The 56401-nt window shown below is 69.0% G+C and carries 57 protein-coding genes (1 of these 57 cut by a window edge); 30 read left to right on the top strand and 27 right to left on the bottom strand.

From position 1 onward, the window contains the following. The 5 genes from ACWF9G_RS24765 to ACWF9G_RS24745 form a co-directional block, all read right to left on the bottom strand. Positions 1-339, bottom strand: partial view of a bifunctional nuclease family protein gene (locus ACWF9G_RS24765; protein WP_379033723.1) — the 5' portion only. Its footprint begins 135 nt before the window's first position; 339 of the gene's 474 nt are visible here — the first part of the coding sequence; the start codon lies at positions 337-339; its stop codon lies off the left edge, out of view. A 156-nt stretch (positions 340-495) separates the two neighbouring features. Beyond that, positions 496-1284 (bottom strand): transcriptional regulator FtsR, encoded by a 789-nt coding sequence (gene ftsR, locus ACWF9G_RS24760; protein WP_379310827.1) that lies wholly within the window; start codon positions 1282-1284, stop codon positions 496-498. 70 nt (positions 1285-1354) lie between these two features. Then, the gene (odhI, locus tag ACWF9G_RS24755; protein ID WP_110041099.1) at positions 1355-1840 is read right to left on the bottom strand and encodes an oxoglutarate dehydrogenase inhibitor Odhl; all 486 of its coding nucleotides are present in this window, start codon (positions 1838-1840) and stop codon (positions 1355-1357) included. Positions 1841-2018: 178 nt separating this feature from the next. Beyond that, a complete protein-coding gene (gcvH, locus tag ACWF9G_RS24750; protein ID WP_379308096.1) occupies positions 2019-2417 on the bottom strand; it encodes a glycine cleavage system protein GcvH in 399 nt (132 codons plus the stop codon). Between the two features lie 42 nt (positions 2418-2459). After that, a complete protein-coding gene (locus tag ACWF9G_RS24745) occupies positions 2460-3095 on the bottom strand; it encodes a CDP-alcohol phosphatidyltransferase family protein (protein WP_378853041.1) in 636 nt (211 codons plus the stop codon). Between the two features lie 121 nt (positions 3096-3216). On the opposite strand from ACWF9G_RS24745, the gene ACWF9G_RS24740 reads away from it, so the two are divergent. The 3 genes from ACWF9G_RS24740 (at position 3217) to ACWF9G_RS24730 (ending at position 6224) form a co-directional block, all read left to right on the top strand. Further along, positions 3217-4605, top strand: a complete 1389-nt coding sequence (locus tag ACWF9G_RS24740; protein WP_452518201.1) for a DUF2252 domain-containing protein — start codon at positions 3217-3219, stop codon at positions 4603-4605. Positions 4606-4717: 112 nt separating this feature from the next. Further along, positions 4718-5596, top strand: coding sequence for a nuclease-related domain-containing protein (locus ACWF9G_RS24735; RefSeq protein WP_452518199.1), 879 nt, complete (start codon positions 4718-4720; stop codon positions 5594-5596). Continuing rightward, positions 5583-6224, top strand: coding sequence for a phosphatase PAP2 family protein (locus ACWF9G_RS24730; protein ID WP_452518197.1), 642 nt, complete (start codon positions 5583-5585; stop codon positions 6222-6224). Before ACWF9G_RS24735 ends, ACWF9G_RS24730 begins: the two co-directional genes overlap by 14 nt. Here ACWF9G_RS24730 and ACWF9G_RS24725 read toward each other — a convergent pair. Next, positions 6221-8152, bottom strand: a complete 1932-nt coding sequence (locus tag ACWF9G_RS24725) for an acyl-CoA dehydrogenase family protein (protein ID WP_452518196.1) — start codon at positions 8150-8152, stop codon at positions 6221-6223. The genes ACWF9G_RS24730 and ACWF9G_RS24725 overlap by 4 nt on opposite strands. A 100-nt stretch (positions 8153-8252) precedes the next feature. Here ACWF9G_RS24725 and ACWF9G_RS24720 point away from each other — a divergent pair, with 100 nt between their 5' ends. From ACWF9G_RS24720 to ACWF9G_RS24710, 3 genes are read left to right on the top strand one after another with little or no spacing between them, the layout of a single operon-like run. Beyond that, positions 8253-8900 carry a TetR/AcrR family transcriptional regulator gene (locus ACWF9G_RS24720; protein ID WP_379308101.1) on the top strand — a complete coding sequence of 216 codons (648 nt, stop codon included), beginning with the start codon at positions 8253-8255 and terminating at the stop codon, positions 8898-8900. 3 nt (positions 8901-8903) lie between these two features. After that, the gene (locus ACWF9G_RS24715; protein ID WP_379308102.1) at positions 8904-9839 is read left to right on the top strand and encodes an ABC transporter ATP-binding protein; all 936 of its coding nucleotides are present in this window, start codon (positions 8904-8906) and stop codon (positions 9837-9839) included. Next, positions 9836-11467 carry an ABC transporter permease gene (locus ACWF9G_RS24710; protein ID WP_452518195.1) on the top strand — a complete coding sequence of 544 codons (1632 nt, stop codon included), beginning with the start codon at positions 9836-9838 and terminating at the stop codon, positions 11465-11467. Before ACWF9G_RS24715 ends, ACWF9G_RS24710 begins: the two co-directional genes overlap by 4 nt. 42 nt (positions 11468-11509) lie before the next feature. On the opposite strand, the gene ACWF9G_RS24705 is transcribed toward ACWF9G_RS24710, so the two are convergent. Further along, positions 11510-13009: a sugar transferase gene (locus ACWF9G_RS24705; protein WP_379308104.1), complete on the bottom strand. Its 1500-nt coding sequence runs from the start codon at positions 13007-13009 to the stop codon at positions 11510-11512. Between the two features lie 486 nt (positions 13010-13495). On the opposite strand from ACWF9G_RS24705, the gene ACWF9G_RS24700 reads away from it, so the two are divergent. The 4 genes from ACWF9G_RS24700 to ACWF9G_RS24685 are packed head-to-tail and all read left to right on the top strand — an operon-like array spanning position 13496 to position 17224. Next, positions 13496-14767: a methyltransferase domain-containing protein gene (locus ACWF9G_RS24700; RefSeq protein WP_452518193.1), complete on the top strand. Its 1272-nt coding sequence runs from the start codon at positions 13496-13498 to the stop codon at positions 14765-14767. Further along, the gene (locus ACWF9G_RS24695; RefSeq protein ID WP_452518191.1) at positions 14764-15540 is read left to right on the top strand and encodes a glucose-1-phosphate cytidylyltransferase; all 777 of its coding nucleotides are present in this window, start codon (positions 14764-14766) and stop codon (positions 15538-15540) included. Before ACWF9G_RS24700 ends, ACWF9G_RS24695 begins: the two co-directional genes overlap by 4 nt. Continuing rightward, the gene (locus tag ACWF9G_RS24690; RefSeq protein WP_452518190.1) at positions 15537-16187 is read left to right on the top strand and encodes a PIG-L deacetylase family protein; all 651 of its coding nucleotides are present in this window, start codon (positions 15537-15539) and stop codon (positions 16185-16187) included. Before ACWF9G_RS24695 ends, ACWF9G_RS24690 begins: the two co-directional genes overlap by 4 nt. Positions 16188-16189: 2 nt before the next feature. Continuing rightward, positions 16190-17224, top strand: a complete 1035-nt coding sequence (locus ACWF9G_RS24685; protein WP_452518238.1) for an NAD-dependent epimerase/dehydratase family protein — start codon at positions 16190-16192, stop codon at positions 17222-17224. On the opposite strand, the gene rfbC is transcribed toward ACWF9G_RS24685, so the two are convergent. After that, entirely contained in the window at positions 17202-17765 is a 564-nt protein-coding gene (rfbC, locus tag ACWF9G_RS24680; RefSeq protein WP_379308108.1) for a dTDP-4-dehydrorhamnose 3,5-epimerase, read from the bottom strand. The genes ACWF9G_RS24685 and rfbC overlap by 23 nt on opposite strands. 14 nt (positions 17766-17779) lie before the next feature. Here rfbC and ACWF9G_RS24675 point away from each other — a divergent pair, with 14 nt between their 5' ends. Continuing rightward, complete coding sequence (locus ACWF9G_RS24675; protein ID WP_452518189.1) at positions 17780-18895, top strand: class I SAM-dependent methyltransferase; 1116 nt, start codon at positions 17780-17782, stop codon at positions 18893-18895. On the opposite strand, the gene ACWF9G_RS24670 is transcribed toward ACWF9G_RS24675, so the two are convergent. The 6 genes from ACWF9G_RS24670 to ACWF9G_RS24645 form a co-directional block, all read right to left on the bottom strand. Then, the gene (locus ACWF9G_RS24670; protein WP_452518236.1) at positions 18871-19956 is read right to left on the bottom strand and encodes a glycosyltransferase family 4 protein; all 1086 of its coding nucleotides are present in this window, start codon (positions 19954-19956) and stop codon (positions 18871-18873) included. The two genes, ACWF9G_RS24675 and ACWF9G_RS24670, sit on opposite strands and share 25 nt — an antisense overlap. 16 nt (positions 19957-19972) lie before the next feature. Beyond that, positions 19973-20944, bottom strand: a complete 972-nt coding sequence (locus ACWF9G_RS24665) for a beta-xylosidase (protein ID WP_452518188.1) — start codon at positions 20942-20944, stop codon at positions 19973-19975. 4 nt (positions 20945-20948) lie between these two features. Further along, a complete protein-coding gene (locus tag ACWF9G_RS24660) occupies positions 20949-22556 on the bottom strand; it encodes an oligosaccharide flippase family protein (protein ID WP_452518187.1) in 1608 nt (535 codons plus the stop codon). After that, positions 22553-23485 (bottom strand): glycosyltransferase family 4 protein, encoded by a 933-nt coding sequence (locus tag ACWF9G_RS24655; protein WP_379308145.1) that lies wholly within the window; start codon positions 23483-23485, stop codon positions 22553-22555. The genes ACWF9G_RS24660 and ACWF9G_RS24655 overlap by 4 nt, the downstream gene beginning before the upstream one ends. Before the next feature lie 125 nt (positions 23486-23610). Then, on the bottom strand, positions 23611-24978 hold the full coding sequence (locus ACWF9G_RS24650; RefSeq protein WP_379308112.1) for an O-antigen ligase family protein: 1368 nt from the start codon (positions 24976-24978) through the stop codon (positions 23611-23613). A gap of 4 nt (positions 24979-24982) precedes the next feature. After that, the gene (locus tag ACWF9G_RS24645; RefSeq protein ID WP_452518185.1) at positions 24983-25813 is read right to left on the bottom strand and encodes a glycosyltransferase; all 831 of its coding nucleotides are present in this window, start codon (positions 25811-25813) and stop codon (positions 24983-24985) included. 217 nt (positions 25814-26030) lie between these two features. Here ACWF9G_RS24645 and ACWF9G_RS24640 point away from each other — a divergent pair, with 217 nt between their 5' ends. The 5 genes from ACWF9G_RS24640 to ACWF9G_RS24620 all read left to right on the top strand — a co-directional run bounded on the left by ACWF9G_RS24640 (position 26031) and on the right by ACWF9G_RS24620 (position 33156). Continuing rightward, positions 26031-27116 (top strand): hypothetical protein, encoded by a 1086-nt coding sequence (locus tag ACWF9G_RS24640; protein ID WP_452518183.1) that lies wholly within the window; start codon positions 26031-26033, stop codon positions 27114-27116. Between the two features lie 41 nt (positions 27117-27157). After that, positions 27158-28417: a GNAT family N-acetyltransferase gene (locus tag ACWF9G_RS24635; RefSeq protein WP_452518181.1), complete on the top strand. Its 1260-nt coding sequence runs from the start codon at positions 27158-27160 to the stop codon at positions 28415-28417. Further along, positions 28417-29748 (top strand): glutamate-1-semialdehyde 2,1-aminomutase, encoded by a 1332-nt coding sequence (locus ACWF9G_RS24630; RefSeq protein WP_452518179.1) that lies wholly within the window; start codon positions 28417-28419, stop codon positions 29746-29748. The genes ACWF9G_RS24635 and ACWF9G_RS24630 overlap by 1 nt, the downstream gene beginning before the upstream one ends. Then, positions 29745-30848, top strand: coding sequence for a glycosyltransferase (locus ACWF9G_RS24625; RefSeq protein ID WP_452518178.1), 1104 nt, complete (start codon positions 29745-29747; stop codon positions 30846-30848). The genes ACWF9G_RS24630 and ACWF9G_RS24625 overlap by 4 nt, the downstream gene beginning before the upstream one ends. Before the next feature lie 277 nt (positions 30849-31125). Beyond that, positions 31126-33156, top strand: coding sequence for an SDR family oxidoreductase (locus ACWF9G_RS24620; RefSeq protein ID WP_452518177.1), 2031 nt, complete (start codon positions 31126-31128; stop codon positions 33154-33156). 58 nt (positions 33157-33214) lie between these two features. Here ACWF9G_RS24620 and ACWF9G_RS24615 read toward each other — a convergent pair whose 3' ends face one another. The 5 genes from ACWF9G_RS24615 to ACWF9G_RS24595 form a co-directional block, all read right to left on the bottom strand. Beyond that, entirely contained in the window at positions 33215-34099 is an 885-nt protein-coding gene (locus ACWF9G_RS24615; RefSeq protein WP_452518175.1) for an NmrA family NAD(P)-binding protein, read from the bottom strand. A 153-nt stretch (positions 34100-34252) separates the two neighbouring features. After that, positions 34253-35446: an NAD(P)/FAD-dependent oxidoreductase gene (locus ACWF9G_RS24610; RefSeq protein WP_452518174.1), complete on the bottom strand. Its 1194-nt coding sequence runs from the start codon at positions 35444-35446 to the stop codon at positions 34253-34255. Beyond that, positions 35443-35625 carry a rubredoxin gene (locus ACWF9G_RS24605; RefSeq protein WP_365040097.1) on the bottom strand — a complete coding sequence of 61 codons (183 nt, stop codon included), beginning with the start codon at positions 35623-35625 and terminating at the stop codon, positions 35443-35445. The genes ACWF9G_RS24610 and ACWF9G_RS24605 overlap by 4 nt, the downstream gene beginning before the upstream one ends. Further along, complete coding sequence (locus ACWF9G_RS24600; RefSeq protein ID WP_452518173.1) at positions 35622-35798, bottom strand: rubredoxin; 177 nt, start codon at positions 35796-35798, stop codon at positions 35622-35624. Before ACWF9G_RS24600 ends, ACWF9G_RS24605 begins: the two co-directional genes overlap by 4 nt. Beyond that, the gene (locus ACWF9G_RS24595; protein WP_452518171.1) at positions 35798-37024 is read right to left on the bottom strand and encodes an alkane 1-monooxygenase; all 1227 of its coding nucleotides are present in this window, start codon (positions 37022-37024) and stop codon (positions 35798-35800) included. The genes ACWF9G_RS24600 and ACWF9G_RS24595 overlap by 1 nt, the downstream gene beginning before the upstream one ends. A gap of 141 nt (positions 37025-37165) precedes the next feature. On the opposite strand from ACWF9G_RS24595, the gene ACWF9G_RS24590 reads away from it, so the two are divergent. After that, the gene (locus ACWF9G_RS24590; RefSeq protein WP_379308124.1) at positions 37166-37768 is read left to right on the top strand and encodes a TetR/AcrR family transcriptional regulator; all 603 of its coding nucleotides are present in this window, start codon (positions 37166-37168) and stop codon (positions 37766-37768) included. A 19-nt stretch (positions 37769-37787) separates the two neighbouring features. Here the strand turns inward: ACWF9G_RS24590 and ACWF9G_RS24585 are convergent, their stop codons facing one another. Both ACWF9G_RS24585 and ACWF9G_RS24580 read right to left on the bottom strand, forming a co-directional pair. Then, a complete protein-coding gene (locus ACWF9G_RS24585) occupies positions 37788-38402 on the bottom strand; it encodes a cutinase family protein (protein WP_452518170.1) in 615 nt (204 codons plus the stop codon). Between the two features lie 229 nt (positions 38403-38631). Next, positions 38632-38847: a hypothetical protein gene (locus ACWF9G_RS24580; RefSeq protein ID WP_379033814.1), complete on the bottom strand. Its 216-nt coding sequence runs from the start codon at positions 38845-38847 to the stop codon at positions 38632-38634. Positions 38848-38945: 98 nt separating this feature from the next. Here ACWF9G_RS24580 and ACWF9G_RS24575 point away from each other — a divergent pair, with 98 nt between their 5' ends. Then, entirely contained in the window at positions 38946-40643 is a 1698-nt protein-coding gene (locus ACWF9G_RS24575) for an FAD-binding dehydrogenase (RefSeq protein WP_452518168.1), read from the top strand. Positions 40644-40648: 5 nt separating this feature from the next. Here the strand turns inward: ACWF9G_RS24575 and ACWF9G_RS24570 are convergent, their stop codons facing one another. The 3 genes from ACWF9G_RS24570 to ACWF9G_RS24560 form a co-directional block, all read right to left on the bottom strand. Further along, positions 40649-41482, bottom strand: coding sequence for an IclR family transcriptional regulator (locus ACWF9G_RS24570; RefSeq protein ID WP_379308126.1), 834 nt, complete (start codon positions 41480-41482; stop codon positions 40649-40651). A 136-nt stretch (positions 41483-41618) separates the two neighbouring features. Further along, positions 41619-42575, bottom strand: coding sequence for a LysR substrate-binding domain-containing protein (locus ACWF9G_RS24565; RefSeq protein WP_379308127.1), 957 nt, complete (start codon positions 42573-42575; stop codon positions 41619-41621). 36 nt (positions 42576-42611) lie between these two features. Continuing rightward, positions 42612-43205, bottom strand: a complete 594-nt coding sequence (locus tag ACWF9G_RS24560) for a YdcF family protein (protein WP_379308128.1) — start codon at positions 43203-43205, stop codon at positions 42612-42614. A gap of 108 nt (positions 43206-43313) precedes the next feature. On the opposite strand from ACWF9G_RS24560, the gene ACWF9G_RS24555 reads away from it, so the two are divergent. Further along, a complete protein-coding gene (locus tag ACWF9G_RS24555; RefSeq protein ID WP_452518165.1) occupies positions 43314-44321 on the top strand; it encodes a YeiH family protein in 1008 nt (335 codons plus the stop codon). On the opposite strand, the gene ACWF9G_RS24550 is transcribed toward ACWF9G_RS24555, so the two are convergent. Then, a complete protein-coding gene (locus ACWF9G_RS24550) occupies positions 44305-45174 on the bottom strand; it encodes a haloalkane dehalogenase (protein WP_452518164.1) in 870 nt (289 codons plus the stop codon). The two genes, ACWF9G_RS24555 and ACWF9G_RS24550, sit on opposite strands and share 17 nt — an antisense overlap. A gap of 237 nt (positions 45175-45411) precedes the next feature. Here ACWF9G_RS24550 and ACWF9G_RS24545 point away from each other — a divergent pair, with 237 nt between their 5' ends. The 3 genes from ACWF9G_RS24545 (at position 45412) to ACWF9G_RS24535 (ending at position 46677) form a co-directional block, all read left to right on the top strand. After that, the gene (locus ACWF9G_RS24545) at positions 45412-45567 is read left to right on the top strand and encodes a hypothetical protein (RefSeq protein WP_379308131.1); all 156 of its coding nucleotides are present in this window, start codon (positions 45412-45414) and stop codon (positions 45565-45567) included. After that, positions 45564-46349, top strand: a complete 786-nt coding sequence (locus tag ACWF9G_RS24540) for an ABC transporter ATP-binding protein (protein WP_452518162.1) — start codon at positions 45564-45566, stop codon at positions 46347-46349. Before ACWF9G_RS24545 ends, ACWF9G_RS24540 begins: the two co-directional genes overlap by 4 nt. Before the next feature lie 64 nt (positions 46350-46413). Further along, positions 46414-46677: a hypothetical protein gene (locus tag ACWF9G_RS24535; protein ID WP_452518161.1), complete on the top strand. Its 264-nt coding sequence runs from the start codon at positions 46414-46416 to the stop codon at positions 46675-46677. Between the two features lie 16 nt (positions 46678-46693). Here ACWF9G_RS24535 and ACWF9G_RS24530 read toward each other — a convergent pair whose 3' ends face one another. Next, positions 46694-47188, bottom strand: a complete 495-nt coding sequence (locus tag ACWF9G_RS24530) for a hypothetical protein (RefSeq protein WP_452518160.1) — start codon at positions 47186-47188, stop codon at positions 46694-46696. 129 nt (positions 47189-47317) lie between these two features. On the opposite strand from ACWF9G_RS24530, the gene ACWF9G_RS24525 reads away from it, so the two are divergent. Continuing rightward, complete coding sequence (locus ACWF9G_RS24525) at positions 47318-47842, top strand: DinB family protein (protein WP_452518158.1); 525 nt, start codon at positions 47318-47320, stop codon at positions 47840-47842. Positions 47843-47848: 6 nt separating this feature from the next. On the opposite strand, the gene ACWF9G_RS24520 is transcribed toward ACWF9G_RS24525, so the two are convergent. Continuing rightward, positions 47849-48499 carry an HAD family hydrolase gene (locus ACWF9G_RS24520; protein WP_452518157.1) on the bottom strand — a complete coding sequence of 217 codons (651 nt, stop codon included), beginning with the start codon at positions 48497-48499 and terminating at the stop codon, positions 47849-47851. Between the two features lie 192 nt (positions 48500-48691). Between ACWF9G_RS24520 and ACWF9G_RS24515 the strand changes: the two genes are divergently transcribed. The 7 genes from ACWF9G_RS24515 to ACWF9G_RS24485 all read left to right on the top strand — a co-directional run bounded on the left by ACWF9G_RS24515 (position 48692) and on the right by ACWF9G_RS24485 (position 56359). Continuing rightward, positions 48692-49366: a PaaI family thioesterase gene (locus ACWF9G_RS24515; protein ID WP_379308137.1), complete on the top strand. Its 675-nt coding sequence runs from the start codon at positions 48692-48694 to the stop codon at positions 49364-49366. A gap of 198 nt (positions 49367-49564) precedes the next feature. Further along, entirely contained in the window at positions 49565-50341 is a 777-nt protein-coding gene (locus ACWF9G_RS24510; RefSeq protein WP_379308138.1) for a GntR family transcriptional regulator, read from the top strand. Next, positions 50342-50569, top strand: a complete 228-nt coding sequence (locus ACWF9G_RS24505; protein ID WP_019046727.1) for a 4Fe-4S dicluster domain-containing protein — start codon at positions 50342-50344, stop codon at positions 50567-50569. A 42-nt stretch (positions 50570-50611) separates the two neighbouring features. Next, positions 50612-52015 carry an ABC transporter substrate-binding protein gene (locus tag ACWF9G_RS24500; protein ID WP_452518156.1) on the top strand — a complete coding sequence of 468 codons (1404 nt, stop codon included), beginning with the start codon at positions 50612-50614 and terminating at the stop codon, positions 52013-52015. After that, positions 52012-52887: an ABC transporter permease gene (locus ACWF9G_RS24495; protein ID WP_379308140.1), complete on the top strand. Its 876-nt coding sequence runs from the start codon at positions 52012-52014 to the stop codon at positions 52885-52887. The genes ACWF9G_RS24500 and ACWF9G_RS24495 overlap by 4 nt, the downstream gene beginning before the upstream one ends. Then, entirely contained in the window at positions 52884-53627 is a 744-nt protein-coding gene (locus ACWF9G_RS24490) for an ABC transporter ATP-binding protein (RefSeq protein ID WP_452518153.1), read from the top strand. Before ACWF9G_RS24495 ends, ACWF9G_RS24490 begins: the two co-directional genes overlap by 4 nt. Further along, on the top strand, positions 53624-56359 hold the full coding sequence (locus tag ACWF9G_RS24485) for a fumarate reductase/succinate dehydrogenase flavoprotein subunit (RefSeq protein ID WP_452518152.1): 2736 nt from the start codon (positions 53624-53626) through the stop codon (positions 56357-56359). Before ACWF9G_RS24490 ends, ACWF9G_RS24485 begins: the two co-directional genes overlap by 4 nt. Positions 56360-56401 lie beyond the last annotated feature (42 nt).

Below are 56401 nucleotides of genomic sequence, written 5' to 3'. Positions count from 1 at the left end.
GCAGCCGACCCGCAGCGCGATGGCCACCGAATCCGACGGCCGGGCCGAGACCCGCAGATCGCCGTCGAAGACGAGATCTGCGTAGAAGGTGCCCTCCTGCAGATCGACGATCCGCACTTCCTTGAGGGTGTGCCCGAGTTCGGTGATCAGAATCTTGATCAAATCGTGAGTGAGCGGACGGATCGGGGTGACCCCCTCCTGCTCGAGCACGATCGCGGTGGCCTCGGCCTGCCCGATCCAGATCGGCAGGTATCGCTCGCCCTCCGCTTCCCGCAGCAGCAGCACGGGCTGGTTCTGTGGCTGCTCGACACGGATGCCGATTACGCGCATCTCGCTCATGAGTTGTCTGCCTCCCATACTCGCCGCCGACCGGCACGACAGCTGCCCAGCTCGCCGTACCAACGAGTCTAGGCGAATTCCGGTCGGTGCAACGAGGACGTCCGAGCCGAAATCGGCGTGTTGCCGGGGTGATACCCGATCCGGTGGCGGGGTGTGTCAGTTGCCGAGTGCGGCGCGTACGGCCGCTGTCACCAGCGCCGCGTGCAGGTTCAGCGACAGTGCCGCCAGTTCGCGGACGGTCTCCTCGGCGCGGGCGCGCGCGTCGGCGTCGCGGCTCTTGGCGATAGGCGCGGCGATCTGGGCGACGAGGGCGGCCTCGCGGTCGGCGGCCAGTTTGAAGGCGCGCAGATGCCGGGCTTCCAGGCCGAATTCGGCCATCGATTTGGCCGCGTGCGCCAGCGTCACCGCGTCGGATTCGAAGAAGCCGCCCGCGCCGGGGACGATCAGTCCGGCGCGCAGCAGGTCGTCGAGAAATTTGTCGTCGATGCCCGCCTTGGCGAGCAGATCGGCGCGGGTCAGGCGCACCCCGACGTCGACGCGCAGTTCGTCCGGCGTGATCTCGCCGGGGACGACGCCCAGTCTGCGCGGCGGTGCCGGACTGACACCATCGGTGTCCGCGCGCGCGGCGCCGGACAGCGACTGCCCGGCCTCCGCGGCGCTGTGGTGGGAGTGCGCCCTGGCGCGCGCTTCACGCACGCCGAGGGTCGCCGCACCACTGTCGATCGCTTCGAGTTGCTCCTTGATCACCTTGAGCGGCAGGTACTGATCGCGTTGCGCGGTCAGCACGAAACGCAGCCGTTCGTAGTCGGCCACGGAGAACCGCCGGTATCCCGACGGTGTCCGCTCCGGCCGGATCAGGCCCTCGGATTCGAGGAACCGGATCTTGGAGATGGTGATATCAGGAAAATCTGGTCGCAGCAGGTCTAGCACGGAGCCGATCGACATCCCTCCGCGCGCCCACTGCGCCGCCCCTGTCACAGCACTGCGCCCTTCGCGAGCACCAGCACCGTAGGGGTCATCGCGACCCCGCGCCCGACGCCGACTCGTTCGCCTGCGCGCGCGGACCGGTCAGGAAGACCAGCCGGAACTTGCCGATCTGGACCTCGTCGCCGTTCTGCAGCTCCGAGGAGTCCACCGGCTCCCGGTTGACGTAGGTGCCGTTGAGGCTGCCCACATCGACGACCTGGAACGAGTCGTCGTCCTGACGGAACTCCGCGTGCCGACGGCTGACAGTGACATCATCGAGGAAGATGTCACTGTCGGGATGGCGACCGGCCGAGGTGGTCGGCTGATCCAGCAGGAAACGCGAGCCCGCGTTCGGGCCGCGCTTGACCACCAGGAGGGCCGCACCGACCGGCAGGCCCTCGACGCCCTGCACCGGCTGTTCGCCGGTCGGCTCTCCGGAGCGCGACGCGTCGACCTCGTTGAGGAAGTCCGCGCGGAAGACCGACGTCGTCTCGGCCGCGGTCTCCCCGTAACCCGGGTCCCTGTTCTCGCTCACCGTTTCTCTCCTCCTCGAACCTGATTATCCATGCAAGCAGGTGCTGTATTCGGCGACACGACCGGCGCGATCACATCGCCAGGAAAAAGATCCCGGCGTCGATTCCCCGACGTATCCGCTTGGCTTTGACCGTACCCTGCCGGGGCGTACCCGTGCAGGGAGAACTGTGAAGGCTTACTCAGCCCCCGATAACTCCTTGATAACCCGCCGCATCCAGCAGTTCACCGAGGGCGGAATCCAGCGCCGCCTCCTCGTCGAAGGCGAGCTCGAACAGCCAGCCGTCGTCGTACGGATCGGTGTTCAGCGTCTCCGGTTCCTGCACCAGAACTTCGTTCACCGCAACGACTTTCCCGCTCAGTGGAGCGTAGATGTCGGACACGCTCTTGGTCGACTCGACCTCGGCGATGCTCTCGCCGGTGGTCACATCCTTGTCGACCTCGGGCAGCTGGACGAACACGACGTCACCCAGCTGTGACTGGGCGTAGTCGGTGATGCCGACACGAACCGCCGTGGGGCCGGTCCGCCGCACCCATTCGTGCTCTTCGGTGTAGCGCAGATCCTCAGGGGTCCGGGTCACAGGACGTCCTTTCGTCGTCAACGTTGCACGCAACAGTATCGACTAGCTCCCGCGGTGCGGCACAGGCGGTATCGAACGCGCGACCGCGACCGCCAGCCCCACGTAGAGCACCCCTGTCCACACATACAGCGCGGTGCCCCAGATCAGCAGTGCCCAGCCGAAGGCCCAGCCGAAACCTGCCCCTGCCCAATCCATCTCCCCCGTGAGCAGCCACGGCAGGGCCGACATCAGCGCGAAGGTGGCCGCTTTACCGAGGTAGATCACCTCGGGAGCGGGCAGTTCACGGCGCTTGTATACCGACAGGGTCACGGTGAGTATCAGATCGCGACCGATCAGGATCACCGCGATCCACCACGGAATCAGCCCGCGTGCGACGAACGCCACGAGCGTAGTCACGAGGTATAACCGGTCGACGAGCGGATCGAGCAGGGCGCCCAGCCGGGAGGACTGGTCGAGCAACCGAGCGAGTTTGCCGTCGAGGAAATCGGTGAAGCCCTGGGCGATCAACAGCGCGAACGCCCAGCCGTCGGCATGGCGGACCAGCAACAACCACAGGAACACCGGGATGCCGATCAGCCGGATCAGGCTCAGCACATTGGGCACGGTCAGGATGCGATCGCTGAACACGCCACCGGTTGCGGTGTCGTTGGTGCCCGGCGTTCCCGATTCGGTTGCCACGCCCCTGCATACCGCACCGACCCCCGCTCGCGCCATCCGGCCACGCCGAAACTTCCGGCCGCGTTCTGTTGCCCGGCGGTCGCGGTGCCGCTCCGGCGCCGAACCGCTAACCTGGGCACTTGTGTCCGACAGTGGTTTAGATCTGCGTACCTACGTCTCCGCCGAGGACGCGCGCGAACGCGGCCGCGCCGCCAGGGAACGGGTCCCGGTCTCCGCCCGCGACCGGGCGGCCGAGAGCCCGGGCCGGCCGAGCGTGCTCGAGTTCGTCGAGGCGAGCAACCGGGGGCGGATCGAGCGACTGATCCCGTTGCGGATCGGCCGGATGACCGCATCGCCGTTCACCTTCTTCCGCGGCGCCGCCGGGCTGATGGCCGCCGACCTCGCCGCGGGACCGGACAGTGGGCTGCCCGCCCAGATCTGCGGTGACGCCCATGCCGCGAACTTCGGCCTCTACGGCACCCAGCGCGGCGAGATCGTGATGGACATCAACGATTTCGACGAGACCGTCCTCGGTCCGTGGGAATGGGACCTGGAACGGCTCGCCGCCAGCCTCGTGCTGGCCGGGCGCGAGGGCGGCGCCGACGAAGACGACTGCGTGCGCGCCGCGCGCGAGGCCGCCCGCTCCTACCGCCGCACCGTCGCCGAACTCGCGGACATGCCGTTCCTGCAGTCCTGGACCGCGATGCACGACGAGTCGATCCTGACCGAGGCCAAGGCCGAGGACTTGCTCGACGAATTCAAGAAGGCCGCCAAGAAGGCGCGCAAGAACACCAGCGCCAAGGTCGTCGCGAAGTGGACCGCGCACCTCGACGATCACGAGACCGATATCAGCAAGCACCGGTTCGTCAGCGATCCGCCGATCCTCACCCCGGTCGAGGAGCGGGTCGCCGAGGCCGTCATCGACGGGCTCGAGCGCTACGCGGGCACCATCCGCGAGTCCCGGCGCAACCTGCTGGCCCGTTTCGCGGTCTCCGATGTGGCGTTCCGGATCGTCGGCACCGGCAGCGTCGGCCTGCACAGTTATGTGGCGCTGCTGCACGGCAACGACGGCGAGGCGCTGGTGCTGCAGGTCAAGCAGGCGACTCCGTCCGCGCTTGCGCCGTTCCTGCCGCCGGCGGCGCCCCGGCACGAGGGTGAGCGCATCGTGGTCGGGGCGCGCAGCGTGCAGTCCGAGACCGACATCCTGCTCGGCTGGACGACGATCGAGCTCGACGGCTCGATCCCGTTCATCGTGCGCCAGTTCCGCAATCTCAAGGGCAGCATCGACCCGGCCGGGCTCTCGGCCGGCGATCTCGACGACTACGGCAGGCTCGCCGGGGCGTTGCTGGCCAGGGCGCACTCCCGCTCGGTCGACCCGCGCACCCTGGCCGGCTATCTCGAAGCCGACGACGACAAGTTCGACGAGGCGATCGCCCGCTACGCGGTGCGCTACGCCGACCGGACCGAGGCCGATCACGCCGAACTCGTCGCCGCCGTCGCGGCGGGCAAGATCGAGGCCGAGCCGAGCTGAACACCGGCCGTATCCTCCCCGGCAACCGCCGGTCATCGAGCTACGATGTACGCCAACGGTTCTCGGCCCGCGGCGCCAACGACCCAGAAGGGCGGACTCCATGCTCGTGCGCGTGCAGAATGCGGCAGGCACCGATGCCGAGCTGGCACTGATCGATTGGCTGCGCACCTGGAAGGATCCGTCCAGCCCGCACGGCGTCGCCACGATCAACTGCAGCTTGTTCCAGGACGATCGGCTACATCAGTTCGACGCGGTGGTGTGGACGCCGACCAGTTGCGTGGTGATCGAGGCGGAGACCTTCACCGCGCTCCAGGACGGCGTGCTGGAGATCCCGCTCAACGGCCCGTGGATGGTCTCCGGCGAGCTCGCGCGGTTCGCGGGCGCCGAGAAGTCGACGCCGCTGGAGCGCTCCCGTGAGCACACCTTCGCGCTGCAGAACTATCTCGCGGCGCGCGGGCTCGGCCAGCGCGCGGTGCACGGGCTCGGCGTCATCGTGCCGATGCAGGGCGCGCAGATCGACGTGCACCAGGGGTGGAGCGATCCCAGCTTCGACGTGATCGTCACAGACGATCCGCACCGGCTCGAACAGTACTTCGAGATGCTGGCCGCGAAGGAACACAACCTCTGGACCGCCAACGACATCGCCATCGCGTTCCGCGGCCTCGGCATCCTGCCCTATCTGCCCGCACCCCAGGATCTGCTCAACGAGGGCTTCCTCGGCCCGATCGATGTCACCCTGTGGCACGGCGGCCCGACCCAGGCCCAAGCCGAGCAGTACGCCGAGGAACAGGCACAGCTCGAGCGCGAACTGGCGAACCGCGGCCTGGTGGCGCCCTGGTACAGCCCGTGGAAGCTGTATCCGCGGATCGACGGTGATCTCGACTTCGGCCGCGCGTTCCTGCGGATCACGCTCGCGATCGGGATGATCATCGCGATCGTCTGGGTGCTGTGGTTCGTGGTGACCGCGGTGCTCACCTATGGTCCCGCCTGAGCCACCGCTGGTCGTCGCGTCCGTGCTCGAGGAAGTCTCCGCGCGTACCGCCGTCCGCGCGACGGCGATCGGCGCGGGCGCCGCTGTCACGGTCGCGATCCCGCTGACGTTCCCCGCCGACCACGGGCCCACCGACCTCGACTCCGCGGTGGCCGACCCGATCGCCGACACGCTCTCCCCCGGCCTCGCCGAGGTGCTCGTCGCGCCGAGCAGCGGGCCCGTCGTGCTGATCCTGTTGCTCGCGGCATTCAGCTGGTTCGCCCTGCGGCGCGAATGGTGGCGGGCGGTCACCATGCTGGTGGTACCCGAGGTCGCGCTGGCGATCAACACCTGGCTGCTGAAACCGGTGTGGGACAGGCAACTTCACGACTATCTCGCCTATCCGAGCGGGCACACCGTCCATCTCGTCGCTGTCGCAACGACTTTCGCGTGCCTGGTGCCGAACCTGAAGGCACGGATCACGGTCGCGGCGCTCACCGTGCTCGCGCTGGTCTCGATCACGCCCGGCATGGTCGAGCTCGGCTACCACCACCCCACCGATGTGCTCGGTGGGGCGGCGGCCGCCGCGGCCATGGCGATGGGACTGTGCTGGCTCGCTGACCTGGTGCGAGTCAGGACGCGCGGCTAGTTCCTTTCGAAAACGCTGGCGTCGTGCAGCATTTCGGCGCGCAGCATCTTCTCGGGCACGCCCATCGCCTCGACCAGGGTCAGCGCGTCCGGACGCAGCCGGTCGACGAGTTCGTTGACCCCGCGCCGCACCGCCTTGGCCCGTTCCACCGACATGAACCGGTGCATGATGTACCAGGCCGAATTCTCCTCCAGCGAGGCGTACACGTAGAGGTCGCAGACGGTTTCGGCGAGCGCCTTGGCGTCGGGGTCCTCGATGGTGGCGATCCCGTCGACGAATTCCTCGAGCACCAACCGGTCGATATGCGCGGCGCCGGCGGCCAGGATGTGGTCCTGGGCGTTGTTGAACGCCTCGAACGGGCCGGTGTCGGCGGCCCTGGCGCGCAGCCGGTGCGCGGCGGTCCGCAGCAGGTAGTCCTCGCGATCGGCGAACAGCTGCAGCTGCACCGACCGCTTGGACAGGTCGCCGTCGTCGACGCTGTCGTCGCTGCGATCGCGCAGGGTCTGGATCAGCTGGCGGACACCGGATCGTTTGCGCACCACATCGCCGGCCATGGTGGCGGCGAACTTCACCCAGCCGAGGGCATCGAGATCGCGGACCTCGTCGGAGTAGGCGGTGAGCAACTCCTTCGCGACGAGCTGGGTCAAGACGACATTGTCACCTTCGAAGGTGGTGAACACGTCGGTGTCGGCCTTGAGCGTGACGAGGCGGTTCTCGGTGAGATAGCCCGCGCCGCCACAGGCTTCGCGGCATTCCTGGATCGCGCGGGTGGCGTGCCGGGTCTGGGCGACCTTCAGGCCCGCGGCGCGCTTCTCCAGCGCGCGCTGGGAGCCGGATTCGGTGTCCTTGCCGGACTGGATCAGGTCCATCCGCCGCACCAGGTCGTTCTGCGCGAAGGCCAGCGCGAACGACTTGGCCACCAGCGGCAGCAGCCTGCGCTGATGGCTGCGGTAGTCCATCAGCAGGGTCTCCTCCCCGGTGTCGGGATCGGCGAACTGACGCCGCGCCAGCGCGTAGCGCACGGCGATACTCAGCCCGACCCGCGCGCCCGCCGACGCGGCGCCACCGACGCTCACCCGGCCGCGCACCAGCGTGCCGAGCGTGGTGAAGAAGCGCCGGCTCGGGTTGTCGATCTCGGAGGCGTAGGTGCCGTCCGGGTCGACATCGGCGTAGCGGTTGAGCAGGTTCTCCCTGGGCACCCGGACCTGGTCGAAGACGATGCGGCCGTTGTCCACCCCGGGCAGGCCGCCCTTGATGCCGTCGTCGTAGGTGGTCACGCCGGGCAGGTCGGCGCCGCGCTCGTCGCGGATCGGGACCAGCAGGCAGTGCACGCCTTGGTTCTCCCCGCCGGTGATCAGCTGGGCGAACACCGCCGCCATCCGCGCGTGCACGGCCGCGCCGCCGATGTAGTCCTTGCGGGCCGACGGTGTCGGGGTGTGCACCACGAATTCCTGGGTGGCCGGATCGTAGGTGGCGGTGGTCTCGATATTGGCGACGTCGCTGCCGTGTCCCGACTCGGTCATCGCGAAGCAGCCGAGCAGGTCGAGCGAGATCAGTCGCTTGATGTAGTCGCGGTGGCGTTCGGTGCCCAGGTTCTCCACCGCGCCGCCGAACAGTCCCCACTGCACACCGGATTTCACCCACAGCGACAGGTCGGCGTAGGCCAGCATCTCCAGACCGGTGACCGCGCCGCCCGGGTCGCCGGTGCCGCCGTTCTCGGGCCGGAACCCGCGTTCGGCGTAACCCATGGTCGCGATGACCCGCATCTGGTCGAGTACGCGCGCCCTGGCCGCGTGGATGTCGAGTTCCGGGTCGCCGGTGAAGCGGTCGTCGGCGAGCTGGACTCGCGCCTGGTCTCTCACCGCGCGCCACGGTCCGTCCAGCGCTGCGCGGAGATGTTCTGCCGTCGTCGTTGTGCCGGTAGCCATGTCTTCGACCCTAGCCGCGTCGCCGACGGGGTGGCGGCCCGAAACTCACCGACACAGACTCTTGCTCGACGATTGAACAGTCGTTTAGTATATTGAACATGTGTTCAGCCAACAGCCCGTACCGCAAGGACCCTCCCCCGACCTGACCACCGCTGCCCGGATCCGCGATACCGCGATCGACCTGTTCGGAGAGCAGGGTTTCGGTGTCGGCGTCCGGGCGATCGCCGCGGCAGCCGGAGTCTCACCCGGTCTGGTGAATCACCACTTCGGCTCCAAGGACGGCCTGCGCGCCGCCTGCGACGATCGTGTGCTCGAGATCATTCGCGACGAGAAACTGCGGGTCATCCGCTCCACAGGCGCTGCCGGGATGATCACCGCACTGGCCGAGATCGAGATGTACGCCCCCCTGGTGGCCTACATGTTGCGCAGCTTCCAAGCCGGCGGCGCGCTGGCGGAATCCCTGCTGGAGCACATGGTCGCCGACGCGGAGGAATACATGCAGGCCGCCGTCGAGTCGGGCCAGCTCAAGCCGAGCCGCGATCCCGCGGCCCGGGCCAGATACATCGTGCTCTGCCATGTCGGAGCCACCAACCTCTATCTGCAGATGCGAATGCAGCGTGACGGAAAACTCGACTACCGCAAGGCGATCCGGGACCTGTCGGACCTGACCACCTTCCCGGCACTCGAGCTCTACACCCAAGGCATGCTGACCGATTCGACACTGCTCGACAGCCTCATCGAGGAGTAGACGATGCCCTCCCACACCACCGATCGGGTCATCGAAGTCCATGACCTGCGTAAGACTTTCGGCCGCTTCACCGCGCTCGACGGGCTCGACCTGCGGGTCGGCCCCGGCGAGATCCACGGGTTCCTCGGCCCCAACGGCGCAGGCAAGTCCACCACGATCCGAGTGCTGCTCGGCGTGCTGCGCGCCTCCGGCGGCGAGGCGGCGCTGTTCGGCCGCGACCCGTGGACCGATGCGGTCGCCCTGCATCACCGGATCGCTTATGTCCCAGGCGATGTCACGCTGTGGCCGTCGCTGTCGGGCGGCGAGACGATCGACCTGCTTGCCAGGATGCGCGGCGGGCTCGACCAGACGAGGCGCGCCGAACTGATCGAGCGATTCGAGCTCGATCCGACCAAGAAGGCCCGCACCTATTCCAAGGGCAACCGGCAGAAGGTCGCCCTGGTGTCGGCGTTCTCGGCCGACGCGGATCTGCTCATCCTCGACGAGCCGACCTCGGGTCTCGACCCGTTGATGGAGCGGATCTTCCAGGACTGCGTCCGCGAGGCCGCGGCCCGCGGGGCGACCGTGCTGTTGTCGAGCCACATCCTGTCCGAGGTCGAGCACCTGTGTGACCGGGTGACGATCATCCGCGCAGGCCGCACGGTCGAATCCGGCTCGCTGGACCAGCTGCGGCATCTGAGCCGCACCGCGATCACGGCCGAACTGATCGGCGATCCGGGCGATGTCGGCGCGCTTCCCGGTGTCGACGATGTCGAAGTCGACGGCTCCACGCTGCGCTGCCAGGTCGACGCCGAGCACCTCGGCGAGCTGATCCGCGTCCTCGGTGACGCGGGCGTGCGCAGCCTGACCAGCGCACCGCCCACACTCGAGGACCTGTTCCTGCGGCACTACCACGTCGAGAGCGGCGCGGCGGTCGACGGAGAGAAGGTGCGGGCATGACCACCATCGCCGCCACCCCGAGATTCATCGGAATCACCCGCACCGCAAGCGAATTCGCGGGCACCGGGCAGATGCTGCGGCTGTATCTGCGGCGCGACCGGATCATCGCGCCCGCGTGGTCGCTGCTGATCGGGCTGATGCCGGCGCTGCAGGTCGTCTCGGTCAAGGACCTCTATGCCACCCAGCAGCAGCTGGACAGCTTCGCCACGACCACGGCGGCGAGTCCCGCGCTACTGGCCATGTACGGTCCGGTGTTCAATTCCTCGCTCGGGTCCATCGGCACCTGGAAGGCCGGGGCGATGTACGCGATGATCGCGATCGCCGCCGTGCTCACGGTGATCCGGCACACCAGGGTCGAAGAGGAGACCGGGCGCGCGGAACTGGTCGGCGCCACCAGCATCGGCCGTTTCGCCGGTCTCACCGGCGCGCTACTGCTGACCTTCGGCGCCGCGGCGGTGGCCGGAATCGCCTGCGCCGCTTCGCTGATGGCCGCCGACCTGCCCGCGGCAGGCTCGGTGGCGTGGGGCGCGGCGCTGGCCGCCTCCGGGTTCGTCTGGGCCGCGGTGGCCGCGGTCGCCGCCCAGCTGAGCAACGGGGCGCGGATCGCGCGCGGTGTCGCGCTCGGCGCGCTGGGCGCCGCCTTCGCGGTGCGCGCGGTGGGCGACGCCGGAAACGGTGCGCTGTCGTGGTTCTCGCCGCTGGGCTGGTGCCTGCAGATCCGTCCGTACGCCGAGGAACGCTGGTGGGTGCTCGTCCCGCTCGCCGCTGTCGCGATCGGCGCGACTCTGCTCGCCTACCAGCTGCTGCGCACCCGCGACCTCGGTGCGGGCCTGCTCGCCGAACGCCCCGGCCCTGCCGCGGCCGGCCCCGCTCTCTCGGACCCGGTCGGTCTGGCCTGGCGGTTGCAGCGCGGCTCGATGCTCGGCTGGACGGTCGGTTTCGGCCTGTACGGCCTGCTGATCGGTGGCGCGGTGAACAGCATCGGCGGCATGCTCGACGACAGCGGCACCCTGCAGGACGTGGTCACCGCGCTGGGTGGCTCCGACGATCTGGAGAAGTCGTTCATCGCCTACGCCATCACCATGCTGGCGGCGGCCGCGGCCGCGTATTCGGTGTCGTCGGTGCTGCGCCTGCACGAGGAGGAGAACGCGGGTCGTGCCGAGGCGGTGCTGGCGGCGGCGGTGGGCCGGGTGCGGTACGCGGCGAGCCACCTGCTGTTCGCGGTCGTCGGGCCGGCGGTGGCTCTGCTGGTGTCCGGCATCGGGATCGGGATCGTGTGGGGCGCCGTCGATGGCGATGTCGTCGGCAAGCTCGGTCAGTCGCTCGGTGCCGTCGCGGTGCAGCTGCCCGCGGTCTGGGTGGTCACCGCGATCGCCCTGCTGTTGTTCGGCGTGGTGCCGAAGTACGCGTCGCTGGCCTGGGCGGTGTTGAGCGCGATGATCGTGATCGTGCTGCTCGGTTCACTCGGCACGTTCCCGCAGTGGCTGATGGACCTGGTGCCGTTCGTCCACCCGCCCAAGCTGCCCGGCGCGTCCTTCGACATCGTCCCGATCGCCTGGCTTCTCGCCGTCGCGATCGCGGGCACCGTCCTCGGTCTGGCGGCCTTCCGACGCCGCGACCTACGCTGAGGGAACCGGGCCGGCGCGCGGTTGCCGCGTCGGCCCCCTCGGCTAGTAGGCGCCGTCCCCGCGTGTGACGACACCGATGGTCCGCGCGATCAGCGCGACATCGAGCACCATGGACCAATTCTCGACATAGGACAGATCCAGGCGCACCGAATCCTCCAGCGACAGATCGGACCGCCCGCTGACCTGCCACAACCCGGTGAGCCCCGGCTTCACCAGCAAGCGCCTGCGCATCTCGCCGTCATAACTGTCGACTTCACGCTGCACCTGGGGCCGTGGCCCCACCACGCTCATCTCGCCGCGCAGCACATTGCAGAACTGCGGCAGCTCGTCGAGGCTGTACTTGCGCAGGAACCGCCCGACCGGCGTCACCCGCGGATCATCCTTGACCTTGAAGAACACCGGGTTGCCACCGTGCTGCTCGATCAGATCGTCGACCACGGTGTCGGCATCGAGGCGCATGCTGCGGAACTTGATCATCCGGAACGGCACACCGTCGCGGCCGATGCGCTCGGACAGATAGAACACCGGCCCCGGGCTGGTCGCCTTCACCGCTATCGCGATGGCTACCAGGACCGGCGCGCTGAGGACCAGCACCGCCGCGGCGAAACAGAAGTCGAACAGCGCCTTGCGACTGGACTTCGCCCGGCCGTATCGCGGCCGATCGATGTGCAACATCGGCATCCCCGCGACGATGCGGTGCGTCAGCCGCACGCCCGCGATGTCGACCACACCGGGCGCCACGATCAGATCGACCCCGAGCGGATCCAATTCCCACGCCATGCGACGCAATTCGGCCGGGCCGAGATGATCGGTGGCCGCCACGGCGACCGACTCCGCCGCGCTGCGCCGCACCGCGTCGAGCACCGAGCGGTCGTCGCCGAGCACCGACGGCCCGCCGTGCCTCTCGAATCGCCCGTCGCCCGAGCCCGCGGGGACACACACCCCCACCACGCGATAGCCGGAGCCGGGATCATCGGTGAACGCGGTGGCCATCGCGTGGGCGGCCTCGGGCGAACCGACGACGAGCACCGCGGTGTGACACCGGCCCTCGGCCCGCCAGTGCCGCAGCCGCGCCCGCCAGGCCAGTCGGCCTGCGATGAGAGCGAGCAGGCCCGCGGGCAGCGCGATAGCGAGATACCCGCGCGCGACCTCGATCCGGAAGAGCAGCGCGAGGATCGCGAGGACGCCGAACAAGCGCAGGGTCGCCGAGACCAGCCTGCGGAATTCCTCGCTGCCGGTGCCGATCACCTGGGGGGCGCGGGTGCCATAACCGTGCAGCAGGGCCAGCCAGCCCGCCGCCAGCGCCAAGGTCACCACCGAGTAGCCGACCTCGTAGGACAGCGGCCAGGCCAGCGGCGGCGCGGCCGGGCCACCGAAGCGGATGGCCTGCGCGGCAACGACGGCGCCGAGCACCGCGACGACGTCGGTGGCGACCAGCCGCTGCGCGAACGCCGCCTGCCAGCTCTCACGCCGCGTACGGCCAAGCGCCTGTACCGCGGTGGCGACCTCGACTTCGCCGCCGCCGGTGAGCTCGAAGCTCATGAACCCACACCTCACTTCGGGAAACGCACCGTTTCCCGAACCCCGTTGATCCGAACGCGGCCGCAATGACCGTCCTACTTCCCCACGATTCGATGCCCGCCCGCTGATTGTTACAGACCATTTGCTGGTGGTCGCACCGAAATATCAGCGGCACAACGGGTTCCGAGAGTTAGCCAGATAACACCAGCGGCCGCCCAGCAGGCAAGCGCAGACTCATGGCTATTCGATATGAATGCAGGACAATCACTTTCCCGAGTGGGTGACATCATACTGCGACGAGCAATGGTCGCCGACGCCAGCAGATAGCCGACCTGGCGAAATCCTGACCGACTTCGAAACATATCACGAATCAATATCGGTCCCAGAGGTTTCAAGTCCCGCCCGCGCGGCGTCTGGCTGTAACGTCTCGGACCGCCGGACCGACTTTCGGCATGTCCGGCATCGGCCGTGACAGTTTTCGCGATCGTGTAAAAGGTGAGGCCCTGCGTGCAATGTCGACTCTGTGATTCCGATCGGCTCACGAGTGTGCTCGACCTGGGTGCCACCCCGCCGTGTGAGAGTTTCCTCGACCGCGACCAGCTCGATCTGCCGGAATCGACGTTTCCCCTGCATCTGCGACTGTGCGAGGACTGCCTGCTGTTGCAGATCCCGGCGCTGATCACCCCCGAGGACACCTTCACCGAGTACGCGTACTTCTCCTCGTACTCCGAGAGCTGGGTACGCCACGCCGAGCGGTTCGTCGACACCGCCGCCGAGCGTCTCGGGCTCGGCGCCGATTCGTTCGTCGTCGAGGTGGCCAGCAACGACGGCTACCTGCTGCGTCACGTGATGGCGCGCGGCATCCGCTGCCTTGGCATCGAACCGTCGGTCAATGTCGGCAGGGCGGCGCGGGCGGCCGGTGTGCCCACCGAAACGACGTTCCTGGACGAGGAGTCGGCCGCGCGGGTGCGCGCCGAGCACGGGCCCGCCGACCTGGTGGTCGCCAACAATGTCTACGCCCACATCCCCGATCTGCGCGGATTCACCCGTGCGCTGCGGGGGTTGCTCAGCGATGACGGCTGGCTGAGCATCGAGGTGCACCACGCGCTGAATCTGGTCCAGCTCGGCCAGTTCGACACCGTGTACCACGAGCACTTCCAGTACTACACCGTGCATTCCGCGCAGCGCGCGCTGGCGGTGGGCGGACTGACCGTCGTCGACGTGGAGCTGCTCGACACCCACGGCGGTTCGATCCGGCTGTGGGCGCGCCCCGACGCGGTCGCGGAGCCCGCAGCGCGGGTCTCGGAAGTGCTCGAGCTGGAACGGGCGGCGGGCCTGCATGTTCCCGAGGGTTACGCCGCGCTGGGACCGCGCGCGGAATCGGTGCGCCTGGAACTGCTGCGCTTCCTGCTCGATTGCCGGGCGGCGGGCAAGCGGGTCGTCGGGTACGGCGCCCCGGGTAAGGGCAACACTCTGCTCAACTACTGCGGTATCCGGCCCGACCTGCTCGAGTACACCGTGGACCGCAACCCCTACAAGCACGGCCGCTACACCCCCGGCACCCGCATCCCGATCCATCCGCCGGAACGCATCGATGCCGACCGCCCGGATGTGGTGCTGGTGCTGCCCTGGAATCTCGAAGCCGAGATCACCGCCCAGCTGCGCCATGTCGGCGACTGGGGTGGCGAACTGGTCTATCCGCTGCCGGTGCTGCACCGCGGCGACATTCTCGGCGACCCGGTGGTAGCCGGTGCCATGGAAACGAAGGTGAACCGATGAAGGTCGTGTTGTTCTGCGGCGGTTACGGCATGCGCATGCGCGGCGGGTCCGAGGACGTCGTGCCCAAGCCGATGCAGCTGGTCGGCCCGCGCCCGCTGCTATGGCACGTGATGCGCTACTACGCGCATTACGGCCACAAGGAGTTCATCCTGTGCCTCGGCTACGGCGCGGAGCACATCAAGAACTTCTTCCTCACGTATCAGGAGTCTGCGTCCAACGATTTCGTGATCCGTAACGGGCAGGTGGAGTTGCTCGGCAGCGATATCGGCGATTGGTCGATCACCTTCGTCGACACCGGTGTCGAGTCGGCGATCGGCGAGCGTTTGCGCCGGGTGCGCGATCACCTCGACGGTGACGAGTACTTCCTGGCCAACTACGCCGACGTCCTCACCGATGCGCCGCTGGACACGATGATCGAGACGTTCCACGCCTCGGGTGCGGCGGCATCGATGATGGTGGTGCCGCCGCAGTCCTCGTTCCACTGCGTGGACATCACGCCCGCGGGCGAGGTCAAGGAGATCATGCCGGTGGCGCAGATGCCGCTGTGGGAAAACGGTGGCTACTTCGTCCTGAGCCAGGAGATCTTCGAGCTGCTGCCACCGGGCGGTGATCTGGTCGCCGACGTGTGCGGCGCCCTGGCCGGGCAGGGCAGACTGTTCGGCTACCGGCATCTCGGCTTCTGGAAGCCGGCCGATACGTTCAAGGAGCGCGCCGAACTCGACGACGCCTACCGCAACGGCTCGCGGCCGTGGATGGTGTGGGAGCAGGAGTGATCGGGTTGTTCAGCCGCCCGCCGCGCCGGATCGCGGTGCTCGGCGCACACTGCGACGACATCGCGATCGGCATGGGCGCGACCCTGCTCGCGCTCACCGGCGCCGACCCGGAGGTGGAGGTCAGGGCGCTGGTGCTCTCGGGTGCGGGCACCGCGCGCGAGGACGAGGAACGGGCGGCGCTGACCGCGTTCTGCTCCGGCACGAAACCGGAGCTCGAGGTACTCGATATTCCCGACGGCCGCGCGCCTGCCCACTGGGACCGGATCAAGGACGCGCTGGCCGGCTTCCGGCGCAGCGGCGAGCCGGAGGTGGTGTTCGCGCCGCACCGCGGTGACGCCCACCAGGACCATCGGCTGCTGGCGGAGCTGGTACCCACCGAGTTCCGTGACCACCTGATCCTGGGCTACGAGATCCTCAAGTGGGAGACCGACACCCCCACCCCGACGCTGTACCACCCGCTCACAACCGAACTCGCGCAGCAGAAGTCGCGGTTGCTGCACGAGCACTATCCGTCGCAGACGGGCCGTGACTGGTTCGACGAGCAGGCCTTCCTCGGTCTGGCCCGGATGCGTGGCGTGCAGTGCCACGCGCCCTATGCCGAGGCGTTCGTGCTCGACAAGGCGATCATCAGATGGGAACAGACGTGAACATGCGGGTACTGGTCACCGGGCACCAGGGTTATCTCGGCACCGTGATGGTGCCGGTGCTGCGGGCGGCGGGCCACGAGGTCACCGGTTTGGACATCGGTTACTTCGCCGATTGCCTGCTCGGCGAGTTCGCCGGTGACCCCACGGGATTGGCGGTCGATCTGCGCGAGGTCACCGTCGAGCAGTTGCGCGGTTTCGACGCGGTGATCCACCTGGCCGCGCTGTCGAACGATCCGCTGGGCGCGCTGGCTCCCGAGATCACCTACGACATCAACCATCACGCGTCGGTGCGGCTGGCCCGCCTCGCCAAGGAGGCCGGGGTGCGCCGCTTCCTCTACGCCTCGACCTGCTCGGTGTACGGCGCCGCGGGTGCCGAACTGGTCACCGAGGACGCGCCGTTGCGCCCGATCACCCCCTACGCGCAGAGCAAGGTGCGTGTCGAGGACGATGTCGCCGCGCTGGCCGATGCCGATTTCACCCCGGTATTTCTGCGCAACGCAACGGCTTTCGGCTTCTCCCCGCGGCTGCGCGCCGATATCGTGCTCAACAATCTGGTCGGCTACGCGGTACTCACCGGTGAGGTGAAGGTGCTCTCCGACGGCACGCCGTGGCGCCCGCTGGTGCATGCCGAGGATATCGCGATCGCCTTCGCCACCTGCCTGACCGCGCCCGCCGCCGACATCTCCTGCCGCGCGTTCAATATCGGCACCGAGGTCAACAATCTGACCGTCGCCGAGATCGCCGCCGCGGTGGTGGACGCGGTGCCGGGTTCGCGACTGCTGATCACCGGCGAGAGCGGCGCCGATCCGCGCTCGTATCGTGTCGATTTCTCTTCCGCGCGTGAGGTTCTCGGTTTCGAGGCGCGCTGGACGGTGCCGGCGGGCGCCGAGGAGCTGTTCTCCGAGTACACCGCGCGCGGGCTCACCTCCGACGCGTTCTTCCACCGGTTCACCCGGTTGCCACATCTGCAGGGGCTCTGCGACGCGGGTGAACTCGACGCGCGGCTGCGCCGGATCAGTGCGCCGGCGCCAGCGTAGCGCGCAGCTGCGCCCAGCTGCCCGCCTGCGCGTCGCGCGCCGAGACGATGCCGGCGGGCAGGGGCCAGTCGATGGCCAGGTCGGGGTCGTCGTAGGCGACCCCGAGGTCCTCGGCCGGGTCGTGCGGGCGGTCGATGCGGTAGCAGACGTCGGCGACCTCGGTGAGCGCCTGGAATCCGTGCAGGAACCCGGGCGGCACGTACAGGTGGTGGAAGTGCTCGTCGTCGAGCCGGAACCCTTGGCGGGCACCGAAAGTCGGCGAGCCGGGCCGGATGTCGACGAGCACGTCGTGCACCGCGCCGCGTGCGCAGCGCACCAGCTTCGCCTCCCCGCGGCCACCACGTCCGTGCATGCCGCGAATCACTCCGCGCCTGGATCGCGACTGCGAGTCCTGCACGAATGCCGCGGCGGCGCCCTCTCTCCCGAAGTGGGCGTCGAATTCCCCGGCGTCGAAGGTCCGGGTGAACAGACCACGCTCGTCTCGGAACGGCTCGGGAACGAGCACCACCACGTCGGCCAGCTCGGCCCGCTCGATACGCACGAGGACATCCTGCCATGACTCGCCGGTGCCGCGGCTGCGGAAATTCCGCGCTCACTACCGTCCTCGACCTGGGTACGGTCCCCGCGGCCGATCATTTCCCACCGCACGACAGCCCCGTCGATCCGGCGGAGACCGGCCATCCGCTGCGGATGGACCAGTGCGTGGGGTGTGGGCTGGCTCAGCTGGCCGACGACGACACCGTCACCGCCGAACCGCGCGGCATCGAACCGCAGGCGTTGCGCGATCAGGCGGCGGCTGCCGTGCGCCTGGTGCACGCGGCCGGTCTGCTGCACGGGTCGACGGTGGCCGAGTTCGGCAGCCCGCACGGCGGCACCTGGCTCCCGTTGCTCACCGAGCACGGCTTCACCGAGCAGACCGAGGGTGCGGCGGAGGTGGTGCTCGATTGTTTCGGCATCATGCACGAGCCCGATCAGCGGGCCGCGTTCGCCGCGCGCGCCGCCGCGACGGCCCCGGACGGTGTGCTGCTGGTGCAGTACCATTCGCTGGCCGCCATTGTCGGGCAGGGGCAGTGGAATGCGTTGCGGCACGGGCATTTCGCGTACTACTCCCTGGCGACGCTGCAAGCTCTGCTGCGCGCGGCGGGGATGAGTGTGGTGACCGCGTGGGAGTTCGAACTCTACGGCGGCACTGTGCTCCTGGCGGCCCGCCACGGTGAGCATGCCGCCGATCCGGCTGTCGAGCGGGTGTCGGCGGCCGAAGCCCAGGTGCTCGAAGGGTCGACGCCTGCCCTGCAGCAGGTCGTCGACAAGCACGTTCACGCACTGCGTGAATGGCTGGAAATCGCTGCCGCACAAGGCACTCGGGTGTACGCCTATGGCGCCGCGTCCCGCGCCGTTGCCCTGCTGTCCATGGCGGGCGCGCGACGTGGCCTGCTCGCCGGTGTCGCCGACGCTTCCCCCGCCAAACAGGGCTGCCGGATGCCCGGCACCGATGTGCCCATCATCTCCCCCGCCGCACTCGTCGCCGCCGACCCCGGCGCCGTCCTGCTGACCTTGCCCGATCTGCTCACCGAAGTGCGCAGCCTGCTCCCCGAGCTCGAGGGCCGCTGGTTCGTCGACGACCCGGCCGGGCCGACGGCACCTACCTACGGCAAGGCCTTCTCCCGCTGATACTCGCCGAGCAGCACATCGACCATGCGAGGCAGAGTGCGGGACCGGTCGTGACGGGTAGCGATATGCGCGCGCCCTGCTTCCCGGAGCCGCGCCCGCAGCTGCGGATCGTGCACGAGCCGGCGCAACGCCCCGCCCAGCGCGACCGGATCATCGGGGGCCACGCACAGCGCGACATCGTCGGTGACATTGCCGCCATGGTCGGTGGCCACCACGGGAACACCCAGGCTCATCGCCTCGAGCACCACCAGCGGACCCGCTTCCGGCAGCACACTCGCCGACACCAGCACATCCCATCCGCGCACCGTCACCAGCGGGTCGACGTGCCCGAGGAAGCGAACCCGGCCCGCCAGATCGGGGCGAGCAGCCCGCTCCCGCAGTTCGGCCAGATACGGTTCGTCCCCCGGCAGGGCGGTACCCGCGATCTCGATACCGACCTCGGGCAGTTCGGCAGCGGCGGCCAGCAGCACGTGATGGCCTTTCCACGCCGTGATCACGCCGAGAATGCCGATCACCGGCGGCCTGCGCTCCACGATCGGGGCGGCCTCGACCGGCCACTTCACCCCCAGCCACGCGACATCCACCTCGAATCCCAGCGCCCGCACCGGCGCGGCCGCACGCTCGGAGACCGCGACGGCCCGGCCGACGGCCCGACGCCCCATCCTGGCGACCACGAATTGCCTTCGGCTGGCCAGAATGTCGTGCACCAGCCAGACCGTCGACCGGCGGCGCGGCACCGACAGGGCCACCGCGGGCAGGGCCATGGTCGAGTTGACCACCAGCTCGACCCGGCCGCCACGCGACACCTTCCGCAGCACGATCGCGGCCTGTAACCACCGCCACAGCATGACCAGTGCGGCCAGGACGCGCGCCGCTCCCCGCTGACCGGTCAATCCGAGTTCCCGAATCGGGAGGTGACCGACCGAGTCGGGCAGCCGGGCACTGAGCGGGCCCGTCGGGCAGACCACCCGCACCCGGTACCCACGCGCCACAGCCACTTCGATGACATCGAGCATGACCTTCTCGGCGCCGGACGCCTGCGCGGTGTGAGCGACGAACACCAACTCATGTACCCCGCTATCGACCGGCACGCAGCACCTCCGCATGGGTGCGCAGCACGGTCACGGCCGGCTTTTCGGTGTAGTCACGCCGCAGCATCCCGAAGTTCTGTTCGAGGTCGTTGCCGTCGGGACCGGCATCGACCAGGGAGTAGACGAACACCGGTCCGACATCGTGGATCGCGGTAACCAGACCGAGTCCCTGATCGATGATCCTGGCCTGCACGTCCTCGCTCACGGCCCGCGCACCGGTTCCGGTCGGCGCACCGAACTCGGTGGGCCACAACTGCATGGTGGTGTCGTGGTGGGAGTCCATGATCCGCCGGATCCGCATCAGGTTCCCGAACGCGTTGTACCAGCTCTGCGAGTCCGGCAGCTCGGGATAGGAGTACGGGTGCACGGCGATCGCGTCGAAGTCGGCGTCGGCGCCGAGTTCGTAGAGGTCCTCGACGAACGACGTCGGCGAGATGTCCTGGCCGTTGTCGGCCGCGGGCGCCAACCCGCCGACGAGGACCTGACCGTGCGGCTGCCGCGCGCGCACCGCCTGGGCGGCCTGGCGCAGCAGATGGGCGTAGGTGGCGACATCTGGGCGCGGCGCGAAGAACGCCGTGACGTTGGGTTCGTTCCAGATCTCCCAGTGTGCGATCTGGTTCTTGTAGTGCTCGACGGCATCACCGACGAACCTGCCGAACAACACCGGTTGCGGGGCGGCTTTGCTGCCGCCCACACCTCCGTGGGGTCCGGCCCAGGCCGGTGCGTAGGTGAGGATCGCCAGCACCGACAGATCGTGTGCCCGTGCCGCCCGCACCGCGCGGTCGGTCGCCGACCAATCCTGTTTTCCGCGAACGGGTTCGATCACCGACCAGTCGATATCGATGCGGACCCAGGTGGCGCCGGTCGCGGCGACCAGACCCATCTGCCGATCCAGTTCCTCGGCGCTGAGCTGGAGCCAGGAGTGGCCGCCGGAGATTCCCAGACCTGATCGGATCACAGTGTCAGTGCTCGCGGTCGGCTCCGGTGCGCAACCGAGCACTGTCGCCAGGACGACCACCGCGGTCAGCCCCGCCCGAGCGATCCGCCACAGTGTCATCAGTTTTCGGCCCTCGCAAGCTTCGTATCGTCAATCCCTCGGTCCTTCGCATGATGCTTCCGGCGATGAGAAGGTATATCAGGCAGGCCACGGCCGAGGTGAGAATCCACGGTGGGGCCCAGCGGTGCGCAATCGCGGTCGCGGCGGCGATCACCGCGACGGCCACACCGGTGACCGCGAGCAGCGTCGTCACCGGCAGCAGCCGCCGCATTCGCACGGTCGCCAGGACACCCAGCCAGACGGCGGCCAGCAGCACCACCTGCGCCGCCAGGCCCGCGATGACGGCGCCCTCGTAGGACATCCGCGAGATCAACGGCCACGCCACGGCGAGGTTCACACCCAGGGCGGCCGCCGCGATCCAGGGAATGAGGCTGTTGCGGCCGGTGGCCATCAACGCCACCAAGCCCAGGTGTGCCAGGGCACCGAGCAGCCCGCCGACGACCTGAAGGCGGCTGGCATCGGCCGCGGCAACGAAATTCGGGCCGAACAGCAGCCCGACCACCTGACCCGCGACCGGCCAGAAGGCCACCAGCGCGGTCAGTCCGAGCACGATCAAGGCCGCGTTGGCCTGGCGGAAGAAGCGCCGGAACCGCACCGGATCACCCGGCCACAAGGCGATCAGCAGGGTCGTCAGCGGTCCGACCACCGCCACCGCCGCGGTGTCGAGCAGGTCCGAGAACTTCATGCCGACGGCGAAAAGGCCCACGGACTCGAAGCTGTCGACATGACCGAGCAGCAGCAGCCCGACCTTCTGGAGCATGATGATCAGCGCCAGCCCGATACTCAGCGGCAGCGCCTCACGCAGCATCGGGCTCCACCAGCTCAGCTCGATGCGCCGGGCCGGGATGGGCCCGCCGAGCCCGCGTGCCACCGCGATGATCTTCACCGTCACGGCAACGACCTCGTAGGCGATGGCGGGCACCACGACGAGGAGCAGGGTCGGCGCCCACAGCACCGCCGCCACGGTCAAAGCCAGCTGCACGCAGCGGGCCAGGGACTCGGCCGCGGCGACCAGGGTCAGCCGCATCGTGGACTGGAACAGGATGGTCAGGGCATGGCTCGGGGTGGCGATCACCACCACCAGTCCGGCGAGCGCGGTGGCCGCGACCACTGGTGCCGGACAACGTAATACGAGCACATACCCGATGGCGAGCCCGTATCCGACCAGTCCGAGCACCGTGCGCAAGACGATGAACGAGGTGGCGATCTCGGCGGCCTCGGTGGGGTCACCGTGCACGAGTTTGCCGATGACCGCACGCCCGACTCCGAGGTCGGTGATGATCGCGAGCATGCCGAGCAACCCGAAGACGAACGAGAAATAGCCCCATTCGACCGCCGGGAGCATGCGGGCGATGAGCGTGGTGCCGAGCAGGCCGAGCACGGCGGCGAAGATCCGGGCGCCCAGCATCGCCGCGGTGTTGCCGGCCGCGGCACGTCCCGACTGCGCGCGGGACCGGTTCTCGGTGGGGCCACCGCTGGGCCGGGGTGGCGCGGAGACGGCCTCGTCCGTCACGACATCAGCCCGGCCGCACGATAGGCGGCGACCGTCGCCTCGGCCGTCGCCTGCCAGCTCAGTTCGGACATCGCGGCGAGTCCGCGCGCACGCAACTCCCGGTTGGCGGCGTCATCGTGCAGCAGGGGGCGGATGGCGCGCACCCACGATTCGGTGGTCGCGGTAGCCACCAGAACCGCGCCGTCACCGCAGACCTGGGGCAGCGCGCCGACCGCGCTCGCCACGACCGCGCCGCCACAGGCCATCGCCTCGACCGGCGGCAGCCCGAAGCCCTCGTACTGCGAGCAGTAGGCGACCACGGTGGCGGCCGCGTACAACGCGGGCAGATCCGCGAGGTCGACGTAGCCGAGCCCGATCGCGCCGCTCGGTGCCTGCGGACCGTCGGATCCGGCGCCGGCCAGCACGAGCGGGACGTCGAGGTCGCGTGCCACTTCGGCCAGCATGGCGACTTGTTTGCGTGGTTCGACGGTGCCGACCTGCAGCACGAACCGCCGCGGCAGCTGATACCGGGCGCGCACCCGCGCCACGGCTGCCTCGTCGGGCACCCGCGCCCATTCGGCGGGAGCCAGCGGCACCACCACCGCCTCGCGACCGAAGCGATCCGCGATCCGCTGCGCGGTGAATTCCGAGACGGCGATGAGCAAGTCGGCCCGGGTCAACGACATCCGCACCAGCAACTGCTCACCGCGTGCCCGATACCGGCTGAACGCCCACGGCACATCGAAGACCGACAGGTCGTGCACCGTACTGACCGTTGCGCCCGGCCCGGACAGGGGAATATCGACATCGAGACCGTGGAAGACATCCATGCCGCGCAGTGGCGCGATACCGTGCCAGGCCCGGCGAGCCCCCGCCGCGACCGGCCGCGACAACGCCGCGATGCCTGATGGCAGCGCGGGCGCGGCGTCGGCCTGCACCAGCGCCGACATCGCGGTTCCGGGCATCAGCCCGGCGATCCGCCCCAGTAGCTCCCGCTGATAGGTAGCCACGCCTGCGCCGTTCGGGCGCAATGCCAGCGCACCGAAACAGACTGCGGGGCTTGCACTTTCACTGTTCACGTTACCTGCTCGGGGACAGAGCTGCGCTCGGCGGCCGGGGACGGGGACTGCTGCTGGGTGACGGCACAGCCGACGACCGCGGCCAGCAACCAGAAGTAGAAATCACTCGGGAAGATCTCGAAGTAGCTCGACGCCACCGCCGCCACCGCGCTGGCCAGCACGGCCGCCGCGACACCGAGCGCCAGGGCCGAATCGGGCCCGCGCATCGTGCGGGACGAGCGCAGCGCCATCAGGTAGATCACCACCAGGATCGCCGAGAACAGCCACACCCCGATCGGCCCCAGTTCGATGAGCAACTTCACGTAGTAGTTGTCGGGTTGATAGGGGCGGCCATAGATTTGAACCTCGCCGGTGGCGTACGGCAAGTCCCCGGCCATCGGGCCCAGTTCCTCGACCAGCAGCCGCGCGGCCGCGGCGCCGGTCGAGCCGAGTCCGTCGCCGAAGGGGTGACTGCCGACGGTCCGCATGACGGTGTTCCAGCCGGTCCCGCGATCGGCCAGGCTCGACGAAGAGAACAGCGAACTGCTGGCCTGCGACGACACCGCGATCCCCCCGATCGCGACCACGGCCACCGAGCCGATGATCACCGGCATCAATTGGCGCCGGTAGCGAACCACCGCCAGCAGCAGGGCGCCGACCAGCAGCCCGGCCAGCGCGGCACGCACCACACTCGCCGCCGCACCGAGGACCAGAATCGGCGTCGTCATCAGGAACAGCCGATTGCGCGGTCGCTTGGGATTCGCGAGTGCGACCGACCCGCCGACGAGCAGGACCATCACCAGGTAGAACGCATACGGAAACGGCTGGTTGAAGGTGCTGAACGAACGCAGCAGGCCGCCGGCGAAGCGGATCGTCTCGTTGTACTTGTAGCCCATCTGCGCCAGGCCCGCGCCGCCGATCACCTGCTGGGCAAGGCCGAACAGCGCGATCGCCACCGACTCCACCATCATGATCGTCACCAGCAGGTCGCGGTCGCGCGCGGTGAACGGGCGCAGATACAGGATCAGCGGGACCACGATGAAATAGAAGAACGTGATCTTGATGGCGAACAGTCCGAGCGTCCCTGCCGTGACGAACGCCGACACCACCCCGAAAACGCACAGTGCGGCGCCGAAGGACCACCACGGCACCACCGGACGCGGGTCGGTCTGCCGGTGCGGGACGAAAACGGCCACCAGCAGGGTGAGCCCGAGCAGCGCCTCCTTCCAGCCGTTGACCTGCATCCAGCCCGGCGCGATCTCGAGCAGACCGTTGAACGGGACCAGTGCGGCGACCAGCAACACGCCACGCTGCGGCCGGAACCGGATCCAGCGCAGGAACACCCAGCCCACCGGGATGGCGGCCAGGTACAGCAGCGAGCCCATGGACTCAGCCCTGCCCGGCCAGGCGCTTGGTCCGCGCACCCAGGCGCACCAGCGCCTGGCGCAGCACCTTGCCGTCGCCGGCCAGTACGTCGACCGGACCGACCAGGCCGCGGTATTCCCGTCGCGCATGGTGGTTGAACCGCAGCACATCGGAGAATTTGCTGAGGGTCGACGTCGTGGAGGAATGGTTGAACACCGAAGCCCGGTTGATCGCCAGCACCCGGTTGTGGCCGTAGAACCTGCCGCGCGCACACAATCGCGCGACAAGATCGATGTCCATCGCATAGAAGAAGTCGGTGCGAAATCCCCCGGTCGCCTCGAATTCGTGGCGCCGGAACAGGAACGCGGCGGTCGGGCACAGCTCGTCGGGCAGCTTGCGCACGAACGCGCCCAGCGCCGTACGCGACGAACACCGCCCGACCAGATTCCCCAGCCCGCGAGCCCGGGCGAGCACCGCGCCCGCGTCGTCGATGACGTCGAACTTGGCGCCTGCGACGGCGACCTCGGGATCGCGCAGCGAATCGACCTGCGCCGACAGGCAATCCGGGGTGATCAGGTCGTCGGCACAGACGAGTTTGACCAGATCGCCGCGGGCCTGGCTCATCACCCGATTCCAGTTGTCGACCATCGGCAGCACGGTGTCGTTGGTGCACAGCCGGATGCGCTCGTCGTCGAAGGACCGCACCAGGTCGCCGGTGCCGTCGGTGCTGGCATTGTCGAGCACGACGATCTCGAAGTCCACGAAATCCTGCGCTCGGATCGACTCGATGGTCTCGACAATCGTGCGTGCCGCGTTGAATGCCGGGACGCACACCGACACCGGTACCCCCACCACCGCACATCCTCCACAACACTGATCGGGCCTGCGCCGCGCGCCCGTTTCGTGCACAGTACCCGCCTGGCAACCGATATTCACATCGACATCGGTACAGATCGTTTACCGAACGCGAGGTCCGGGTACTCGTGGTGCCCGCCACGTGCCACCGGGTTAGCGGCGCAGCGGAACCCCAGCTAACATCGCGGAAGCAAGATCGGCGAAATGTGGGGGAAGCGTGAGCGAGACCGACCCGGCGGACACGGGCGACGCGGATCCGGGGCGTCCGGCGATGTCCGGGGTGAACATCGCCGACCATCTGCGCCAGCTGGTTCGCGCCCTGCCGATCGCCCTGGTTGTCGCAGCCCTCGTCGGCGGTGCGGTATGGCTGGTCCGCGAAGGCAGCCCCCGAACCTACGAGGCGAGCATCACCGCGCAGATCTCCCAGCAATCCATCGGCGCGGTGTTCAACGAGCTGACCCAGCCCTACATCGTGCTGGTCACCGAGAGCCGGGTGCTCTCGGATGTGGTGAAGAACGGGCTGGCGCCCTCGGAGAACGACCTGCGGCCACGAGTTTCGGCGATGACCGGGCCCGCACCGTCGCTGCTCATCATCAAGGCACAGGCCGGGTCGCCCGAGCAGGCCGAAAAGCTGGTGCTGGCGGTGCAGCAGTCGCTCGACAGTGTCGCGTCCCAGATGCGCACCGAGGCCATCGCCCGTTCGGCCGCCGATCTCGAGGTGCATCGGCGGGCCGTCGAGGACACCTTCACCAAAAGGCTGGCCGAGGATCCGCTGCGCCCGGAACTCAGTTTCGATGCCAGGGATGTGGCGCGCGAGATGGAGTTCCGCCAGGTCCTCGGCATGCCGCGCCTGACCGTGATCGCCAATCCGACCTCGGAACTGGTCGCCCCGCACCCGGTCCAGGAAGGCCTGTTCGCGGGGCTGGCCACGCTGATCATCGTCGCCGAGGCGGTGGTGCTGGCGCGCGGTGCGCTCAGCCGCCGCGCCGGCCGAACCGGTGGGCTCAGCGGACGAACCGGTGGTTTGCGTCGCGGGCGGAAAGCCGAGACCGCGGCCGCCACGGCCGCCCCTGTTCCCACGGCGGCACCCGAGCCGGCACCCGGTCCCGCCGCGCCCGCCCCGGCCCCGGCCCCGGCCCCGGCCCCAGCCCCAGCCCCAGCCCCAGCCCCAGCCCCAGCCCCGAAACGTGACACCAGGACCTCGACGCCGGTGGCGTACGACCCCGAGACCACGGTGCTGCCGCGGCAATGGCCGGTCCGTGCCGCCCCGGTGCCGAAGACCACCGGATCGCGCGACGTCTAGACATGGCGTTGTCGCGCAAGACATCCCCCATACCGGGCGACATGTCGCGCCTGATATTGGGCCCTGTTCACCACGGCGACAGCATCGTTCGCCTGCGGCCGCCGCGCATGTCGGACTTCGCGCAGTGGCGCGAGATCCGGCTGCGCGACCGCGCGTTCATCGAACCGTACTGGGGCACTTCACCACTGAGCTGGGAGCAGCGGCACACGCCCCGGCACTGGGCGCGGGAATGCCTGGTCGCCTGGTCCGATATGCGGGCCGGACACCGGTACGCCGGGGTCATCGAGGTCGACGGCCGGTTCGTAGGGCAGGTGGAGTACTTCATCATCGACGCGGCCTCGGCTACCGCGGAATCCAGTGGCTGGATCGACGCGCGGTGGGCAGGCCGCGGGGTCATGGCACAGGTGGGCGCGCTGCTGCTCGACTACATGTTCGGCACCCGTGGTGTCACCCGGGTGCTGGCACCGGTCTCACCGGACAACCGACCCGCCCTCCGTTGTGTGCGCGGCCTCGGCTACCGCCACCAAGCCACCATGGCACTGGCCTACGACGCCGGTGGGGCACCCCGGGACCACACGTTGTCGGCGATCACCCCGGCCGACCTCGCAGCGCAGGACCTCCCCGCCCTCATCCCGGCCGAATCAGCCCCGGTCCCAGCCGGTTCCAGGTCCGGCAGCGTGCCGCCCGTAGTAGTCGCGCTCGCCGCCGCCAGGCTGGTCGCGTGGACAGCCCGCGAGCATCTGCGACGCTACGTGCCCGCCGAACCCGTGTCCCTGGTGGTCGCCGATCACCCGAATGCCGTGGTGCGCACCCTTGTCCGCACGGATCGATCGGCCTGGCGACGTGCCGCGACAGCCCACCGCACCCGGATCACGGTGGCGGTCGGGTCTGCCGAATGGGAACGCAGGCACCGTCAGGCCGGGTGGTACCGCGCACTGTGGAACACCCGATTCGGTCTCCGGTCACCGGTGGGACTGCACCTGGTGCTGCACGTGAACGATTGCTACGCAGGCGAATTCCGCCTGTACGACTCCCTGCTGCCGGGGCAGGCCACCAGCCTGTTCACCTGGGCCGACCCCGATCTCGCCGATACCGAACTCTGGGCCGCGGCGCTGCGCGCGGTCACCGAGTACGGGTTCGCCGAGCTCGGGCTGCGGCGGATAGCGGCCGAGATTCCGGTCGACGACACCGTCACCTCCGCTGTGGTTGCCGCCGCCGGCTTCGTGCACGAAGGTGTCCTGACCGACCATCGTGGCCCCACCGGGCTGCACACCGACCACGGTTTGTGGGGGCTCACCTGATGCGCAGTTTCGAACGCAGTGCCGCGATCCAGGCTCGCCTGCACGACCTTGTTCCCGGCGGCGCGCACACCTATGCCCGTGGCGCCGACCAGTACCCCGAGCGGATGGCACCGATCCTGGTGCGCGGCAAGGGTGCTCGCGTGTGGGACGTCGACGGCAACGAGTTCGTCGAATACGGGATGGGGCTGCGGTCGGTCACCCTGGGCCACGGCTACGAACCGGTGCTGCGCGCAGCCACCCTCGCCGCCGCCGACGGCCTGAGCTTCTCCCGACCGACCGAACTCGAACTATGTGCCGCGCAGGACTTCCTGGACCTCGTACCGGGCGCCGACATGGTGAAATTCGCGAAGAACGGCTCCGACGCCACCAGCGCGGCGGTGCGCCTGGCCAGAGCCGTGACCGGCCGGACCACGATCGCCGTCTGCGATCAGCCGTTCTTCTCCGTCGACGACTGGTTCATCGGAACCACCGACATGGCGGCCGGGATCCCCGCCGCCGACACCGTGAAGTTCGCCTACAACGATCTCGACGCGCTCGCGGCGACACTCGCGGGCGACACCGTCGCCGCCGTCTTCCTCGAGGCCGCGACAGCCATGGCCGAGCCGATGCCCGGATACCTGGAAGGTGTTCGCGCCCTGTGTGATCGGCACGGCACGCTGCTGGTGTTCGACGAGATGATCACCGGCTTCCGCTGGTCGGCCGGTGGTGCGCAGGCCGTGTACGGGGTGACACCGGACCTGTCGTGCTGGGGCAAGGCGATGGGCAACGGATTCCCCATCTCCGCGCTCGCGGGCAAGCGCGAGTACATGGAGCGCGGCGGCCTGCGCACCGACCACGACCGGGTCTTCCTGCTGTCCACCACGCACGGGCCCGAGACCGCGTCGCTGGCCGCGTTCCGCGCCGTCGTCCACGCCTACCGCACCGAGGACCCGATCGCCCGGATGGAGCAGGCGGGCCGGGAACTCGCCGACGGGGTGAATGCCGTCGCCGACGCGCTCGGCATCGCCGAGTACCTCCAGGTCCGCGGCAGGCCGTCGTGCCTGATCTTCCGCACACTGGATGCCGAAGGCGCACCGTCGCAAGCCTTTCGGACACTGTTTCTCCAGGAACTGCTCGAGCATGGTGTGCTCGGTCAGTCGTTCGTCACCTCGGCCGCCCACGACGCCGACGCGATCGCCGCCACGATCGCCGCGTGCGCGGCGGCAGCCCCGGTATATCGCCGCGCGATCGAGCGCGGCACCGTCGACGGGCTGCTGCGCGGCCGCCCCGTCGCCCCCGCTCTGCGTCGCACCGCGGCGCCCCGACAGATCGAAGTGAGCACCTACCGATGACCCGCGTCGCCCTCGTGCACGAACGTTTCACCGAATTCGGCGGATCCGAGGCGGTTGTCGGTGAGTTCGTCGAAACCTGGCCCGATGCCGAGGTTTTCGCGCCGATCGTCGCGCCGGGCGGGCTTCGCGAACCCGTCCGCACCGTCCACGACAGCTGGCTCAGCCGGGCACACACCGTCACCGGCGGCAGGCACGCGCCACTGCTGCCGCTGGTGCCGCGCGCATTCCGGCGCATGCCGTTGCGTGACTTCGATGTCGTGGTGGTCAGCCATCACGCTTTCGCCACCCAGGCCGCGCTGGCCACCGGCGCACCGGTCGTGGCGTATGTGCACAGCCCGGCCCGATGGGCCTGGGATCGCGAATTCCGCCTGCAGGAGGCGGGCGGCCGCGCTGGCCAGCTCGCGCTCGGTGCGCTGGGTGCCCTGGCCCGGCGCGGCGAACTGCGCGCCGCGCCACGGCTGACGCACGTCGTCGCCAACTCCCACGCGGTGGCCCAGCGGGTCACCGACTGGTGGGGCTTGCCCGCCTCGGTGGTCAACCCGCCGGTGCAGGTCGCCCGGTTCACCCCCGATCCGGGCGTTGCCCGCGAGGACTTCTTCCTCTGCGCGGGCAGGCTGGTGCCCTACAAGCGCGCCGACCTGGCGATTCGCGCGGCACAACGCGCGGGCGTTCGCCTCGTCGTCCTCGGGGAGGGACGCTTCCGCGCCCAGCTCGAGGCGATCGCGGGCCCGGAGACGACCTTCCTCGGCGCCACCTCCGCCGAGCAGCTACAGGACATGTACCGGCGCTGCCAGGCGCTGCTCATGCCCGGCATCGAGGACTTCGGCATCGTCCCCGTCGAGGCGATGGCGTGCGGCGCGCCGGTGCTGGCCGTCGGCGCCGGCGGTGCGCTCGACACGGTCCGCCCCGGAGTCACCGGCGAGTACGTGCCCGCCGGTTCCGATGACGACGTCGTGGCGGCGCTGGCCGCGGTGATGAGCGACTTCCGTTCGGCGACCTACGATCCGGCGAAGATCCGCGACCACGCGGGTACCTTCGCCCCCGAGGTGTTCCGCGCCAGGATGGCCGCCGTCGTCGGCGACGTGCTGGCGGACCGATAGCGGCAAGTTGTCCGAAACTTACAGTTACTGAAATTAACTGTCACACACACCCTTTGACCTGCGGCGACTGGTGACCATTCCCACACGATAACCGGGCGCCACGAGCTTGCCCAGCTAGGTTACTGACGAGTACGGTAAAGGCCAGCCGGGACGACGAGGTGCCCGGTTTCTCTCCAGCCATCTGCTGCTGGACTTCAACCGTTGATGCCCGCATCCACCGCCGCATGCCGGATCACTGTTGCACGACACCGTGTTTCGAGAATTTTCAGGAGGGGCGATGGTTTCCTACATCGTGACAGGCGGTACCGGGTTTCTGGGTCGGCGAGTGGTGCGGGGGCTGCTCGCAGCCGACCCCACCGCGATCGTGCACGTGCTCGTGCGCGCCGAGTCGCTGGCGAAGTTCGCCGCGCTGACCGCGCAGTATCCCGACGGCGATCGGGTGTTCGCGCTGGTCGGCGACCTGACCGCCGACGGTCTCGGCCTGGGCGACGAGCCGCCGCGCGCGGACCACGTGCTGCATCTGGGCGCCGTCTACGACATGACCGCCGACGAACAGACCTCGCACGCGGCCAATGTCGCGGGCACCCGCTCGGTGATCGAGCTGGCGCGCAGGCTCGATGCCGTGCTGCACCACGTGTCCTCGGTGGCGGTGGCCGGTGATCATCGCGGCAAGTTCTTCGAGGAGGATTTCGACCTCGGCCAGAACCTGACCTCGCCGTATCACCGCACCAAGTTCGCCGCCGAGAAGCTGGTCCGCGAGGCGACCGACGTGCGCTCGCGGGTCTATCGCCCGGCGATCGTGGTCGGCGATTCGCGCACCGGCGAGATGGACAAGATCGACGGCCCCTACTACTTCTTCCAGGCGATCGCCGCGCTGTCGGCGCTGCCCGCCGAGTTGCCGTTGCCGCTGCCCGATCTGGGCGCGACCAATGTGGTGCCGGTCGACTATGTCGCCGAGGCGATGGTGCGGCTGGTGCGCCGCGACGGGCTGGACGGGCGCACATTCCACCTGGTCAACCCGGAGCCGCAGCCCTTCGGCGACATCTACCGTGCCCTCGCGACCGCCGCGGGCGGCCCCGCGGGCATCGGCACGGTGCCGGGTAGTGCCCGCGCGCTCAACAGCCTCGGCCATGTCCCCGGCGCGCATGCGGTGCGCGATTTCCTGTTCGAGCAGGCGGGCATTCCGGCGGCTGTCGCCCCGCACGTCGGTTTCACCGCCGAGTTCGTCGCCGATTCCACCCAGGCCCAGCTGCCCGGGCTGACCGTGCCAGCGTTCGACACCTACGCCGAGCGGCTGTGGGATTTCTGGCGCGCGAACCTGGACCCGCACCGTGGCCGTCCCGCGGCCGACGCCGACCGGCTCTCGGGCCGGATCGTGCTCATCACCGGCGCGTCCTCGGGGATCGGTCTGGCCACCGCCCATGCGGTCGCCCGGCGCGGCGCGACCGTGCTCATGGTGGCTCGCGGTGTCGAAGACCTCACCGCCGCCGCGGAATCCGTGCGCGCCGACGGCGGCACCGCGTTCGCCTACCCGTGCGACATCACCGACGCGACCGCCGTGGACGCCCTGGTGGGGCAGCTGCTGACCGAGCACGGTCACGTCGACTACCTGATCAACAATGCGGGCCGATCGATTCGCCGTTCGGTCGCCAATTCCGTCGACCGCATGCACGATTTCGAGCGCACCATGGCGGTGAACTACTTCGGCGCCGTGCGGCTGATCCTGGCGCTGCTGCCGTCGATGCGTGAGCGGCATTTCGGCCACATCGTCAACATCTCCTCGATCGCGGTCCAGACCAAGGTGCCCCGGTTCGCCGCCTACGCCGCGAGCAAGTCCGCGCTGGACAACTTCAGCGAGATCGCCGCCGTCGAGAACCGTGGCGCCGGTGTCACTTTCACGTCCATCCGGATGCCGCTCGTGCGCACCCCGATGATCGCGCCCACCGATCTCTACCGCGCCCTGCCGCTGCCCGACCCGGAGCGTGCCGCCGACATCGTGGTCCGCGCGCTGCTCGAGCGTCCTGACCGCATCGACACCCCCGTCGGCACCTTCTCCCAGGCCGTCGAGATGTTCCTGCCGTCGCTCAAGCGCACGATCATGCATACCGGTTACCGGCTGTTCGGTGAATCGACGGCGGCGCAGGGCAAGTCGGTTCCGGCGCCGGCGGCCGCCGAGCCCGCATCGACCGAGCCCGCCGAGCCGAGCCGCAACGCACTCACCGTGCTGGCTCCGGTTCTCACCCCGCTGATGGTGATGCCGGGCCCGGCTGCCCGCGTGAGCCGGATGCTGCCCGGCGTGCACTGGTAGCCGTCGGTCGCCAGGACCGAGGGGCCGGTCACGACGCTGTCGTGACCGGCCCTGTTCGTCACCGCAGGTGTGTGCGGGCCCAGGCGGCGAGGGTGGTCGGGGTCGTGGTGCGGATCGAACGTTCGTCCTCGGCGACGAATCCCGAGCTCAGTCCCTTCGACATGCCCGCGATGCCGTCGATCTGCGCAGCGCCGAGACCTGCGGAGCGCAGGGCGGCCCGCAACTCGTCGTCGGTGATCTGCACGGCGGTGACGTCACGTCCGATCTCCGCGCGCAGGATGTCAGCGACGTCGGCGAAGGTCAGATCCTGCGGCCCGTGCACGGCTTGCACGACTCGCCCCGACCACGCACCGGACAGCAGCCGGGCCGCGGCCACCTCGCCGATGTCGCGCGGATCGACCCACGGCATGGCGTGGTCGAGCGGCCACGGCGTGGACAATGTTCCCGTCCGGATCTCGTCGAGCTGGGTGAGCAGATTGGTGAAGAAGTAGCCGCACCGCAGATGCAGCACGTTCGCGCCGGTCGCGTCCAGCAGTTCCTCGGTGCGCGCCAGTCCGTCGATCTCCCCTGCGCCGCAACGCTTCTCGGCGCCGATACTGCTGAGGAACACTGTGGCCTCGATCCCGTTCTCGGTCACCGCACGCGCCGCCGACTCCCCCATCCGCGCGTACCCGGCGACCGGATCATCGTCGACGAGTGCGGGCGGATCGACCCAGAACAGCCGCTCCGCGCCCCGGGTGGCCGCCACCACCGCCGCCGGATCACCCTGGTCGGCCTGCACCACCTCGACGTACGCGCGCGTGGCCGCGTCCAGCCGCGACGGGTCTCGCATCAGCACCCTCGGCCGGACCCCCGCCTGCACCAGCAGCCGGACCACGCGCGAGCCCACATGCCCGAGCGGTGTGGTGACGACAATCCTCTTCTCGTGTGCGCTGTCTCCCATCCCTGCACGCTACGACCGATTGCGGTCAGTCTCCGGCCGCAATTCCTCCACCCGGAACACTCCGCGCCCAGACGGTGACCAGACGCCCTCCCGCGAATGTCCCCCCTGCGGACATCCCCTAGCGAAGAGGGCGTCTGGTCTGGTACCGCGGTGTCAGCTGACAGCGACCGGGGTCGGGGGCGCACCGAACTGCCATCGTTCACCTGCGGCGATGAGGGGGCGGGTCGCGCGGAGTTCGCGCGGTCTGCCCATGGCGACGGCCCCGACCGGGCGGCCGTCGCGCAGCGCCACGGCGAGGAAGTCCCTGGCATCGAGGTCACCGTCGACGATCAGTTCGTCGTGCGGGTGGACCCAGCCAGCGAACTGCATCGAGACACCGTGCTGATCGGTCCAGCCCCAGGGGACTTCCGCGACCGCGGCCGGGTGGCCGAGGATGGACATGGCAGCGGCCGCGCCGGCTGTCATGGCGGAATTCCAGTGCTGACCACGTTCGAATTCGCCACGGAGCGGATGGAATCCGGTGGTGGCGTCGCCGGCGGCGAAGACACCGGGGGCCGACGTGCGGTAGTGCTGGTCGACGATGATGCCGTCGTTCACCGCGATTCCGGCGGCCTCGGCCAGCGAGGTCTCGGGGACCGAGCCGATGGCGACCAGCGCGGCGGCCGCCGACCAGGTGCGCCCGTCGGCGGCGGTGGCGGTGACGCCGTCGCTGGTGTCGACGAGTTGGGTTGTCGCGGCATCGTTGTCGACCACCACACCGTGCTCGACGTGGATGCGGTGCACCAGCTTTGACACCGCCGCAGGCACGACCCGATCCAGCAGCGCCGGACCGGCGTTGAGCAGCGTCACCTGCGCGCCGAGCCCGCGGGCGGTGGCCGCGACCTCGCAGCCGATCAGTCCACCGCCGACGATCAGCAGCGAACCACCCTCGACGACGGCCGTCCGGAATGCGCTGATGTCGGCACGGCTACGCAAGGTATGCACCCGGGTCGACGCGGTGTCGATCGACCGGGCCCGCGCCCCGGTGGCCAGCAGCAGGCTGTCGTAGCCGAGCACCTCACCGGTGCCCAATCGCACTGTCGCACGGTCGGTGTCGACGGCGTCCACGCCGAAGGCCGGGCGCAGGTCGATCCGGTTGTCGGTCCAGAACTTCACCGGCTTGAGCACCGCGCGGTCGAACGACGCGGTGCCGGCCAGGAGTTCCTTGGACACCGCAGGCCGACGGTACGGCAGGTCCGGTTCCGCGCCGACGAGGACGATCTCGCCGTCGTAACCCTCGCGCCGCAGCGTCTGGGCCGCGGTGGCACCGGCGACACCGGTGCCGACGATGACGATCCTGGCGCTCATCCGCGACTCACCTCGAGCATCTCGAAGTCGGCCTTGGCGGCGCCGCAATCCGGGCACGACCAGTCGTCGGGGATGTCGTCCCAGCGGGTGCCCGGTTCGATGCCGTCCTCGGGCCAGCCCAGCGCCTCGTCGTATTCGAAACCGCATTGCACGCAACGGAACAGCTTGTAGTCGTTCATCGGGATAACTCCTCGCTCAGCTGGAAATCGAGCTTCTCGCGGACACCGCAGTCGGGGCAGCACCAGTCGTCGGGAATCGCCGACCATGCCGTGCCGGCGGGGAAACCCTCACGGGGAGCGCCGGTTTGCTCGTCGTAGCGGTAGCCGCATACGGGACAGAGGTAGGCAGCCATCAGCGTGCTCCGTACTTCGCCAGGACCTTGTCCCGCTTGGCGGGCTGGATGTTCACGCGGGTGATGTCGCCGTCGTAGTGCGCGAGCACGCGCGGGTCCATCACCTTGCGCCACAGCGGGGTCAGGTAGGCCAGGCCGATCAGGCTGGCGTAGCCGCTGGGCAGTTCGGGCGCGCCGTCCATGTGCCGCAGCGTCTGATAGCGGCGGGTCGGGTTGGCGTGGTGATCGCTGTGCCGCTGCAGGTGGTAGAGGAAGATATTGGTGACGATGTGGTCGGAGTTCCAGCTGTGCTCGGGGGTGCAGCGCTCATAGCGACCCGAGGCGGTCTTCTGCCGGAGCAGACCGTAGTGCTCGAGGTAGTTCACCGTCTCCAGCAGCGAGAACCCATACACCGCCTGGATCAGCAGGAACGGCAGGATCACCGGACCGAACACCGCGACCAGCACCGCCCACAGCACCACCGTCATCAGCCACGCGTTGAGCACGTCGTTGTGCATCGTGAACGGCCCCTTGCCGAGTCGCTCGAGGCGGGTGCGCTCGAGCTCCCATGCCGAGATCAGGCTGCCCCACACGCTGCGCGGCAGGAAGGTCCAGAACGACTCACCGAAGCGGGCGCTGGCCGGGTCCTCCGGGGTGGACACCCGCACGTGGTGGCCGCGGTTGTGCTCGATGTAGAAGTGGCCGTACCCGGTCTGGGCGAGGGTGATCTTCGACAGCCAGCGCTCCAGCTCGTCCTTCTTGTGGCCGAGTTCGTGCGCGGTGTTGATGCCGATGCCGCCCATGGCGCCGATGGTGAAGGCCAGGCCGATCTTCGAGACGACGCCGAGGCCGCCGTCGATGCCGAGCCAGGACAGGTTGCCGGCCGACCACAGGTAGCAGGCGAAGACCAGGCTCACCAGTTGCAGCGGGATGTAGGCGTAGGTGCAGTACCGGTAGTACCGGTCGTTCTCGAGCAGCTCCATCACCTCCTCCGGCGGGTTCTTGCCGTCGGGACCGAAGAAGCGATCCAGGATCGGCAGCAACACGTACACCAGCAGCGGCCCCAGCCACCACCAGACCGGCGCGACCGATTCCCAGCCCAGCTGATTGAAGGCCCACACGAAGGCCGAGGCCAGCAGTGCCGAACTGGGCGCGACCAGGCCGAACAGCCACAGGTAGCGCTTGGGATCGCGCCAGCGCAGGACTGCCGCCGACCCTTCGTGGTCCTCGATGCGAGATGTCGTCATGTCGTTCTCCTGATCGCCGAGACACAAGCTCGGACATTGCCGTGTTCGTTTACAACATAGCGCGATGTGTTCTCAGTGAATACACTATTCGAGAGAATGTCAATGATGAAGCAGAATCGATAGCACATGTACGATGGTCGGGTGGTCGAATCGCCGAACTTCCAAGCCGAGATGCGTCAGCTGTTGCGCGACCGCATGCTCGATGCCGCCCGCACGATGGTCGTCACCGAGGGGTGGGGCGCGGTCAACATGTCGCGCGTGGCCAAGGAGGTCGGCATCAGCAGGCCCGTGCTCTACAAGGAGATCGGCACCAAGCAGGCGCTCGCGGACGCGCTGATCGAGCGTGAGCTCGGCGTCTACCTGGCCGGGATCGCCGAGATGCTGGCCGAGCATCCGGCGGACATGATCGCGGGCATGACCGCCGCCGCGGACTACGCCCTGCGCAACGCGGGCGACAACACCCTCATCAAGGCTGTGCTAGCGGCCCGCGGCGAGGGCGACACCGCCCTGCTGCCCGCCCTGATGAGCGAACCGGAACCGGTTCTCGGCCGCGCGGTCGCCGCGCTGACCGGCACCGTGCGCGAGCTCCACCTGCTCGCGGAATTGTCCGACGAGGAACTCACCTCGGTCGTCGAGATCATGGTCCGGCTGACCCTGAGCCATCTGTTCCAGCCGACCGGCAGCGTGGACCGCGCGGTGGCGCAGATCGGGCGCGTCCTGTCCGGCGTACTGCCCGCCGCCTGACGACGACGGGCAGCAGGGCTCACAGCCGACCGTTCACCTGCCCGGCCGCGTTCGCGAACGCCCAGCCGTAGGCGCCGTGCGCGGTCGGGAAGATACCGCCCGCGCACACCGGATCGCCTGCGGTGCAATAGTTCGCGGTGCGATCGGCGTACAACGGCGCCACCGAGGCGCCGACGAGCCGCAGCGGGTCGCCGAACAGCAGGACCGCGACGACCCGGTCGGACATCCAGGGCGGCAGCACGTACATTCCCGGCAGGAGCATCATCGCCGGCGAGCCGAGGACGCCGTGGGTCACCGCCGCGCCCTGCGAGTAGCCGACGAGCACGAACCGCTGGTCGGGGCACGCGGCAGCCTGCGCGAGCAGGTGGCCGGTCATCGCCCTTGTGCCGTCGGAGACCGAGGAGGGCACCAGCAGGTCCGCCGGGTACTCGACCCGGTGGGCGGAGGTGTCGACCGGTAGCTGCGCGCTGAGCACCGCGTAGAGCGGGTCGCCGACGACCGAGCCCAGATAGCCGGGTTCGTTTGTGCCGCGGGCGACTACGACATCGAGCGTGGCGCAACTGTTCGCCCACGCTGTCAGCCCGGGGGACATCGCTGTCCCGATTCCCACGGCCAGTAGCAACACCGACAGCACTCGCGCTGTATGTCCTGCGACGTTCCGAATTACCTTTCGATAGGTCATGGCATCCACCCACTCACGCCGTTGTGAGAATAAAGAAAGAGCGATCACCGTCCACCGCAACGGTATTCGGCGTGCTCAAGGGTGGAATACCCGCTGACCTGCATCGACTCGACCTGATCTCGGCATCTCTTGCGCCACGTTCAGGTCTCGGATCGCCTGCGGCACAAGGCCGCCGACGCGATCAGTGCTTCTTGGGCTTCTTCTTCGTCTTGGGCTTGTCGTGGTCGGGCTCCCATTCGTAGCCGGCGACGCCGCGCTCGCAGTAGGAGTTCTCGACCAGGACGTCGCCCTGGTCACGTTCACACCAGCGCTCGCTACGCGAGCAGGAGGTGGCGCCCAGACCGGCGGCGACCGCGAGTACGAGCACGGCGGCACCGGTGCGGGTTCGGACGTTCATGGCTTCCCCAAGTCTCTCTCGAAATGAAACACCGCTGGTCAGGGCATTTTCCAACACTTACCCCCGACCACCGACGCACCAATGCTACGTTCCGTAGCATGCCGAGCACTGTGCCAGAACACACCGACGATTTCATCCCCGACGCGATTGTCGTCGGAGCCGGCCTGGCCGGCCTGGTCGCCACCCATGAACTGGTGCTGGCCGGACGCAAGGTCCTGGTGGTCGACCAGGAGAACCGCGCCAATCTCGGCGGGCAGGCGTTCTGGTCGCTGGGCGGCCTGTTCTTCGTCGACAGCCCCGAGCAGCGCAGGCTCGGCATCAAGGACTCCTACGAACTGGCACTGCAGGATTGGCTCGGTTCGGCGGGTTTCGACCGCGAGGACGAGGACCGGATGGCACGTCAGTGGGCGCATGCCTACGTCCGGTTCGCGACCGAGGAGAAGCGGGACTACCTGCACGCCTTGGGCTTACGCGTCACTCCCCTGGTCGGCTGGGCCGAACGTGGCGGCGGGCTCGCCGACGGGCACGGCAACTCGGTGCCCCGGTTCCACCTCACCTGGGGCACCGGACCCGAGGTGGTCCGAGTCTTCCTCGAACCCGTCCTGGCCGGTGAGGCCCGCGGCCTGGTGCGCTTCGCGTTCCGGCATCGCGTCGACGAGCTGATCGTGGCCGACGGCGCCGTCACCGGGATCAGCGGCAGCGTCCTCGCGCCGAGCGACACCGAACGCGGCGTCGCCTCCAGCCGGGATGTGGTGGGCGAGTTCACCTTCCACGCGCCGTCGGTCCTGGTGAGTTCGGGCGGCATCGGGCACGCGCACGAGCTGATCCGCCGCAACTGGCCCACCGAGCGCCTCGGACCCTGCCCGGAGACGATGATCTCGGGCGTACCGGCCTATGTCGACGGCCGGATGCTCGGCATCTCCGAGCAGGCGGGCGCCGCGCTGGTGAACCGTGACCGGATGTGGCACTACACCGAGGGCATCAACAACTGGGATCCGATCTGGCCCGATCACGCCATCCGGATCATTCCGGGTCCGTCGTCGCTGTGGTTCGACGCGAACGGAACTCGCATGCCCGCCCCGTGTTTCCCCGGTTTCGACACCAACGAGACCATGCGCCGGATCCTGTCGACCGGGTACGACTACTCGTGGTTCGTGCTGAACCAGACGATCATCGAGAAGGAGTTCGCGCTGTCGGGGTCGGAGCAGAATCCCGACATCACCGGCAAGGATCTCAAGCTCACGTTGCGCAGCCGGGTCGCCAAGGGCGCGCCGGGCCCGGTGGAGGCGTTCAAGCAGCACGGCGTTGACTTCGTCGTCGCCGATTCGCTCGTCGACCTCGTGGACGGCATGAACAAGATCGCCCGCGGCCCCCAGCTGGACGCGGCCGAGCTGGAACGCCAGATCGTGGCCAGGGACCGCGAAGTCACCAATCCCTACACCAAGGACGCGCAGCTCGCCGCGATCACCAACGCGCGCAAGTACTTCGGCGACAAGGCGGGCCGGGTCGTCAAACCGCATCGCATTCTCGACCCCGCTCAGGGCCCGCTCATCGCGGTGCGGCTCAACATCCTGACCCGCAAGACGCTGGGTGGCTTGCAGACCGACCTCGACTCGCAGGTGCTGCGCCCCGACGGCTCGGCCTTCCCCGGCCTCTTCGCGGCCGGTGAGGTCGCGGGCTTCGGCGGTGGCGGTGTGCACGGTTACAACGCGCTCGAGGGCACCTTCCTCGGCGGCTGCATCTTCTCCGGTCGCGCGGCGGGCCGGGCGATGGCGAAGCACCGCGCGGCAGACTGAGTGGTCTAGAGGGGGCGGCCGTGCCGTGGTGCCAGGGCGCGTGCCGCCTCCTTGGCGACCTCGGCCAGCGCCCGCGCCAGCCGGGCGGTGTCGAGGGCGCTGCGGTCGCCGTTCACCGTGCCAGACAGGGAGATAGCGGCGATCGCGACGCCACGGCCGCGGATCGGCACCGCCACGCAGCCGACGCCGGGCATCGATTCCTCGGTGTCGACGGCGACGCCCTGCCGGTTGCGGATGCGGGCGAGCTCGCGGTGCAGTTCGGCGCGATCGACGATCGTGCGGGCCGTGCGCGGGGTGGGGTTGCCACGCAGCGAGCCTTCGGCGATGCCCGGTTCGAGGGTGGCCAGCAAGGCTTTGCCGAGTGCGGTGCAGTGCGCGGGCAGTCGGCCGCCGACACGGGTCGGGATGGCGACCTGGCTGCGGCCGCCCGCACGGTCAAGGAACAGCACCTCACGCCCGTCGAGGACGGCGAGGTGGCCGATCAGGCCGGTGCGCTGGCTGAGGTCGTAGAGCAGCGGCCCGACGACCTCGCGCAGTTCGTTGTGCTCGGCGGCCAGCCCGCCCAGCTCGAGCACACGCAGGCCGAGGCGGTAGCCACCGGGAGTGTGCGCGAGCCAGCGCAACCGGATCATCTGGTCGAGGATGCGGTGCACGGTCGAGCGCGGCAGCCCGGTGCGTTCGGCCAGGCCGAGCAGGGTGAGGGTGGGGGTGGTCGAATCGAACGCGTCGAGGATCAGCGTCATCCGCTCGATCATCGACGTCGGCGGAGCTCCGGCGGCCCGACCCGATCCGGTCCACAGGTCCTCCGGCGCCGGCTCGGTCACGATCTCGACCGTCATTGATCCAACCTCCACAGTGCGTAGCGGATACAGACTAGAGCCGTCTGCTCCGCTTACGCACCATTTCGCTGGACCATCCGGTTCACCAGGCGATTCCGTGACCCCGTCACATGCTGCCGAACAGTTCCCGCCTCGGCTACGCCGGTTCCTGGCTCGACGACGGACGCCGGGTCCGCGATCGGGCGTTCTCGAGCTGCGCTGCCCGTTCGACGAGCAGTTCGGCCGGGCCCGATGGCGGGGTGTTGCGGCGCCAGATGGCACGGAATTTGCGGGTCAGCCGGGCAGCGTCGGCGGACGGGACGGCGACCAGGGCGCCGGTGGCGAGATCGGGTGCCGCGATCAAGCGGCTCAAGACGGCAGGCGCCATGCCGGTTCTGGCCGCGGCGACGATCGCCGCAGCCGATCCCAGTTCCGCGGCCGGTCCGGTGGGTGTCGCGGCGGTGCTGAGCAGGTCCCAGACGGTGTCGCGGGTGCCGGAGCCGGGTTCGCGCCACAGCAGTGCGGTACGTGCCAGTTCCGCCAGGGCGACCGGCGTCGTGCGGCGGGCCCACGGGTGGTCCGGCGCCACGACGACGACCAGGTCGTCGGTGCCGAGTACCCGGCTGCCGAGGCCGGCGGGCGGATGCGGGCCCTCGACGAAACCGAGGTCGGCCACACCATCGCGGACGAGGGCGGCGACCTGGGTCGAATTCTCCACTTCGAGGGAGATCAGGACCTCGGGATGGTCGGTGCGCAGCGCGGCCAGCCAGTGTGGAATGCGGTGGTCGGCAATCGTTTTCGAGGCGGCGATGCGCAGGCGCGGGGCCTGGGCCGCGCGCAGGCGGTCGACGTCGTCGACGAGATCGCGCACGGCCGCGAGGACGGTGCGCGCGCGGTCGACGACGGCGCGGCCCGCGTCGGTCAGCTCGGAGCCGGTCGGCCCCCGGTCGAGCAGTTTCACCCGCATCCGGCGTTCCAGCGCGCTGATCCGCATGCTCGCCGCGGGCTGGCTGATGCCATGTCTGCGGGCGGCGGCGCCCAGGCTGCCCAGTTCGGACACCGATACGAGGAGGTCGAGCACCTCCAGATCGGGGGCTCCGGGTGGCAGCGTCATGCGCCGATTATGAGTGACCGGCGCTTCCGCACCGCATCAGGCGTCATCGGAGCGGAGTCGGTGACGCAGATTCTTCACCACGCCGTAGAGGGCGACGACCGGTTTCAGCGGCATCCATTCGCCGAATCGGTATTCCCGTCCCGGGACGAGGCGCACGGCCAGTTCCGGGCTCTGTTCCGCGAGATAGTCGCGGCCCGTCGCGGCGTGGGTGGGCAGTGAGACGATCTTGATCCGGTCGACGTCCTTCAGATACGGGATCGCGAAAGCGATGTTCTCCCAGGTGGATCGGCTCGAATCCTCGAGCACGAGTTCCCCGCGGTACCCGCGCGCTTGTGTCGCGTACTCCGCCATCAGCGTGGCTTCCGGTACCGGGCCCGCACATGCTGCCCCGCACACTACGAGGCGGGTCTCGGTCGCACCCGGATCGATGGAACGCAGACCGGCACGGACCCGCCACCGATTCATGGCATTGGCGCGTTCCCCCGTATTGCGATAACCGAGGACAACGACCGCCTCGGACCCGGCGCGCGCGGGCCCGACGCCCCACCGGGACGCGCGCCAGTTCGCCCATTCACCCCACAGCATCAGACCGATACCGGCGGCGATCGTCAGCCGGGTTCGTTTCCGCACCCCTCCAGGAAAGCACACCCACCGAACCCAGATCCCATAAGCCAGCATTATGAGCTCCTCCGAAACCGGCGTCTACCTCCTATTCTTCGGCGCAGCGAAGGTGGTGGAGTGAATCGCGTACGTACCTTCGCTCCCGGTCTGGCCCTCGCCGCACTCGTGGCTACCGTGGCGACGCCGGTCGGCAAGGCACTGCCGATGATCGGTGCTCCCGTGCTGGCGCTGGGCGTGGGCGCTGCCGCCGGGATGGTGCTGCGGCGGCAGGAGGCGACCGACGAGCTGTTCGGTCCGGGGCTCGAGGTCGCCCGGCAGCGGCTACTCGGGCTGGCGATCGTGCTGCTCGGGCTCGGGCTGCCGCTGGGGTCGGTGGTGAACGTGGGACGGGAGACGGCGCTCGTGTTGATCGGGACGCTCGTCGTCGGCGCGGTGGCGGCGTTCTGTGTCGGCCGGATGCTGGCGGTCGACCGGGAATCGGCGACGCTGGTGGCCGTGGGGACGACGATCTGCGGCGCGTCCGCGATCGCGGCGGCCACCGCGGTACTGCGCCCGGACAAACAGCGGGTCGCCTACGCGCTCGGCACCATCTTCGTCTTCAATGTCACTGCCGTGCTGGTGTATCCACCGCTCGGCCGCGCGCTCGGCCTGTCGCAGGAAGCGTTCGGCCTGTGGGCCGGAACCGCGATCAACGACACCTCCTCGGTGCTGGCGGCGGGCGTCGTCTTCGGCGCGGGTGCGGCGCATTTCGCGGTGATCGTGAAGCTGGTGCGCAGCCTGGCCATCATTCCGCTGTGTCTGGGCCTGCACGTCGGCCGTCGACACCTCGTCGAGGAGGGCGGCGCACCCGCGGGTTCGCTGCGCCAGGCCTTCCCCCTGTTCGTCGTCCTGTTCCTGGCCGCCTCGATCGTCGCCGGTCTCGGCGTCCTGCCCACCGCGCTGACCACGCCGTTGGCCACGACCAGTAGCTGGCTCATCGCCGCGGTCCTGGCCGCCACCGGCACCTCGCTCAGCATCGAGCGCCTCCGCAGCGCGGGTATCCGGCCCCTGGTCCTCGGTGGCGCGCTCGGCCTGACCCTCGGCATCGCCAGCCTGGGTCTGATGTACCTCACCGGCTGGTGCTGAACCGCTTCGTGATCGCCGCGGTGATCGCGTCCGGTTCGTGTTCCTGAATGAAATGGCCCGCCCGCGGCAGCTCGACTACGTCGACATCCGTGAAGGTGGTACGCATGCGCGGGAGATAGGCCTTCGGCCGGAACGCCATATCCCTCATGCCCCAGACCAGCAGGGTCGGCTTGTCGCCGAGCAGGACCGGCACGTCTCGGGCGAGTCGGTCCAGCAGCGGACGTGCGGCGCGAATTTCCTTGGGCGTCGCGGCGAGTCCGCACCGGGCTTCCGCGCTGGGCTGTACCGCGCGGTAGTGGTCGGCCTCGGTCTCGGTGAGCTTGCGGCCCAGTTCTGCCAGCAGGACGCGCTCGACGAGGAAATTCTGTTCGAGAATCCGCCGCTGCATCGGCCTGCTGCTCATGATCGCGCTGAACGCCGTGTTGGCCAGAGCTTCCATCGGCCAGAACACGGTGTTGCCCAGCACGATCCCCCGCACCCGATCAGCGCGAGTGGTGGCCGCGCCAAGGCCGATGGGTCCGCCCCAGTCGTGGCCCATCACGACGAAGTCGTCGAGCTCGAGGTGGTCGATCAGCTCGCCGAGAACCGCGGTGTGCTCGGCGACGGTGTAGCCGTAGCCGGCGGGGCGTTCGGACAATCCGAATCCCGGATTGTCGACGGCGATACACCGGTACCGGTCCCGTAGGTTCCGCACGATGTGGCGGTAGACGAAGCTCCACGACGGAGCACCGTGACAGAACAGGATCGGCGGTCCGGTCCCCTCGTCGATGTAGTGCACCCGGCCTGCGGACGAGTCGAACCACCGGGACTCGAACGGGTACAGGTTCCTGTCGGGAACAAAGTCGATCTGCATGGTGTCTCCCTCCCGGTGCCAGACTACAGGGGGCGCACCCGGGCCTACGGTAGGCCACGCAGAGGCCGGTTCGGGCTGAGTTCTGTTCCGCCAGAAGGTATTTCGTAGATGAAGATCGAGTGGGGCGAGGCCACGCTGTCGCCCCGCTCAGGCCGTGCTGCCGGTGATCTGCCTGCCACCGTGCCAGCACGATGCGCGGTTCGGCCGCCGTGTAGGCCTGTTCGAACAGCGTGGACAATGATCGACATGCTCGCGCTGCGACCCGTCGCGTCGGAACAGGCCGACCACGACGCGCACGAACAGCTCGCCCAGGCCGTCGCCGACCGGAACCCCACGGCGGCAGCCGAATTCAGCCGCGCCCACCTGTCCGCGTTGAAGGAGGCTTTTGCATGACCGGCGTCCCGGTGATCGAACTCGACGAGGTGACCTTCCGCCGCGACGGCAAGAAGATCATCGACGGCATCTCGCTGACCGTGCGGGCGGGCGAGCACTGGGCGTTGCTCGGCCCCAACGGCGCGGGCAAGAGCACCCTGCTCGGTTTCTGCGGCGCGGTCACCTTCCCCACCACCGGCACCGTGCGGGTACTCGGCGAACAGTTCGGCCGGGTGGAGCTGGCACGGCTGCGCCGCTCGATCGGGCACGTCAACCCGCGGCATCCGCTGCGCTCGGCGCTCACCGTGCGCGAGGTCGTCCTGACCGGCGTCACCGGCACGATAGACAGCCCGATGCGCTGGTCCCCCACCACAGGCGACCTGGCACGGGCCGACGCGATCATCGATACCCTCGGCCTGTCCGGCAAAGCTGGGGAAGTCTGGCCGACCCTGTCGCAGGGCGAACGCGGCCGCACCCTGATCGCCCGCGCCCTCATCAGCGGCCCCCGCGTCCTGCTCCTGGACGAACCGTCCACCGGCCTCGATCTGGCGGCCCGCGAGCAACTGCTCACCACCATCGACACCCTCGACCAGACCCACCCCGAGGTGGCATCGATCCTGGTCACCCACCATCTCGAGGAACTACCGACCAGCACCACCCATGCCCTGCTCATCGCCGACGGCCACACCGTCGCCGCAGGTCCGGCACCGGACGTCATCACCACCGACCACGTCTCCACCGCCTTCGACCACCCCATCGACGTGCGCTACGACGACGGCCGCTGGAGCGCCAGGGCACGCTGACACTCACCATAACGCGGGTTACGATCGCGAAGCATCACGTTGTCGGCACGGACAGGAGGATGTCATGAGAATCGTTCACCGGATCGTCGCCACCGCGGGTGTCGCCGCGGCCTTGACTCTGGCCACTACGGGGATCGCCGCCGCTCAGGAGGACGAAACACCGAAGTCGCCCCTCGTGGAATTCATCGAGTCGTGGCCACCGGCACCACAGGGCTGCGACCGTATCTGGGACCCGATCGAAAACGTCGTCGAGGATTTGGTCCCCGAGCCCGCCAAGGCGGCGTTCGACGCCTTCGACGATTGGTGCGAGGGCGCGGAAGACGTCTGACACGCTAGGTCCGATGTCAGGCGGATTCGAACGGGTCGTCGCCGAAATCCAGGTCGGCGCCGAGTAATTCGTCCGCGCGGGCCAGTGCGCGGTCGAGTTCGTCGGTGACCGAGTCCATGATCGAGATGCCGTCGAGCATCTCGGACATTTCGGCGCGCAGGGCGTCGAGTTCGGCGATGGCGGGGTCGACGGTGGTCCAGGCGACGGTGTCACGCCACCAGTGGTCCCGCTGGATCCAGGACCAGACGATGTCGCGAACCAACCGTGCGTCGGCGGTGAAGAGCTGGCGGTGGTCGGCGCCGTCGACGTGCTCGAGTTCGTAGGTGCCGTCGACGAGAGGGCGGGCCTGGATATGCTCCGTCTCAGTGCGGGTCAGCAGCAGAAACGGGTGGTCGGGCGCCGGATCGGTGGCATCGGTGCCGGGATGCGCCGGGTCGACGGCGCGTGGCGCGCCGGTGCCGTCGCCGAGGTGGACGACGACCTCCGGCGAATCGTCACGGTAAGCACCCATCGGGCCAGTGTGCCGGATCGGGGGCGGGCCAGGACAGTGGTACCGATGAATCGGCATCGGTGGCCGGATTCGCCAGCGGCTGAGGAAAACGACCTGCGGGCCGGCGCGGTGCGGAGTACCGTCGCGCCGGTGACGTGGACAGCACCCGAACTCACGCCGACGCGGACCCTCGTCGGGGCGGCGGAACGCCCGATGCTGCAGTCCTGGTTGGACTTTCACCGCCAGACCCTCCTCGGCAAATGCGGCGGTCTCGACGCCGAGCAGCTCGCGACCCGGTCGGTGCCACCGTCGACGCTCTCGCTGCTCGGGCTGATCCGCCACCTCACCGAGGTCGAGCGCGGGTGGTTCCGGGTGTCGGCGGCGGGTGAATCGGTCGAGCCGGTCTACGGGTCGGTGACCGAGCCCGACGCCGATTTCGACGACCTCGCCTCGGTCCCCGCCGAGGACGTCTTCGCCGCGTTCCACGCCGAGATCGCCGCCTGCGACGCGGCCGTCGCCGAACTGGCGCTCGACCATGTTTTTCTTGTCCCGTGGCGTTCCGACGACTACACCCTGCGCTGGGCGTATCTGCACATGATCGAGGAGTACGCCAGGCACAACGGCCACGCCGACCTGTTGCGGGAACGGATCGACGGCGTCACCGGCAGCTTCTGACCCAGATCAGCCGGTGACCACCTCGGGGGTCAGCTGGTCGAGATCGTCGATCACCACAGCGGCCAGCGCCAGCGCGTCGGGTGTCGGCGGGAACTCCGGACGAGGGTCGGCGATCAGGCGCATGCCCGCCGAGTGCGCGGAGATCAACCCGTTGGTCGAATCCTCCACGGCAGTACAGTCCTTCGGATCGACGCCGAGGCGCTGGGCGACGGTGAGATACACGTCGGGCGCCGGCTTGCCCCTGCCGATCTCCTCGGTCGACAGGATCGCCGAGAAGTACTCCAGCAGACCGGATTTCGCGAGCACCAGGTCGATCAGGGTACGCGGCGAGGAACTGGCCAGGCCGAGTTTCCACTGACCGGCGCACCGCTGCACCGCCTCGACAGCGCCCGGCAGCAACGGCACGTGGTGCGCGTACGTGTCGGCCATCAGGTCGATGACCTTGGTCGAGATGTCGTCGAGCGGCATGGCGACGCCGAGGTCGTCACTCATGTAGGCGGCCCACTCGGTGGTGGTCATGCCCATCATCTTGCGCTGCGAATCCGGTTGCCACCGGCCGCCTTTGCGGTCGACGTAGTCATGCCTGACCTGTTCCCAGATGGGTTCGGAATCGATCAGCACGCCGTCCATGTCGAACACTACCGCCGCGATACCCATGCGCTCAGCCTTTCGCCGTTCCTCCGCCGGGCACCACGCGGGCGTGCCGGCCCTTCCGGTACGTACAGACCTGCTCGGTGATCGGCACCCAGCCTAATAGAGGCGGGCCCGCGGCGGTGAGCCGTGTCACGAGCGCGCCGATGTGGGACACCGGACGCGAACTTCCAGCTCGGCAGCGATAACGTGTTGCATATGGACGATACACAGGTCGGCGCTTCGCTGCCGGACGCAGAGCACCACGAAGGCGGGTTCCGGCCGGTCGCCGAGCTGATCCAGCAGCGCAGGGAAGCGAAACTGGGCCACACGATCGGTGGCCCGCACTACGGGGAACTGATCGAACAGGTGCGCGAGCTGATGGACCGCGTGCGCCTGATCAACCCGTCCGACGAACTGGCCAAGGACGCGATCTCGACGCTCGAGCAGCTCAACGCCCGCCTCGACGCGGCGGTCGTGGACGAATGGTCGGCACCGAGCTGGACTCGTACCGACCTGCCCTCGCGCGGCAACATCACGCTGCCGCCGTACACGGTGGACAGCGCCGAGGTCGACGGTGTCACCGCCAAGCTGACCTTCCGCACCTTCCACCTCGGCGGCAACAGCGCGGCGCACGGCGGCCAGATCGGCGTCGCCTTCGACGACATTCTCGGCATGACCGCCGCGGTACACACCAAGGCCGTCACCCGCACCGCGTCGCTGACCATCGACTACCGCTCGATCACCCCGCTCAACCGGGAGCTGACGATCCGCGCGTGGGTCGAGCGCACCGACGGGCGCAAGGTGTACCTGCGGGCGACGATGCACGACGGCGAGCGCCTGTGCGCGGAGGCGAACGGGCTGTTCATCCTCCTCAAGCCCGGTCAGCCCTGATCTCCTCCGGTCACCGGGCGACATTGCGATCGACGTGATCCGAATGTCGCCCGGACCGGCCGGGGTGGCGTAATACCCCCGCGGGGCGCGATCGTCGCAGGTCCCGGCGACAGCCACCCGGCGGAGAAACATCCCCTGAATTCGAGCCCGTTTCACGCCGGGCTCCGGCCCGCATAACGGCCGCTATCGTCGCTGTTCATGCAGGTCAGCGAGAAAACGGCAGCCGCAGAGCCCACCCCGATTCGAGGCCAGCGCGCCGATCGGGCGCGCCGGGTGGCCGACATCCTGCGCCACCAGATCCTGGCGGGCGCGGTCGAGGGCGCGCTGCCCGGCGAGCAGGAGCTCGCCGCCGAGCACGACACCTCCCGCAATACCGTCCGTGAGGCGCTGGCGCTGCTGCGCGACGAAGGCCTCATCGATCGCGCGCCGAAGGTCGGCACCCGCGTCGCCGCCCGCAAGTACGACCACGGCCTCGACGCGCTGCTCGGCTTGCAGGAGACGCTCAAGGAGCACGGCACCGTCCGCAACGAGGTGCGCGCGGCCACCCACATCACCGCTCCCCCTGCCGTCGCGCGCAGGCTCGGTCTCGCGCCCGGCGATCGCGTGGTCTACATCGAGCGGCTGCGTTTCCTCGCCGACCTGCCGCTGAGCCTCGATCTCACCTATCTCGCCCCCGATGTCGGCGCTGCCGTGCTGGCCAACGATCTCGAGACCACGGACGTGTTCGTCCTGCTCGAGCAGGTCACCGGGCAGTCCCTCGGCGCTGCCGAACTCGCCCTCGAAGCGGTCGCGGCCGATCCACACACCGCGACGACCCTCGACACACCGGCGGGTGCTCCGCTGCTGATGCTCGAGCGCCTGACCCACCTCGACGACGGCCGACCCGTCGACCTCGAGTACATCCGCATGCGTGGTGACCGCATCACCATGCGCGGCAGTCTCACCCGCACCGCACCCGAATGGAAGGTCCTGTAGATGGCACTGGTCCCCCAGCGTGCCGACGTCCCCGTGACGATCGACGAATCGCTGTGCATCACCGGCTGCACCCTGTGTGTCGATATGTGTCCCCTCGATTCCCTTGCCATCCACGAGGATTCGGGCAAGGCCTACATGCATGTCGACGAGTGCTGGTACTGCGGGCCGTGCGCGGCCCGCTGCCCCACCGGCGCCGTCACCGTCAATATGCCCTATCTGCTCCGCTGAACCCGGGAATCCACGCATGAAGATCACTCGTCTCGTCCCGCCGTGCTCGCTCTCGCGCTCGTCGCGGCGGGCTGCTCCCTCGAAAACTCCGATGCCGCACCGGCGGGCACCGTCAAGGTCGTCGTCGGCTATCAGTCCAAGACCATCAACACCGTCACCGCGGGCACGCTGCTCAGGGCGCAGGGCTACCTGGAGCAGCGGCTGCAGCGGATCACCGACGCGGGCGGCGCGAAGTACCAGGTGGAGTGGCAGGACTACGACACCGGTGCGCCCATCACCGCGCAGATGGTGGCCGAGAAGATCGATATCGGGTCGATGGGCGATTACCCGTTGCTCATCAACGGTTCCCGGACCCAGGCCAACGAACGCGCGCGCACCGAGCTGGTGTCGATCACCGGCTACAACCCCAAGGGCGCGCTGAACATGGTTGTCGTGCCGAATGATTCACCGGCGCGGACACTCACCGATCTCGCCGGGCAGAAGATCTCGGCCAGTGTGGGTTCGGCGGGGCACGGCACGCTGGTGCAGGCGCTGAGCCGGGCGGGCATCGACCCGGCCAAGGGCGTGGAAGTGCTGAATCAGCAACCACAGGTGGGGGCGACGGCGCTGGAATCGCATCAGGTGAGCGCGTTGTCACAGTTCGTGGCGTGGCCGGGGCTGCTGGTGCAGCAGAACAAGGCCAAGCTGCTCTACGACGGCGCCGAGCTGAACGTGCCGACCTTCCACGGTGTGGTGGCGCGCCGCGCCTACGCGGCCGAGCATCCCGAAGTGCTGCAGGCCTTCCTGGCCGCGCAGCTGGACGCGACCGCGTTCCTCAACGAGAAGCCGTTCGAGGCAGCTGATCTCGTGGCCAAGGGATCCGGTCTGCCGCAGGAGGTCGTGTATCTCTACAACGGCCCCGGCGGTACGAGTTTCGACACCACGCTCAAGGCGAACCTGATCGCCGCGTTCAAAGACGATGTGGCCTATCTGAAGTCGATCGGTGACTTCGCCGACCTCGATATCGACGCGTTCGTCCAGGACGGTCCGCTGCGCGAGGCCTTCGCCGAGACCGGTCGTGGCGACTACGACTCCGCGCTGGCATCGCGGGTCAACCCGAGCAAGGTCACCGGGACCGATCCGATCTGCGCTGTGCCGGTGACCGATCCGGCGCTGGCCGGTGAGATCTGGGTCGACGGCGCCGACAAGCCGCAGCCCGCCGCGAACCCCGGCTGCCTGTTGCGGGCCGTGCAGGCGGCCAAGGCGCAGGGCAAGACGATTCGGGCGGCCTACGTCCCCGATGCCGAGCTGGGTACCCGCTGGTTCGCCGACAAGGCGATCTGGCTGCGCGAGGGCTCGCAGTATCTGCCGTTCACCACTCAGGCCGCGGCCGACCGCTACCGTGCCGCCCATCCCACCGCCGCTCCGGTCTCCTACGAGCAGGCCGTGACGGAAGTCCGCGGATGAGCACGGTGTCCGTAGCGGCCGCAGCGCAGGACGAGACTGCCTCCACCACAACAGTTCTCGCTGTAGAGGACGTGGATGCCGACAGCGTGCCCGGGAGGTCGGTGTGGGTGTCCCGGGTGATCCGGGTCGCGTCGGTGGCGGTGGCCATCGGCCTGTGGCAGCTGCTCACCGCCAGTGACGTGCGGGCCGGGCTGCGGTTCGACACCCTGCCCACCGTGACCGAGATCGTCGCCGAGTTCGGCGAGCATCTGGGGACCGGCCAGTACTACCTGGATGTGGCGCAGTCGCTGATCCGGATCGTCACCGGGTTCGGGCTGGCCGCGGTGATCGGCGTGCTGGCGGGCATCGGTCTCGGCCGGTCGCGGCTGCTGGCCGACGTGTTCGGTCCACTCGCCGAGCTGATCCGCCCGATTCCGGCGATCGCGCTGGTGCCGGTGGCGATCCTGCTGTTCCCCAGCGACGAGTCCGGGATCGTGTTCATCACTTTCACCGCGTCGCTGTTCCCCGTGCTGGTGAGCACCCGGCACGCGACCCGGGCGCTGCCGACCATCTGGGAGGATGCCGTGCGCACGCTGGGCGCCACCCGGCGCGAAGTTCTGACCAGGGTCGTGGTCCCCGGCATCCTGCCCGGCGTCTTCAGCGGCCTGTCGGTGGGTATGGGGGTGGCCTGGATCTGCCTCATCTCCGCCGAGATGATCTCCGGGCGACTCGGGATCGGCTATCGCACCTGGCAGTCCTACACGATCGTCGACTACCCGGCCGTGTTCGTCGGCATGATCACCATCGGCGTCCTCGGCTTCCTCACCTCCGGAATCGTCGAACTGGCAGGCCGCAGGGTCACCCGCTGGCTGCCGAGAGAGGTTGCGTCATGACCACGACCACCGCCGCGCCCACCGTCTCGGCAGGCATGCGCTTGAGCCTGGAGTCGGTGCGGATCAGCTACGGCGCCAAGACCGTCGTCCGTAACCTCGACCTCGAGATCGCACCCGGTGAGATCTTGGTCTTGGTCGGCAAATCCGGCTGCGGCAAGTCGACGCTGCTGCGGGCGATCGCCGGGCTGCGGCACCCGAGCGGCGGCGTCATCCGCGCCGACGACGACACCGTGGCCGGACCGTCGGCCGATCGGGCGCTGGTGTTCCAGGACGACGCGCTGCTGCCGTGGCGGACCGCCCGCGCCAATGTCGAGCTCGCGCTGCGTCTTCGGGGCGTGCCGCGCGGTGAGCGGGCGGCCCGGTCTCAGCGCTGGCTCGACGAGGTCGGGCTCACCGGGTACGCCGACTATCTGCCGCGTGACCTGTCCGGCGGTATGCGCCAGCGGGTGCAGCTCGCCCGCAGCCTGGCCGGTTCGCCGCGCGCGGTCCTGATGGACGAGCCGTTCGGCGCGCTCGACAGCCAGACTCGCGCCGAGATGCAGCGCCTGCTCGTCGACACGTGGCGCGCGCACCCGACCACGATCGTTTTCGTCACCCACGACCTCGACGAAGCGCTGCTGCTCGGCGACCGGATCGCCGTGCTCGGCGACGGTGCGCTGCGCGCCGTCGTCGAGGTGCCCGACCCGCGCGAGCCGGTGGACCGGCAGGCGCTACGGGACCGAATCCTGGAGTCATTGTGAACATTCCCGACCTGTCCGACCGCGTCCGGCTCGACTGCGACGTCCTCGTCATCGGCGGCGGCACCGCGGGCACCATGGCCGCGCTCACCGCCGCGGAGTCCGGCGCGAACGTGTTGCTGCTGGAGAAGGCGCACGTCCGCCATTCCGGTGCGCTGGCCATGGGTATGGACGGTGTGAACAATGCCGTCATTCCGGGCAAGGCCGAACCGGAGGACTACGTCGCCGAGATCACCCGCGCCAACGACGGCATCGTCGACCAGCGCACCGTGTACCAAACGGCGACAAGGGGTTTCGCGATGGTGCAGCGGCTCGAACGCTACGGCGTGAAGTTCGAGAAGGACGAGTACGGCGAGTACGCGGTGCGCCGGGTGCACCGGTCGGGGTCGTATGTGCTGCCGATGCCCGAGGGCAAGGATGTGAAGAAGGCGCTGTATCGCGTACTGCGCCAGCGCAAAATGCGCGAGAAGATCCAGATCGAGAACCGGCTGATGCCCGTGCGGGTGCTCACTGAGAACGGGCGTGCCGTCGGTGCGGCCGCGTTGAACACGCGCACAGGGGAATTCGTCGAGGTCGGTGCGAAAGCGGTGATCCTGGCGACGGGTCCGTGCGGCCGGCTCGGGCTGCCCGCCTCGGGCTATCTCTACGGCACCTACGAGAACCCCACCAACGCCGGTGACGGGTACGCCATGGCGTATCACGCCGGTGCGGAGCTGTCCGGGATCGAGTGCTTCCAGATCAATCCGCTGATCAAGGACTACAACGGTCCGGCGTGCGCCTATGTCGCGAATCCGTTCGGCGGCTACCAGGTCAATGCCGAGGGTGAACGCTTCGTCGACTCCGACTATTGGTCGGGGCAGATGATGGCGGAGGTGAAGCAGGAGATCGAATCCGCGCGCGGGCCCATCTATCTCAAGGTCTCGCACCTGCCGGACGAGACGCTGTCCACCCTCGAATCGATCCTGCACACCACCGAGCGGCCCACTCGCGGCACATTCCACGCCAACCGCGGCCACGACTACCGCACCCACGACATCGAGATGCACATCTCCGAGATCGGTTTGTGCGGTGGGCATTCCGCGTCCGGCGTGTGGGTGGACGAGAACGCCCGCACCACGGTCCCTGGACTGTATGCCGCCGGTGATCTGGCGTGTGTGCCGCACAACTACATGATCGGCGCGTTCGTGTACGGCGATCTGGCGGGCGCGCACGCGGCATCCACACTGACCGAGGTGGCGGCGCCTGCCGAGCTGCCCGCCGACCAGCTCGCCGCCGCGCACGAACTGATCTACCGTCCCCTGCGCCAGCCGGAGGGTCCGCCGCAGCCGCAGGTCGAATACAAGCTGCGGCGTTTCGTGAACGACTATGTGGCGCCGCCGAAGACCGCGGCCAAGCTGTCGATCGCGGTGGAGACCTTCGAGCGGATGCGCGGTGAGGTGGAAGGGATCGGTGCGCGGACACCGCACGAGTTGATGCGAGCGGCGGAGGTCTCGTTCATCCGCGACTGCGCGGAGATGGCGGCGCGCAGCTCACTGACCCGCACGGAATCCCGGTGGGGGCTCTATCACGACCGGGCCGATCTGCCCGAGCGCGACGACGAGTCGTGGAACTTCCACCTGAACCTGCGCAAGACCGCCACAGGTGAGATGGAATTCGTGAAGCGGTCGGTGGCGCCGTATCTGGTGCCGGTGCCCGGCCTGGACGATGTGCCATCGGCCGAGCCGATCGTCGAGGTGATCGCGCAGCCCGAGCTGGTCGGGACCCGGGCGCCGCAGCACGACGCGCCGGTGCGCAGTCAGCCGGTGGCGGCCTCACCCTCCTCACCTCGGCTGGTCACCCTGCTCGCCCTGGATTCGCCTGCCGTCGAGGATATTTCGAGCTATCTCACCGATCCGGATCCGGTCGTGCGGGTGGCGGCGCTGTCGGTACTCACCGAGAACACACCCGACGGGTTCGCCGGCGAACTGGTGCGCGCGCTCGGTGACGAGGCCGCCTCGGTACGGCGGGCCGCGACCGAGAGCCTGCGGGAGCTGGTAGAGGTGCTGCCGGGCGCGGGTGCGCTGGCCGGGCACCTCGGTTCCCCGGATCCGCTCGTCCGGGCGACCGTCGTCGACCTGCTACGAGCACTGCGGGCCGGGTCGGCCGTGGAATACCGTGCGGCACTGAGCGATGCCGATCATCGGGTCCGGATCGAGGCGGTGCGTGCGCTCGTGTCGCTCGACGACGCCGCGGCGGTGGCCTCCATCGCCGGTGACGTGAATCGGGAGGTGCGGATCGCTGTCGCCCAGGGTCTCGCGTCGATCGGCGCGGGTGGGGTCGAGGTGGTGCGGGTGCTCGCCGGCGATGCCGATCCGCTGGTGCGGGCCGCCGCGCTCACCGCCTACGCCGCGCTGGGTACCGGCGCCGAGGATGTCGCGGAACTGGCTGCGGCGCTGCGCCATTCGGCCTGGCAGGTGCGGGTGGGCGCGGCACGCGGCCTGGCCGGAGCCTCGCCGGAATCGGCGGTGCCACCGCTGACCGAAGCCCTGGCCGACCGGCATCTCGACGTCCGCAAGGCCGCTGTGCTCGCGCTGGCGACCTGGCCGGGCGACGACCCCGCCGTGGACGCCTTGGAGACCGCGATCGCCGACCCGGACGCCGATGTCCGCGCGTACGCCAGGCGTGCTGTCGTCGCGGCAGGGCGCACACCGCGCGACCCGTCCCGCGCCACCGTGCTGACCGAAGCACACGCGTGACCGGCACCGCATCGGGACCGTGCCGCAGCACCGCTGCGGCAC

The organism is Nocardia sp. NPDC055029, assembly GCF_053608525.1.
The sequence above is the reverse complement of the archived record's forward strand: the minus strand, read 5'-3'. Positions and strand labels throughout refer to the sequence as shown.

Excerpts from the sequence above, each read along its gene's own strand:
- ftsR (WP_379310827.1), bottom strand. The coding sequence starts at position 1,284 with ATGTCGATCGGCTCCGTGCTAGACCTGCTGCGACCAGATTTTCCTGAT.
- ACWF9G_RS24730 (WP_452518197.1), top strand. The coding sequence starts at position 5,583 with ATGGTCCCGCCTGAGCCACCGCTGGTCGTCGCGTCCGTGCTCGAGGAA.
- ACWF9G_RS24725 (WP_452518196.1), bottom strand. The coding sequence starts at position 8,152 with ATGGCTACCGGCACAACGACGACGGCAGAACATCTCCGCGCAGCGCTG.
- ACWF9G_RS24715 (WP_379308102.1), top strand. The coding sequence starts at position 8,904 with ATGCCCTCCCACACCACCGATCGGGTCATCGAAGTCCATGACCTGCGT.
- ACWF9G_RS24710 (WP_452518195.1), top strand. The coding sequence starts at position 9,836 with ATGACCACCATCGCCGCCACCCCGAGATTCATCGGAATCACCCGCACC.
- ACWF9G_RS24705 (WP_379308104.1), bottom strand. The coding sequence starts at position 13,009 with ATGAGCTTCGAGCTCACCGGCGGCGGCGAAGTCGAGGTCGCCACCGCG.
- ACWF9G_RS24695 (WP_452518191.1), top strand. The coding sequence starts at position 14,764 with ATGAAGGTCGTGTTGTTCTGCGGCGGTTACGGCATGCGCATGCGCGGC.
- ACWF9G_RS24685 (WP_452518238.1), top strand. The coding sequence starts at position 16,190 with ATGCGGGTACTGGTCACCGGGCACCAGGGTTATCTCGGCACCGTGATG.
- ACWF9G_RS24675 (WP_452518189.1), top strand. The coding sequence starts at position 17,780 with ATGACTCGCCGGTGCCGCGGCTGCGGAAATTCCGCGCTCACTACCGTC.
- ACWF9G_RS24655 (WP_379308145.1), bottom strand. The coding sequence starts at position 23,485 with ATGTCGGCGCTGGTGCAGGCCGACGCCGCGCCCGCGCTGCCATCAGGC.
- ACWF9G_RS24650 (WP_379308112.1), bottom strand. The coding sequence starts at position 24,978 with ATGGGCTCGCTGCTGTACCTGGCCGCCATCCCGGTGGGCTGGGTGTTC.
- ACWF9G_RS24635 (WP_452518181.1), top strand. The coding sequence starts at position 27,158 with ATGTCGCGCCTGATATTGGGCCCTGTTCACCACGGCGACAGCATCGTT.
- ACWF9G_RS24630 (WP_452518179.1), top strand. The coding sequence starts at position 28,417 with ATGCGCAGTTTCGAACGCAGTGCCGCGATCCAGGCTCGCCTGCACGAC.
- ACWF9G_RS24625 (WP_452518178.1), top strand. The coding sequence starts at position 29,745 with ATGACCCGCGTCGCCCTCGTGCACGAACGTTTCACCGAATTCGGCGGA.
- ACWF9G_RS24620 (WP_452518177.1), top strand. The coding sequence starts at position 31,126 with ATGGTTTCCTACATCGTGACAGGCGGTACCGGGTTTCTGGGTCGGCGA.
- ACWF9G_RS24615 (WP_452518175.1), bottom strand. The coding sequence starts at position 34,099 with ATGGGAGACAGCGCACACGAGAAGAGGATTGTCGTCACCACACCGCTC.
- ACWF9G_RS24610 (WP_452518174.1), bottom strand. The coding sequence starts at position 35,446 with ATGAGCGCCAGGATCGTCATCGTCGGCACCGGTGTCGCCGGTGCCACC.
- ACWF9G_RS24605 (WP_365040097.1), bottom strand. The coding sequence starts at position 35,625 with ATGAACGACTACAAGCTGTTCCGTTGCGTGCAATGCGGTTTCGAATAC.
- ACWF9G_RS24600 (WP_452518173.1), bottom strand. The coding sequence starts at position 35,798 with ATGGCTGCCTACCTCTGTCCCGTATGCGGCTACCGCTACGACGAGCAA.
- ACWF9G_RS24595 (WP_452518171.1), bottom strand. The coding sequence starts at position 37,024 with ATGACGACATCTCGCATCGAGGACCACGAAGGGTCGGCGGCAGTCCTG.
- ACWF9G_RS24580 (WP_379033814.1), bottom strand. The coding sequence starts at position 38,847 with ATGAACGTCCGAACCCGCACCGGTGCCGCCGTGCTCGTACTCGCGGTC.
- ACWF9G_RS24575 (WP_452518168.1), top strand. The coding sequence starts at position 38,946 with ATGCCGAGCACTGTGCCAGAACACACCGACGATTTCATCCCCGACGCG.
- ACWF9G_RS24570 (WP_379308126.1), bottom strand. The coding sequence starts at position 41,482 with ATGACGGTCGAGATCGTGACCGAGCCGGCGCCGGAGGACCTGTGGACC.
- ACWF9G_RS24565 (WP_379308127.1), bottom strand. The coding sequence starts at position 42,575 with ATGACGCTGCCACCCGGAGCCCCCGATCTGGAGGTGCTCGACCTCCTC.
- ACWF9G_RS24550 (WP_452518164.1), bottom strand. The coding sequence starts at position 45,174 with ATGCAGATCGACTTTGTTCCCGACAGGAACCTGTACCCGTTCGAGTCC.
- ACWF9G_RS24545 (WP_379308131.1), top strand. The coding sequence starts at position 45,412 with ATGATCGACATGCTCGCGCTGCGACCCGTCGCGTCGGAACAGGCCGAC.
- ACWF9G_RS24540 (WP_452518162.1), top strand. The coding sequence starts at position 45,564 with ATGACCGGCGTCCCGGTGATCGAACTCGACGAGGTGACCTTCCGCCGC.
- ACWF9G_RS24535 (WP_452518161.1), top strand. The coding sequence starts at position 46,414 with ATGAGAATCGTTCACCGGATCGTCGCCACCGCGGGTGTCGCCGCGGCC.
- ACWF9G_RS24530 (WP_452518160.1), bottom strand. The coding sequence starts at position 47,188 with ATGGGTGCTTACCGTGACGATTCGCCGGAGGTCGTCGTCCACCTCGGC.
- ACWF9G_RS24520 (WP_452518157.1), bottom strand. The coding sequence starts at position 48,499 with ATGGGTATCGCGGCGGTAGTGTTCGACATGGACGGCGTGCTGATCGAT.
- ACWF9G_RS24515 (WP_379308137.1), top strand. The coding sequence starts at position 48,692 with ATGGACGATACACAGGTCGGCGCTTCGCTGCCGGACGCAGAGCACCAC.
- ACWF9G_RS24510 (WP_379308138.1), top strand. The coding sequence starts at position 49,565 with ATGCAGGTCAGCGAGAAAACGGCAGCCGCAGAGCCCACCCCGATTCGA.
- ACWF9G_RS24505 (WP_019046727.1), top strand. The coding sequence starts at position 50,342 with ATGGCACTGGTCCCCCAGCGTGCCGACGTCCCCGTGACGATCGACGAA.
- ACWF9G_RS24495 (WP_379308140.1), top strand. The coding sequence starts at position 52,012 with ATGAGCACGGTGTCCGTAGCGGCCGCAGCGCAGGACGAGACTGCCTCC.
- ACWF9G_RS24490 (WP_452518153.1), top strand. The coding sequence starts at position 52,884 with ATGACCACGACCACCGCCGCGCCCACCGTCTCGGCAGGCATGCGCTTG.